The 56654-nt window shown below is 74.2% G+C and carries 51 protein-coding genes and 2 tRNA genes (2 of these 53 cut by a window edge); 18 read left to right on the top strand and 35 right to left on the bottom strand.

Annotation, left to right across the window (positions count from 1 at the left end):
* From HDA31_RS04985 to HDA31_RS04970, 4 genes are all read right to left on the bottom strand, one after another.
* Nucleotides 1-505, bottom strand: the 5' portion of a protein-coding gene (locus HDA31_RS04985) for an ATP-dependent Clp protease proteolytic subunit (RefSeq protein WP_074477690.1). 158 nt of this gene lie to the left of the window's left edge; the window shows 505 of its 663 coding nt (coding positions 1-505); it begins with the start codon at nt 503-505; its stop codon lies off the left edge, out of view.
* A gap of 14 nt (nt 506-519) precedes the next feature.
* On the bottom strand, nt 520-1161 hold the full coding sequence (locus HDA31_RS04980; protein WP_074477688.1) for an ATP-dependent Clp protease proteolytic subunit: 642 nt from the start codon (nt 1159-1161) through the stop codon (nt 520-522).
* Between the two features lie 171 nt (nt 1162-1332).
* Nucleotides 1333-2685, bottom strand: a complete 1353-nt coding sequence (tig, locus tag HDA31_RS04975; RefSeq protein WP_178066130.1) for a trigger factor — start codon at nt 2683-2685, stop codon at nt 1333-1335.
* 144 nt (nt 2686-2829) lie between these two features.
* A tRNA-Pro gene (locus tag HDA31_RS04970) sits at nt 2830-2903 on the bottom strand.
* Nucleotides 2904-3168: 265 nt separating this feature from the next.
* Between HDA31_RS04970 and HDA31_RS04965 the strand changes: the two genes are divergently transcribed.
* A tRNA-Gly gene (locus HDA31_RS04965) sits at nt 3169-3242 on the top strand.
* 772 nt (nt 3243-4014) lie between these two features.
* Here HDA31_RS04965 and HDA31_RS04960 read toward each other — a convergent pair.
* Entirely contained in the window at nt 4015-6531 is a 2517-nt protein-coding gene (locus HDA31_RS04960; RefSeq protein WP_178066131.1) for a CHAT domain-containing protein, read from the bottom strand.
* A gap of 49 nt (nt 6532-6580) precedes the next feature.
* Here HDA31_RS04960 and HDA31_RS04955 point away from each other — a divergent pair, with 49 nt between their 5' ends.
* On the top strand, nt 6581-8221 hold the full coding sequence (locus tag HDA31_RS04955; protein ID WP_178066132.1) for a glycosyltransferase family 4 protein: 1641 nt from the start codon (nt 6581-6583) through the stop codon (nt 8219-8221).
* Between the two features lie 43 nt (nt 8222-8264).
* Here HDA31_RS04955 and HDA31_RS04950 read toward each other — a convergent pair whose 3' ends face one another.
* The 5 genes from HDA31_RS04950 to HDA31_RS04930 all read right to left on the bottom strand — a co-directional run bounded on the left by HDA31_RS04950 (nt 8265) and on the right by HDA31_RS04930 (nt 12480).
* Nucleotides 8265-9077, bottom strand: a complete 813-nt coding sequence (locus tag HDA31_RS04950; RefSeq protein ID WP_219824954.1) for a helix-turn-helix domain-containing protein — start codon at nt 9075-9077, stop codon at nt 8265-8267.
* A gap of 112 nt (nt 9078-9189) precedes the next feature.
* Nucleotides 9190-9543, bottom strand: coding sequence for a hypothetical protein (locus tag HDA31_RS04945; protein WP_178066134.1), 354 nt, complete (start codon nt 9541-9543; stop codon nt 9190-9192).
* A gap of 162 nt (nt 9544-9705) precedes the next feature.
* Nucleotides 9706-9855, bottom strand: coding sequence for a hypothetical protein (locus tag HDA31_RS04940; RefSeq protein ID WP_178066135.1), 150 nt, complete (start codon nt 9853-9855; stop codon nt 9706-9708).
* Between the two features lie 167 nt (nt 9856-10022).
* The gene (locus tag HDA31_RS04935) at nt 10023-11462 is read right to left on the bottom strand and encodes an RICIN domain-containing protein (RefSeq protein WP_178066136.1); all 1440 of its coding nucleotides are present in this window, start codon (nt 11460-11462) and stop codon (nt 10023-10025) included.
* A 268-nt stretch (nt 11463-11730) separates the two neighbouring features.
* Nucleotides 11731-12480: a cellulose binding domain-containing protein gene (locus HDA31_RS04930; protein WP_178066137.1), complete on the bottom strand. Its 750-nt coding sequence runs from the start codon at nt 12478-12480 to the stop codon at nt 11731-11733.
* Nucleotides 12481-12885: 405 nt separating this feature from the next.
* Here HDA31_RS04930 and HDA31_RS04925 point away from each other — a divergent pair, with 405 nt between their 5' ends.
* Together HDA31_RS04925 and HDA31_RS04920 are read left to right on the top strand one after the other, a co-directional pair.
* Nucleotides 12886-13275, top strand: a complete 390-nt coding sequence (locus HDA31_RS04925) for a pirin family protein (RefSeq protein ID WP_246384104.1) — start codon at nt 12886-12888, stop codon at nt 13273-13275.
* Between the two features lie 89 nt (nt 13276-13364).
* Entirely contained in the window at nt 13365-16094 is a 2730-nt protein-coding gene (locus tag HDA31_RS04920; protein WP_178066138.1) for an Hsp70 family protein, read from the top strand.
* A 121-nt stretch (nt 16095-16215) separates the two neighbouring features.
* Here the strand turns inward: HDA31_RS04920 and HDA31_RS04915 are convergent, their stop codons facing one another.
* Both HDA31_RS04915 and HDA31_RS04910 read right to left on the bottom strand, forming a co-directional pair.
* A complete protein-coding gene (locus tag HDA31_RS04915; protein ID WP_178066139.1) occupies nt 16216-18096 on the bottom strand; it encodes a propionyl-CoA synthetase in 1881 nt (626 codons plus the stop codon).
* Between the two features lie 282 nt (nt 18097-18378).
* Entirely contained in the window at nt 18379-18933 is a 555-nt protein-coding gene (locus HDA31_RS04910) for a hypothetical protein (RefSeq protein ID WP_178066140.1), read from the bottom strand.
* 109 nt (nt 18934-19042) lie between these two features.
* Between HDA31_RS04910 and HDA31_RS04905 the strand changes: the two genes are divergently transcribed.
* Together HDA31_RS04905 and HDA31_RS04900 are read left to right on the top strand one after the other, a co-directional pair.
* Nucleotides 19043-20275 (top strand): GNAT family N-acetyltransferase, encoded by a 1233-nt coding sequence (locus tag HDA31_RS04905; protein ID WP_178066141.1) that lies wholly within the window; start codon nt 19043-19045, stop codon nt 20273-20275.
* Nucleotides 20276-20359: 84 nt separating this feature from the next.
* Nucleotides 20360-20686 carry a hypothetical protein gene (locus tag HDA31_RS04900; protein ID WP_178066142.1) on the top strand — a complete coding sequence of 109 codons (327 nt, stop codon included), beginning with the start codon at nt 20360-20362 and terminating at the stop codon, nt 20684-20686.
* Between the two features lie 33 nt (nt 20687-20719).
* On the opposite strand, the gene HDA31_RS04895 is transcribed toward HDA31_RS04900, so the two are convergent.
* The 3 genes from HDA31_RS04895 to HDA31_RS04885 all read right to left on the bottom strand — a co-directional run bounded on the left by HDA31_RS04895 (nt 20720) and on the right by HDA31_RS04885 (nt 23265).
* Nucleotides 20720-21187 (bottom strand): ribose-5-phosphate isomerase, encoded by a 468-nt coding sequence (locus HDA31_RS04895; protein ID WP_074477619.1) that lies wholly within the window; start codon nt 21185-21187, stop codon nt 20720-20722.
* Between the two features lie 91 nt (nt 21188-21278).
* Complete coding sequence (locus HDA31_RS04890; RefSeq protein WP_074477617.1) at nt 21279-22478, bottom strand: DUF1015 family protein; 1200 nt, start codon at nt 22476-22478, stop codon at nt 21279-21281.
* A gap of 163 nt (nt 22479-22641) precedes the next feature.
* Entirely contained in the window at nt 22642-23265 is a 624-nt protein-coding gene (locus tag HDA31_RS04885) for a mycothiol-dependent nitroreductase Rv2466c family protein (RefSeq protein WP_074477615.1), read from the bottom strand.
* A 222-nt stretch (nt 23266-23487) separates the two neighbouring features.
* Between HDA31_RS04885 and pepN the strand changes: the two genes are divergently transcribed.
* Entirely contained in the window at nt 23488-26043 is a 2556-nt protein-coding gene (gene pepN / locus HDA31_RS04880) for an aminopeptidase N (RefSeq protein ID WP_178066143.1), read from the top strand.
* A 90-nt stretch (nt 26044-26133) separates the two neighbouring features.
* Entirely contained in the window at nt 26134-26697 is a 564-nt protein-coding gene (locus HDA31_RS04875) for a Uma2 family endonuclease (RefSeq protein WP_178066144.1), read from the top strand.
* 180 nt (nt 26698-26877) lie between these two features.
* On the opposite strand, the gene HDA31_RS04870 is transcribed toward HDA31_RS04875, so the two are convergent.
* From HDA31_RS04870 to HDA31_RS04815, 12 genes are all read right to left on the bottom strand, one after another.
* On the bottom strand, nt 26878-27285 hold the full coding sequence (locus HDA31_RS04870; RefSeq protein ID WP_043966300.1) for a DUF5130 family protein: 408 nt from the start codon (nt 27283-27285) through the stop codon (nt 26878-26880).
* Entirely contained in the window at nt 27272-27580 is a 309-nt protein-coding gene (gene ctaJ, locus HDA31_RS04865; RefSeq protein WP_431896366.1) for an aa3-type cytochrome oxidase subunit CtaJ, read from the bottom strand. Before ctaJ ends, HDA31_RS04870 begins: the two co-directional genes overlap by 14 nt.
* A gap of 49 nt (nt 27581-27629) precedes the next feature.
* Nucleotides 27630-29093 (bottom strand): amidase, encoded by a 1464-nt coding sequence (locus tag HDA31_RS04860; RefSeq protein ID WP_178066145.1) that lies wholly within the window; start codon nt 29091-29093, stop codon nt 27630-27632.
* A 49-nt stretch (nt 29094-29142) separates the two neighbouring features.
* A complete protein-coding gene (locus HDA31_RS04855) occupies nt 29143-30273 on the bottom strand; it encodes an amidohydrolase family protein (protein WP_246384105.1) in 1131 nt (376 codons plus the stop codon).
* Nucleotides 30273-30797, bottom strand: a complete 525-nt coding sequence (locus HDA31_RS04850) for a 3-hydroxyanthranilate 3,4-dioxygenase (protein ID WP_043966295.1) — start codon at nt 30795-30797, stop codon at nt 30273-30275. Before HDA31_RS04850 ends, HDA31_RS04855 begins: the two co-directional genes overlap by 1 nt.
* A 36-nt stretch (nt 30798-30833) precedes the next feature.
* Nucleotides 30834-31262, bottom strand: a complete 429-nt coding sequence (locus HDA31_RS04845; protein WP_178066146.1) for a RidA family protein — start codon at nt 31260-31262, stop codon at nt 30834-30836.
* Between the two features lie 159 nt (nt 31263-31421).
* Nucleotides 31422-32195 carry a 2-keto-4-pentenoate hydratase gene (locus HDA31_RS04840; RefSeq protein ID WP_178066147.1) on the bottom strand — a complete coding sequence of 258 codons (774 nt, stop codon included), beginning with the start codon at nt 32193-32195 and terminating at the stop codon, nt 31422-31424.
* Complete coding sequence (locus HDA31_RS04835; protein WP_178066148.1) at nt 32192-32986, bottom strand: 2-keto-4-pentenoate hydratase; 795 nt, start codon at nt 32984-32986, stop codon at nt 32192-32194. The genes HDA31_RS04840 and HDA31_RS04835 overlap by 4 nt, the downstream gene beginning before the upstream one ends.
* Nucleotides 32983-34464: a 2-hydroxymuconic semialdehyde dehydrogenase gene (locus HDA31_RS04830; RefSeq protein ID WP_178067759.1), complete on the bottom strand. Its 1482-nt coding sequence runs from the start codon at nt 34462-34464 to the stop codon at nt 32983-32985. The genes HDA31_RS04835 and HDA31_RS04830 overlap by 4 nt, the downstream gene beginning before the upstream one ends.
* Nucleotides 34465-34487: 23 nt before the next feature.
* On the bottom strand, nt 34488-35825 hold the full coding sequence (locus HDA31_RS04825) for an FAD-dependent oxidoreductase (protein ID WP_178066149.1): 1338 nt from the start codon (nt 35823-35825) through the stop codon (nt 34488-34490).
* A complete protein-coding gene (gene kynU, locus HDA31_RS04820; RefSeq protein WP_178066150.1) occupies nt 35822-37102 on the bottom strand; it encodes a kynureninase in 1281 nt (426 codons plus the stop codon). The genes HDA31_RS04825 and kynU overlap by 4 nt, the downstream gene beginning before the upstream one ends.
* A 13-nt stretch (nt 37103-37115) precedes the next feature.
* A complete protein-coding gene (locus tag HDA31_RS04815) occupies nt 37116-38063 on the bottom strand; it encodes a tryptophan 2,3-dioxygenase (protein ID WP_178066151.1) in 948 nt (315 codons plus the stop codon).
* Between the two features lie 145 nt (nt 38064-38208).
* Here HDA31_RS04815 and HDA31_RS04810 point away from each other — a divergent pair, with 145 nt between their 5' ends.
* From HDA31_RS04810 to HDA31_RS04800, 3 genes are all read left to right on the top strand, one after another.
* Nucleotides 38209-38643, top strand: a complete 435-nt coding sequence (locus tag HDA31_RS04810) for an Lrp/AsnC family transcriptional regulator (RefSeq protein ID WP_043966285.1) — start codon at nt 38209-38211, stop codon at nt 38641-38643.
* 242 nt (nt 38644-38885) lie between these two features.
* Nucleotides 38886-39461: a hypothetical protein gene (locus HDA31_RS04805; protein WP_260422018.1), complete on the top strand. Its 576-nt coding sequence runs from the start codon at nt 38886-38888 to the stop codon at nt 39459-39461.
* A 12-nt stretch (nt 39462-39473) separates the two neighbouring features.
* Nucleotides 39474-40364: a class F sortase gene (locus HDA31_RS04800; protein WP_178066152.1), complete on the top strand. Its 891-nt coding sequence runs from the start codon at nt 39474-39476 to the stop codon at nt 40362-40364.
* 77 nt (nt 40365-40441) lie between these two features.
* Here HDA31_RS04800 and HDA31_RS04795 read toward each other — a convergent pair whose 3' ends face one another.
* Nucleotides 40442-40984: an HNH endonuclease gene (locus HDA31_RS04795; RefSeq protein WP_074477598.1), complete on the bottom strand. Its 543-nt coding sequence runs from the start codon at nt 40982-40984 to the stop codon at nt 40442-40444.
* Nucleotides 40985-41247: 263 nt separating this feature from the next.
* On the opposite strand from HDA31_RS04795, the gene HDA31_RS04790 reads away from it, so the two are divergent.
* From HDA31_RS04790 to HDA31_RS04780, 3 genes are all read left to right on the top strand, one after another.
* Nucleotides 41248-42339 (top strand): mechanosensitive ion channel family protein, encoded by a 1092-nt coding sequence (locus tag HDA31_RS04790; protein WP_246384106.1) that lies wholly within the window; start codon nt 41248-41250, stop codon nt 42337-42339.
* Nucleotides 42340-42661: 322 nt separating this feature from the next.
* Nucleotides 42662-44059 (top strand): MFS transporter, encoded by a 1398-nt coding sequence (locus HDA31_RS04785; protein ID WP_178066153.1) that lies wholly within the window; start codon nt 42662-42664, stop codon nt 44057-44059.
* Nucleotides 44060-44195: 136 nt separating this feature from the next.
* Nucleotides 44196-44615 (top strand): globin, encoded by a 420-nt coding sequence (locus tag HDA31_RS04780; RefSeq protein ID WP_178066154.1) that lies wholly within the window; start codon nt 44196-44198, stop codon nt 44613-44615.
* A gap of 55 nt (nt 44616-44670) precedes the next feature.
* Here HDA31_RS04780 and HDA31_RS04775 read toward each other — a convergent pair whose 3' ends face one another.
* The 4 genes from HDA31_RS04775 to ettA all read right to left on the bottom strand — a co-directional run bounded on the left by HDA31_RS04775 (nt 44671) and on the right by ettA (nt 48297).
* A complete protein-coding gene (locus tag HDA31_RS04775) occupies nt 44671-45255 on the bottom strand; it encodes a type III secretion system chaperone family protein (RefSeq protein WP_074477590.1) in 585 nt (194 codons plus the stop codon).
* Between the two features lie 131 nt (nt 45256-45386).
* Complete coding sequence (locus HDA31_RS04770) at nt 45387-46166, bottom strand: DUF8185 domain-containing protein (protein ID WP_178066155.1); 780 nt, start codon at nt 46164-46166, stop codon at nt 45387-45389.
* On the bottom strand, nt 46163-46618 hold the full coding sequence (locus HDA31_RS04765) for an acyl-CoA thioesterase (RefSeq protein ID WP_178066156.1): 456 nt from the start codon (nt 46616-46618) through the stop codon (nt 46163-46165). Before HDA31_RS04765 ends, HDA31_RS04770 begins: the two co-directional genes overlap by 4 nt.
* 2 nt (nt 46619-46620) lie before the next feature.
* A complete protein-coding gene (ettA, locus tag HDA31_RS04760) occupies nt 46621-48297 on the bottom strand; it encodes an energy-dependent translational throttle protein EttA (RefSeq protein ID WP_074477584.1) in 1677 nt (558 codons plus the stop codon).
* Between the two features lie 214 nt (nt 48298-48511).
* Between ettA and HDA31_RS04755 the strand changes: the two genes are divergently transcribed.
* From HDA31_RS04755 to otsB, 4 genes are all read left to right on the top strand, one after another.
* The gene (locus HDA31_RS04755) at nt 48512-48790 is read left to right on the top strand and encodes a hypothetical protein (protein WP_043966268.1); all 279 of its coding nucleotides are present in this window, start codon (nt 48512-48514) and stop codon (nt 48788-48790) included.
* Nucleotides 48787-49173: a hypothetical protein gene (locus HDA31_RS04750; protein WP_178066157.1), complete on the top strand. Its 387-nt coding sequence runs from the start codon at nt 48787-48789 to the stop codon at nt 49171-49173. The genes HDA31_RS04755 and HDA31_RS04750 overlap by 4 nt, the downstream gene beginning before the upstream one ends.
* Before the next feature lie 140 nt (nt 49174-49313).
* The gene (locus HDA31_RS04745) at nt 49314-50714 is read left to right on the top strand and encodes an alpha,alpha-trehalose-phosphate synthase (UDP-forming) (RefSeq protein WP_074477581.1); all 1401 of its coding nucleotides are present in this window, start codon (nt 49314-49316) and stop codon (nt 50712-50714) included.
* Nucleotides 50711-53317: a trehalose-phosphatase gene (otsB, locus tag HDA31_RS04740; protein WP_178066158.1), complete on the top strand. Its 2607-nt coding sequence runs from the start codon at nt 50711-50713 to the stop codon at nt 53315-53317. The genes HDA31_RS04745 and otsB overlap by 4 nt, the downstream gene beginning before the upstream one ends.
* A gap of 139 nt (nt 53318-53456) precedes the next feature.
* Here the strand turns inward: otsB and cobA are convergent, their stop codons facing one another.
* The 3 genes in view from cobA to cobC are tightly spaced (each overlapping or abutting the next) and all read right to left on the bottom strand, a layout consistent with a single transcriptional unit that may run on beyond the window.
* Entirely contained in the window at nt 53457-54722 is a 1266-nt protein-coding gene (cobA, locus tag HDA31_RS04735; RefSeq protein WP_178066159.1) for a uroporphyrinogen-III C-methyltransferase, read from the bottom strand.
* Nucleotides 54719-55819 (bottom strand): nicotinate-nucleotide--dimethylbenzimidazole phosphoribosyltransferase, encoded by a 1101-nt coding sequence (gene cobT / locus HDA31_RS04730; protein WP_178067764.1) that lies wholly within the window; start codon nt 55817-55819, stop codon nt 54719-54721. The genes cobA and cobT overlap by 4 nt, the downstream gene beginning before the upstream one ends.
* Nucleotides 55819-56654: the 3' portion of an Rv2231c family histidinol phosphate aminotransferase CobC gene (gene cobC, locus HDA31_RS04725; protein ID WP_178066160.1), read on the bottom strand. It continues 331 nt past the right edge of the window; only the last 836 of its 1167 coding nucleotides appear in the window; its start codon lies beyond the right edge, outside the window — the gene reads right to left on this strand; it ends in the stop codon at nt 55819-55821. Before cobC ends, cobT begins: the two co-directional genes overlap by 1 nt.

Below are 56654 nucleotides of genomic sequence, written 5' to 3'. Positions count from 1 at the left end.
TCTCCTCCAGCTGCGTCCGCATCCGCATGATCTCCCGGGCCTGGATCTCGATGTCCGAGCCCTGCCCGTAGCCGCCCTCGGTGGCCGGCTGGTGGATGATGATCCGCGAGTTCGGCAGCGCCATCCGCTTGCCCGGCGTGCCGGCGGCGAGCAGCACCGCAGCCGCGCTGGCGGCCTGCCCCAGGCAGACGGTGGAGATGTCCGGCCGGACGTACTGCATCGTGTCGTAGATCGCCGTCATCGCGGTGAACGAACCACCCGGCGAGTTGATGTACATGATGATGTCGCGGTCGGGGTCGGTGCCCTCGAGCGTCAGCAACTGCGCCATCACGTCGTTGGCGGACGCGTCGTCCACCTGGACGCCGAGGAAGATGATCCGGTCTTCGAAGAGCTTGTTGTACGGGTTGGACTCCTTCACCCCGTACGACGTGCGCTCGACGAAGGACGGCAGGACGTAGCGGTTGTGCACGGCCGCGAACTGGGGCGGCAGGCTCAGGTCGGTCATCGTCAGCTCCTCGGTCAGCTCAGGGTCCCGGCGCCTTCCGGAACCTGCGCGGCTCCGGTGATCACCTTGTCGATGAAGCCGTAGTCCATGGCCTCCTGGGCGGTGAACCAGCGGTCGCGGTCCGAGTCCGCCTCGATCTGGGCCTGGGTCTGGCCGGTGTGGAAGGCCACCCGCTCCTGGAACATCCGCTTCGTGTAGAGCATCTGCTCCGCCTGGATGGCGATGTCCGACGCGGTGCCGCCCATGCCGCCGGACGGCTGGTGCATCATGATCCGCGCGTGGGGCAGGGCGTAGCGCTTGCCCTTGGTGCCCGCGCAGAGCAGCAGCTGCCCCATGGAGGCGGCCATGCCCATCGCCACCGTGGAGACGTCGTTGTCGATGTACTGCATCGTGTCGTAGATCGCCATGCCCGAGTAGACCGAGCCCCCGGGCGAGTTGATCCAGAGGAAGATGTCCCGGTCCGGGTCCTCCGCCGCGAGCAGCAGCAGCTGCGCGCAGATGCGGTTGGCCACCTGGTCGTTCACCTCGCTGCCGAGGAAGATGATGCGTTCCCTGAGCAACCGGTTGTAGACCGAGTCGTCGAGGTTGCCAATGTTCTCGCCACCGCGGGCATCGATCGCCCGGAGCGGCTTCGCTGGGATGTGCATGTCGGTCATGGCAGCCCTTCGCTCTCCGTACCGTCCTACCCGACACTAACCGCTCGCCCGGGCGGCAGAGTCCCGGTCGGGGCGCTTTTCGCTCTCAGCGCAGCCCCTCCGGGACGTACCCGGAAAAGGGCTCGGGCCGCCGCCCACCGCAACCGGTGGACGGCGGCCGCACCCGAGATGTCAGTGCTCGTGGTCGTGGTCGTGGGCCTCTTCGCTCTCGGCGCGGATGGCGTCGAGGCTCACCTCGTTGCCCGCCGTGTCCTTGATCTTGATGCGCTCCATCACCGAGGCCAGCGCCTTGCCGCGCCGCACGTCGCCGAAGACGGCCGCCGCGCTGCCCGAGCGGACCAGCTGGTCGTAGTACTGCTGCGGGGGCATCCCGGCGCGCTGCGCGCGGTGGACGATCTCGTGGCCGAACTCGTCGTCGGAGACCTGGATCTCCTCGGCGTCGGCCAGGGTGTCCAGCAGCAGCTGGATCTTGACGCCGTCGGTCGCCGCCTCGTTGAGCTCGGCGTCGATCTGCTCCTCGGTCTTCTCCTCGGCCGCGAGGTATTCCTCCAGGGACGCGCCGATCCGCTCCAGCTGGTCGATCATGGCCTGCTTGCGGCCCTCGACCTCCTCGCGGACGACACCCTCCGGCGCCGGCACCCCGGCGGCCTCGACGAGCTGCTCCAGGGCCTTGTCCCGGGCGGCGTAGATCTGCTCGACCCGCTTGCCCCGGGTGACCCGCTCGCGCACGTCGGCGCGCAGCTCCTCGATGGTGTCGAACTCGCTCGCCATCTGGGCGAAGTCGTCGTCCAGCTCCGGCAGCTCCTTCTCCTTGACCGTGCGCACGGTCACCGCCACCTCGGCGTCCCGGCCGGCGAAGTCGCCGCCGACGAGCTGGGTGGTGAAGGTGGTGCTCTCGCCGGCGGCGAGGCCGACGAGGGCCTCGTCCAGCCCCGGCAGGAGCTGCTTGCTGCCGACCTCGTGGGAGATGTTGGTCGCCGAGCCGCCCGGCACGTCCTCGCCGTCGACCGTGGCGTTCAGGTCGATCTGCACGTAGTCGCCCTCGACGGCGGCCCGCTCGACGGTCTTCAGGGTGGCGAACCGCTCGCGCAGGTTCTTCACCTGCTCCTCGATCTCGCTGTCGTCGATCTGGAGCTCGTCAACGGTGACCTCGATCGAGTCGAGCTCCGGCAGGGCGATCTCGGGCCGGACGTCCACCTCGGCGGTGAAGTTGAGGGAGTCGCCGTCGTTGAACTCGGTGATCTCGACCTCGGGGCGACCGAGGGTCTTCAGGTCGTGCTCGCGGACCGCGGCGAGGATGTTCTGCGGGATGGCCTCCTGCACCGCCTCGTTGAGGACGGTGCCCCGGCCCACCCGCTGGTCGATCACGGCGGCCGGCACCTTGCCCCGCCGGAAGCCGGGCACCTGCACCTGCGAACCGATCTCCCGGTACGCCTTCTTGAGGCTCGGCTCGAGCTCGACGAACGGCACCTCGATGGCGAGCCGCACGCGCGTCGGGCTCAGAGTCTCGACGGTGCTCTTCACAGGCGTACTCCTTGACGGATCTCAGTTGAGTCTGGGCGTGATTCAGCCCATCGAGTGTAGGCGAGCCTGAACGGCCCCTCGGCAGCGCCCGGGACACCAGGCGGGAACCGGCGGCTCCCGGGGCGCCCCGGCCGCGGACGACAGTCGGGGTGGCGGGATTTGAACCCACGGCCCCTCGCTCCCAAAGCGAGTGCGCTACCAAGCTGCGCCACACCCCGTGGCGACGAGAAGTGTATGCCGTCGAGGCGCGGCAGGGGCGCCGGGGCCGGACACGCCGCGTCCGCGCGCTGCGCGGGCCGGCGCCGGGCAGGACGCGGGCCGACGCCGGGCCGACGCCGCCATGTCGGCGACATGGCGGTATCCCGGCGCGTGGATACCGCCACCTCCCCGGCATGACGTGGATCATGGGTACGCGCGGACAGGATGCGCGCCGAACCCGGGCACCGGGTAGGCTGTCGGCGCACCCCGTGCACCGGGGCGCACGCGGGCGTAGCTCAATGGCAGAGCTTCAGTCTTCCAAACTGACGGTGCGGGTTCGATTCCCGTCGCCCGCTCCACACCCCCCGGCCGGCAGGGCTGTTTCACGCTCCGGCCCGACCCGGGCAACCATTGCTGCCGCCGCTTCGACAGCCGACCCACCCACCTCCCCGAGCGGCCGACCGTCCGCCGGCCCGAGGCACCCGTGACAGCCCTCCCGCTCGGACCAGCTCCGGCGTGCGAGGTCCACGGGCTCCATCCGGGCCTGGTCGAGATCCGCACGCGCCGCCATCCGGAGCTGCCAGATCGCCTCAGCGTACCCGTGGTAGGTCTGGTGGTACTCCCGGGAGGAGAGGGCCGCGCCGGACCGGACGGCGTTGCGTACGGCGATCAGCCTCTGGTAGGCGAGCTCTCCGGCCTTGACGAGTTCCACCGTGCCGGCCACGAGCAGCCGTTCCCGGGCGGCGAAGACGTTTGCCTCGTGGACGACGCGGTTGGCCCGCCGGAGGCGGCGGGATGGGTCGTCGTCGTCCTGGGCGACCTCCCGTAGTCCGCTGTGGGCCGAGTCGAGCGCGACAGCGAAGTCGAGACAGTAGCCGAGGCGCTCTGCCTCCCGGCTGCGCCGACGCTCCTGGCGACTGTGCTGCGCCTCCACGGTCACCGCGCCGGCGAGGGCGATGACAGCTCCGCAGACCGCGCCGATGACGGAAGTCCATTCCACGTCTTCAGTTTCCACCGACGGTGACGAACCCGCTACGCCCTCCTGTCTCCAGTCCCGTCGACAGCAAGGAGACGACGGGAGGAAACAGGGGGACGGGAAACCGCCACGCCCGGCCGAGGGATGCGCACGGGTCACGACCCGGCGCCGACGACACAGAGACCGGCCCAGTCGAACGGGCCCAGATCGGGGTTCTCTGCACGGATCTCCCGCTGCGCGGCGCGCAGCGCCGCCACCACCGGCACCCCTTGCCCGACCTGGTGGACGAAGCGTGCGCCGACGTGGGCCGAAGCGACGCCACCGATCCAGCCGGTGCCGGCCACCACGGTGTTGGCACCGCCGATCAGCGCGCCGACGGCCAGGCTCAGCGGGTCGTGTCCGTACCGGCTCGACGCCGTGCCGCTCCAGCAGCCGTTCAGCACCACCAGTCGGGGCAGCCGGCGCAGGGCGAGGGCGTCCATCGTGACGCTGTCGGGGCCGAACAGCGCCGTGGCACCGGGCTGGTCGCCGTGGCCCGACAGGTAGAGCAGGGCAGGGCGGAGCCCGTCGTCGATTGCCGGCAGCGCGGCGAGCTTCCGGTGTCCGCCCGGCCAGGCGGCCAGGGCGGATCGCTCCACCCGGTGGCTCGGCAGGCCGGGGTCGAGCAGGCTCGCTGCCGGGTCGGTCGCCGGCACGCGAGGTCCGCCGGTCGTCGCGGACCGGGCCAGGAGGAGTTCCATGGTGCGCAGGCTCGGTGCGAGGATGACCTCGGCCACGTCGCAGAGGTACGTTCGGTCGCGCGTCAGGGCCGCGTGCGGCAGGTGCCACAGCCGCGGATCCGGAACGATCATCACCGACCGGGGACGTTCCGGGGAGCCCGCCCAGACGGCCGCATCGGGCAGGAGGAACGCGCCGAGTTCGTCCCAGACGGCGCGGGCCACGCCTCGTCCCGGTGGGACCCCGGTGGTCATGCTGTCGAGCTGCGCGGCCAGACGGGCGGAGGCGGTACGAAGCGTCGCCCGCCACGCCCCGTGGCGGGGCCGGGTCAGCACCGACGACCACCAGCCGTCCGACCTCGGCCCGAGGGTGATGACCACCACGACGTCGGCCATCGCGTCGAGGGCGGCCGGGGTGGGCAGGTGGCCGGGCAGTGGCGGCAGCGGTATCGGACCGGCCGGTCGCCCCGAGCGAATAGACGCGGCGGCGAGCCGGGCCACCGCGAAGACCTCGTCGACCGCCGCACGGTCGGTGGGCGGCGCGGCGATCGGAGAACGCGCGACGGCCTCCGCCGACCCGGCCGTCAGCAGGTGGTTCAACAGGTCGGCGCGTCCGGTCTCGGCGATCCGCGCGGTGGCCTCCGGCTCGCCGAGTTCGGTGTGTGTCAGCAGCGCAGCCGCGTACACCTCCTCCCGCGCGGCGTGCGTCGACCACCGCTCGTCCGGGTCGGGCAGTGAGTCGCGTTGCAGGTCGGCGGCGAGGAGAGCGGCCCGACCGGCGGCGTGCCGCAGCGCCGGCGGCAGTAGCTGCGTGGGTGGAGCCCGGTGCAGGTCGTACAGCGCGAGCATGGTCCGGTTGAGGTCCCGCCGTTGCGGTCGGGCGGCCAGGCCCAGGACGGCCACCAGGTGTCCGGCGATGGTCGCCGGGTCGCCGTTGGAGGTGATGAGGTTGCGGGCCATGTGCCGGTGCCAACGCAGCGCCTCCAGCGTCTCGGACCCCTCGTAGTAGGGCTGCGCCTCGCGCAGGGTGGCCGCGACGGCGGCCGGGTCGCCGAGGCTCTGCAGGACCTCGGCCCGTTCCAGCAGGATCTGACCGAGCCGGTAGGTGTCACCGTGGGCGCGGAACCGGGTTGCCAGGTCGTCGGTGAGCCGCAGCGCCTCGCCGAGCCGGCGCAGTTCACGCAGCGCCGCCACCTCGCGCAGCCGGGCGGTGAGGAGGTTTTCCTCGCTCACGCCGGCGAACGCCGCAGCGGCTCGCCGGTATGCGTCCAGCGCTGCTTCGGGTCGCCCGAGCGCGATCTCCAACCCCCCTTCCCGGTGCGCGATCAGTCCTCGGGTGAACGGGTCGAGGTCGCGGGTATCGGCGAACTCGCGAACCTCGTGCAGGACGTTCCGCGCGACCTCCAGCTCGCCCCGATGCCGGTGCAGCGTCGCCTTCTGCATCAGGACCCGGACGTGCTGCCGGGGGATGCGGGGCTCGTCGGCGTGCCGGCGGCACACCGCGATGCCCTCGTCGCAGTAGGACAGCCCCACGTCGTACCGGCTCGCCACCTCCCGCAGCGCCGCCATCTCCCGCCAGGCGTACGCGTGGAGCCACGCCGTGCCGGCGGGCAACGACTCCCGCAACAGGACGTGGTTCCACAGCTCCGCTGCGGTGAATGCCCCGCTGAGTCGGTGCCACTGGGCGGCGAACGCGATCGCCTCCTGGCAGCGCGAGCGGTCGTCCGCGCGTAGGGCGGTCCGGCTCTCCGCGAGCAGCAGGCGGATCGCCAGCCCTGGACGCCGTTGCCGCCAGGCCGCCGTCGCCTGTTCCTGGTACAGCTCGGCGAGCTGCCGCCACTGCCCTGCGGCGTGCAGTCGTCCGGCGGCGGGCTGGTGGTCGTGGTCGGCTGGCAGCGCGACCGCAGGATCGACAAGGCGGTCGAGAAGCGCCGATCGTCGTGCGGAGTCGAGCATCGCGCCACCGTCCATTCGAGGTCGACTGTGGAATGAGACCATGGGGGCCGTGACACACTCAGTTTCCGGGCGGGCGGTCGTCAAGTTCGTCGAGGAGATCGACGCGGCCGCCCGCGGGGATCTCACCACCCGGCTGGCGGAGGCGGGGCTCGCGCCACGGGTCGGCTTCGACCTGGGCGAACTCGGTCTCGTTCCGGAGCGGCTGCTGCCGGCCGCGGTGATCACCCTCTTCGACGACCTGGCCGCGGTGGGCGCCCACCAACTCGCCCGGGTCACGCAGACGGCGCGGGACTGGCTGGTGGCTGCCGCCGCGCCGGGTTTCGTCGAGGTGGAGATCGACGTCACCGGTCAGACGGTACGGGTCTGGGCCAGCGATCCGGACCGGGCGACCGAGACCGTGGGGAAGTTCCTGTCCGGCGGCCTCGCCGCCGGGCCGCTGACCTGGCACGGCGACCGGTGGGACGTCGCGCCGACGCCGACGACCGGCCGGCCCGCCGGCCCACCGCCCCGGGTGCTGGCCCTGGATACCGACTGGTTCTCCGCGAAGGGCGGTCTGAGCACGTTCAACCGGTCGCTCTGCGCGGCGCTCGCCCGAGCAGGCGCGGACGTCGTCTGCGTCGTCCTCGAACCGTCCCCGGAGGAGATCGCACACGCCCGCGAGGTCGGGGTCACGCTGGTGGCGGCGCCCGCGGCGACCACCGGCGGGCTGCGGGACGCGCTGGCCCGGCGTCCGCGGCTGGCCGGCGGCTGGGCACCGGACCTGGTGATCGGACACGGCCGGATCACCGGCGGGCACGCCCGGGTCCAGGTCGAGGACCACTTCCCGGCGGCGGCCAGGGCACACATCGTGCACACCTGGTCGGATCACATCGAATGGCAACGCGGTGACCGGCCGGACAGCGGCGCCATCGCCGAGCGACGCTGGAAGGAGGACATCGAGCTGGCCCGCACCGCGACCCGTGCGTTCGGCGTGGGTCCCCTGCTGCACGATCTCCTCAGCCGCGACCTTTCCGGCTACCCCGACGCCCCCGCCCCGGGGCGGATCGATCCGGGCTTCGATCTCGACGACGAGACCCCCCGCGTGCCGCCGCTGTGGCAGCAACGTCAGGTGATGCTGTCGGGCCGGCTGGACGACTGGTCGGTCAAAGGGCTGGATCTGGCGGCACGGGCGGTGGGAGCGGCCGTGGAGTTGCTCAGCCTCGGCGGCACCGAGCCGGAACTGGTGCTGCGGGGCGTGCCGCCGGACGACCATGGCCGGGTGCGGGAGCTGGTCCTGGAGTGGGCAGGCCGACGCACCCTGCAGGTCACCCCCCGGGCCTACTCCACCAGTGCGGACGATCTCCGGGCCGACCTGCGCCGGGCGTGCCTCGCGCTCATGCCCTCCCGTGCCGAGGCATTCGGTCTCGTCGGCCGCGAGGCCATCGTCGCCGGCACCCCCCTGCTGGTCAGCGCGAAGAGTGGACTGGGCAGGCTGCTCCACGAGGTGCTGACACCGCAGGACGCGGCGTTGACGGTGCTGCCGGTCGAGGACGACGAGTCGACCGACACCCGCCGCTGGGCCTTCGAGACGGCTCGCATCCTGCGGGACCCGGCAGGCGCCTTCGCCCTCGCCGAACGGATCCGGCGGGCCATGGCGGCGCGGGTCACCAGCGCGGCGGCCGCGGCCTCCGTCCTGGATACGCTCGCCTGACTGCCACCGTCGGCCGAGCGGCCGTCGAGAGCATCGAGCCCGGTCACGCGGAGGGTCGGTAGCGCTCGCCACAGTCGCGGCACCGTTCACGATCGGACCAGTCCGCCCGGCCGAGCTCTTCCGGGGTCAACGGCGACTGTCCCAGGTCGGCCCGCAAGGCCATCCGGAAGGCCCAGAGCCCCTCGGCGAAGGGGTGGTAGACCCGGTGGTAGTCGGCACCGTCGAGGCGCGCGCCGGCCCGGATCGCGTCGCGGATCGCGATGAGCCGCAGGAACGCGACCTCGGCCGCGGCCACCAGGGGTGCCGCACCCAGCACCAGCAGGCGTTCGCGGATCGCGTACACCCGGGCGTTGTGGAGCGTCTCGTTGGCCGCGTCGTGGCGTGCCGACGGTGGCAGGTCGGCGCGGGCCACCGCGCGCAGGGCGTTGTGGGCCTCGTCGAGCGCGAGCATGAACGCCACGGCGGTCGCCGAGGGGATCGGCAGCTCGCCCCGGGTCAGCGGTGCGTCGGGCCGGTGGTCGGTGGTGGGCTCGTCGGGGCGGGGCTGTCGCTGCCATCCCGTCGACGTGTCCCACGTCCGGTCAGCGGATGCGGCCCCCCGGGACGGCCGCGCATCGCGCGCCTGCGCCAGTCTGGCCAGCACACCGCCTGTCCCCAGCGCCTCGTCACAGCGCTGGGCCAGCTGGACATTGCCCGGCGCTCGACCCGTCTCCACCTTGCTCAGATAGCCCCGGCTGTAGTTGACCTTCCGGGCCAGCCCGGACAGGGACAGCCCGGCGTGCTCCCGGAACCGGCGGAGGCACTCCCCCAGCCGCTCCGGACGGTTGGTCAGTGACTCGCATCCGTCGTCACGCACCGCGGTCATCGCGCAGCGTCGTCTTCGCAAGACACGTCGTAACTGTATCAATGTGAGCCTCTGTTCGACGGTGGTCCAGCGACTGGCGGGAGCCGCCGGACCACCGCCAGGGTCAGCAAGCGGGGGTCGATACCTGGTTCGCGATCAGCGACGAGTGGATGTAGCCGCTCGTCGGGCTGTTGACCCGGAACCAGCGGTTGGACGCGTAGTTGGAGTTCGGCGGGTAGACCCACTGGGAATCGACCCAGCAGACCATCGTGACGCCCGTACCGTTGCCGTAGTAGCCGTTGGACGAGCAACCGGTGTTGGCGCAGCTGCGGATGTTGGCGCCGCCGGAGTTGGAGTTGATGTACGGTCCCGCCGCCGCCGCGGGCATGCTCGTCACCGCCACGAGAGCGCCGGCGGCACCGACGATCGCGGCGACCCGTGCGAGACGGCGGCGAACCGCCAGGTTGCTCTTCGACATCCTGGATTCTCCTCGTGTTGTGAGGGCTGGCAGGGAGGCCAGCTCGCTGCCATCAGAATCGATCGACCAGTTCCCGTTCCGGAACGGGTTTCCTGTCGCATCAGGCCAGGAGGAGACGGTGCAACACCCCGGGATCCAGCCCCGGCGGCATGACCAGCAGGACTACCGGCCGAGGGCCATGGTCGACCGCCCCAGTTCGCCCTGCCGGAACAGGGAGAGAAGTTGCTGGTCGACGGCTCCGCCCCCGGCCGCCCGCGCAGCCAGCCGCCGGCCGATGACCGCCTCCCGGGCGACGACGTGCACGGCCAGCACTCGGCTGCCACCCGCGAGGAGCGCGCGCGCAGCAGGTCGGGGGACAGCACCGAGGACTCGACGACGAGGCTCACCCCGGAGGCGGCAAGCAGCCGGGCCGCGTCGACCAGCACGGCTTCGGCCCGGAGGCTGAGGGGACCAGGGCGTTCCCGGCCACCGGGTCGTCGTCAGGACGCGGTACGCGACCACTGCTGGTTGGTGCCGCCGTTGCAGGCGTACTGCTGGATGTCGGCGCTGTCGCCGGTGCCGGCGTTGACCACGTCGAGGCACTTGCCGCTGTGCCGGGCCCGGAGCTGGAAGTAGTCGCCGGTCGCGGCCCACTGCCACTGCTGGTTGGCGCCGCTGCCGCAGGTGTACTGGATGATGTTGGCGCCGTCGGCCGTGGACGCGTTGGCGACGTCGAGGCACTTGCCGCTGTTGACGTTGACGACGCGGACGTAGCCGCCGCCGGCGTCCTGGAACTCCCACTTCTGGTTTCCGCCGCCGTTCCAGGTGTACTGCCTGATCTCGGCGTTGTTGGCCGTGGAGTAGCCCACCACGTCCATCACCTTGCCGCTGTGCCGGGCGGTGACGCGGTAGTAGGCGGGCGAGTTGCCGGTGACCGTCCCGGTGGCCGTGTCGATGGTGACGGACGGGTACCAGGTCAGGCTCATGCTGGTGCTGGACGGGAAGGCGATCGGCAGCCAGACGTACTGCGAGTCGCCGACGGGGCCGCCCCACGCTCCCGCCCAGCGGTCGCCCAGGTAGAGGTAGCTGGTGGTGGAGGTGCCCTGGATGGGCAGCACGTAGGCCGGCTGGGAGCTGAACGTGTTGCTGTTGCCCACGTCGGTCCAGCCGCTCCACGGCCCGGAGATGTTCGGCGCGGTGGCGTACTTCGCCTGGTTGGGGCTCCAGCCCGTCGCTCCGGAGGTCAGCAGGAAGTACGTGCCGCCCCGCTTGAACATGGCGGGCGCCTCGCGGGTCGCGCCGGCCCAGAAGTTGCCCACGAGGGTGGACACGTTGAGGTAGTCCGAGGTGAGCCGGTAGATGTGCAGGTCGCGGTTCTCGTTGGCGGCCGAGATCATGTACGCCGTACCGTTGTCGTTGTAGAGCGTGATGTCGCGGGACATGTGCTGGCCGAACGGCCGGAAGCTGCCGTGGTAGGTGTAGTTGCCGTCCACGGTCGCCGACGAGGCCACGGCGGCCCGGGCCTCGTTGTAGTCGGAGCCGTTCTCCTTGTGCATCCACATCACGTACCGGCCGGTGCTGGCGTTGTAGATCACCTTCGGCCGCTCGATGTTGGCGCGCTGCAACTCGCCGGCAGACGACTGGGTCAGCACGTTGTTGCGGAACTCCCAGGTGCGCAGGTCGGTGGAGCGGTAGACGGAGACCGCCCGGAAGGTGTTGTCGGGGTTGCGGTTCTCGCCGAACCAGTAGTAGTAGTCGCCGACCTTGAGGACACCGCCGCCGTGGGCGTGCACAATTGCGCCGCTGGTGTCGGTGAACTGCGTGCCGTTGGTGACGGTCACCGGTGCCGCCTGGGCACCCGCGCCCGGCCCGAGCGTCGTCGCCAGAGTCACGATGAGCGCCACCCCGAGAGACAGGAGGCGCCGTCCGTTGCTTCTCATCCGATCGTCCCTTCTGGGCCGGGACGACCATTAACCCATCGATAGTCACCCATGCGCAACAGCTTGGTAACCGGACTGTGGGACGCGGGTCGCCGGACGGATCCGCCCGCCGGCCGGGGCGGCGCGGGCGAGGTCGTGCCCGAGCCCGGAAAGAGTGGGCTCCCGCTCGGGAGCTCGGGACGATGCCACTGTTTCCCGGATCGAGCACGACCCCCGCCCCCGGCGACCTCGCACCCCGGCGAGGCCGGCGCAGCCGACGGGCCGGCGGCTACCGGCTACAGGTCAGTGCGGGGACGCCGGCCGCCCCACTGGACCACACCATCATCCCGAACGTCGTCCAGGCGCCGGGCGCCAGCGTCCCGTTGTACGACGCGTTGCCGACGACGACGTCGCTGCCGGTGGTCTCCACCACGCCGTTCCAGGCCGCCGAGATGCGCTCGTCGCCGGGCCACCGCCAGCTCACGCGCCAGCCCTGGACCGGCGCGCTGCCGGTGGCGCGCACGGTGACCGTGGCGACGAAGCCGCCGGTCCACCGGTTGTCGACGGTGGCGGTCGCGGTGCACACCGACTGGTCGGTGGTGCGGGCCGGCCCGCCGATGACGTACGGGTCCTTCTTGCCGTCGGGCTCGCTGAACCGGAACCAGTAGTCGGTGTTCGGGGTCAGCCCGCCGACGGTCACCGTCCCGTTGCGCTCGGGCCCGGTGAGGGCCTGGGCGGCGGGGTTGCGCCACTGCTCCGCGTCCTCGCGGCTGGTGAAGAGGTGCACCTGCATCGGCGGGTCGTAGCCGCAGGGCGGGGTGAGCAGCATCCCGTAGGTGATGGTCAGGCTCGTTGCGGTGGTCGCCGTCACCTGGCCCCAGATCGGCAGCGCCGGCGGGCACGCCACGGTCGGGGTGGGGATCGGCGGCGCCGGGGTCTGCATCGCGGCGGGGGGCGCGGCGGCGGCACCGGCCGCGCCGGCCCAGGTGGCCAGGGTCAGGGTCGCGGCGGCGAGCACCACGCCGGGCATCCGGAACATCCGTACCTCCTTGGATCGCGGGGACGCGCCGACCGGCAGGCGGGCAGCGGTCGGCAGCGGTCGCCGGGAGGGCGGCCCGGCACCGGATGGCCCTGCCACCCCGCGCACCTTCCCAGGCTGGTTCGGGGCTTCGCGCCGGCTCCCGGGCGCGCGACCCAGCGACAGCCTTCCATTCGATGAATATCGATGCAATGAGCCGTTCCGGTCGGCCACGGACAGCCGTCAGGGCAGCCGCCGGCGCAGCCGTCAGGGCAGCCGGGGCTCGGCGTCGAGGCCCTCGACGACGCGGGTGGCGATCCGCTCCAGGGCGCGTACCTCGTCGGGGTCCAGCCGGTCGAAGACGAGCCGCTGCACTCGGAGAAGAACGACTCGTGGCGGCTCGGCGGCGAGCGGCACACCGAGCCGGTGCACTTCGTGCAGATGTGGGTGGTGCCCGACGAGCCCGGCGTCACCCCCGGCTACGAGCAGTTGGAGATCGACGACGAGCTGCTCACCGGCGGCCTCGTCCCGGTCGCGTTGGGGATGGACCGGCACGCCGACGCCGCGGCCATCCGGATCCGCAACCGGTACGCCGCCCTGTACGCGGCCCGGCTCCAGCCCGGCCAGAGCGTGCAGCTGCCCGAGGCGCCGTACCTGCACCTGTTCGTGCCCCGGGGCGCGGTGACCCTCGAAGGGTCCGGCGCGCTCGGCACCGCCGACGCGGTCCGCTTCACCGCCACCGGCGGGCAGCGGGTCACGGCCACCGAGCCGGCCGAGATCCTGGTCTGGGAGATGCACGCCACCGTCGCCGGCTGAGCCCGTCCGGCGGTGGCGAGGGACCGCTGTCCGGCCCTGCGTACGATGCGGGGCCGGACAGCGGCTCGTCCCGGCGGAGGTGACGGCAGATGGCAGGCCAGCACGAGGGGTTCGCCCTCGGCGTCGACCTCGGCACGTCCAACACCGTGGCCGTGCTGCGCTGGCCGGACGGGCGGACCCGGCCGCTGCTGGTCGACGGGCAGCCGGTCGTCCCCTCCGGGGTGTACGCCGACGCCGACGGCCGGCTGCACGTCGGCCGGGACGCCCGGCGGCTGGCACAGGCCGACCCGGGGCGCTACGAGCCGAACCCGAAGCGCCGCATCGACGCCCAGACCGTGCCGCTGGGCGACCGCGGGTACGCCCCCGCCGACCTGCTCGCCGCGGTCCTGCACGCGGTGGGGCAGGCGGCCGTCGCCGCGGTCGGCTTCCTGCCCCCGGCGGTGCTCACCTGCCCGGCGTCCTGGGACGACGCCCGCCGCCAGGTCCTCGCCGACGCGCTGCTGCGGGCGGGCTGGCCGCAGGCCGCCGAGCACACCCTGTCCGGCCCCACCCCGCCCGGCACCCGGCTGCTGCGCGAGCCCGTCGCCGCCGCCCGCTACTACGCCCAGGTGCTGCGCCGGCCGGTGCCCGTCGGCGGCTCGATCGCCGTGTTCGACCTCGGCGGCGGCACACTCGACGTGGCGGTGCTGCGCAACGAGGGCGCCGACCCGTGGGGCGACTCGGGCTTCACCGTGACCGCCACCGGGGGCGTGCCCGACCTGGGCGGGCTGGACCTGGACGCGGCCCTGGTGGCCCGGCTGGGCGAGCGGGTGTCCGCGACCGACCCGCAGGTGTGGCAGCGGCTCACCGCGCCGGCCGACGCGCCGCAGTGGCGCGACCGGCACCAGCTGTGGGAGGGCGTCCGCGAGGCGCGGGAGATGCTGTCCCGGGCCACGGTCGCGCCGGTGGTCGTGCCGGGCCTGCCGGCGGTGGTCGAGCTGACCCGCGAGGACGTCGAAGGCGTGGCCGCTCCGCTGCTGGCCCGCGCGGTCGCCGAGACCCGGCGGGTGCTCGCCGCCGCCGGCCTCACCCCCGACCGGCTCGCCGGCCTGTTCCTGGTGGGCGGCCCGACCCGGATGCCGCTGGTGGCCCGTATGCTGCACGCCGAGCTGGGCGTCGCGCCGACCGTGCTGGAGCAGCCGGAACTGCCGGTGGCCGAGGGGGCGCTGACGGACCTGCCGACCCCCCGCCCGGCCCCCGCGCCACCGGGCGCCCCCGCACCGCCACCGGCCGCCTCCGCTCCACCGCCGACCGTGCCCGCCCCCGCTTCGCCGCCAGGCACCCCCACTCCGCCGCCGACCGTGCCCGCCAGCGCGCCGGTCACCGCGTGGGGCCCGCCCGGCACGCCACCGCCCGGGCCCGGGTCGCCGACCGCGCCCGGGTCGCCCGCCGCCCCCGGGTCGCCGCCGGCCGCCCGCCGGCGGCGCGCGCTGTGGATCACGGTGGCGGCGGTGCTCGCCCTCGCCGGGGTGGGCGTCGGGGCCGCGCTCTGGTTCACCCGGGACCGCTACCCGGGGCTGGAGTTCCAGAACCTGGCCGAGGTAAAGCGCGTCCCGGCCGGCGAGGACCGGCCGACCGAGACCCTCACCGCGCTGCTCGGCGACGCCGGCTACGCGGCGTACCCGCTGCCGGACGACCGGCTGGAGATCGTGGCGGTCGACGCGGGGACCGGCCGCACCCGGTGGCGCAAGCAGACCACGCAGACGGCGCAGCAGTGGGAGGCGCTCGTCGCCGTGCCCGGGGCGGTGGCGGCCCTCTCCGACCCGATCGGCGTCGACGCGCCCCGCGAGCTGGTGGTGCGCGACGCCGCCTCCGGCGAGCAGCGGTGGAGCCGCAGCATCGGCGACGACGACCGGGTGATCTTCGGGCGGGACGTGGCGGTGCTGGTCGACACCGCCGGGAACCGGCTCGTCGGGCTGCGGATGCGCGACGGGAACCAGGTCTGGGCCCAGGACAACCCGCGCGACTCGTCGGGCAACGCCCGCAGCGCCGTGCTGCCCGTCGAGGCCGCCGAGGCGGCCGGCGGGCCGGCGTACCCCGACGGGACGCCCCGCGACCCGTGGCGGGGCCGGGCCGACCGGCTCGTGCAGATCGGCGCGGACCGCTCGGCCCGGCTGCTCGACCTGGCCGAGGGCACGGTGCTGCGCAGCTGGCCCGGCGTCGCCGACCTCGACGACCAGATGGTCGCGCGGGACGACCGGTTGTACGTGGTCGACGACGCCGGGGTCGGCGGGTACCGGCTGCTCGGGTACGACCTGACCCGGGTGGCCGAGCCGACGGTGCTGCACAGCGCCGCCGACGACGGGCGTCGGGTGGCGGCGCTGGTGGCCTGCGGCAAGCACCGGGCGTGCCTGTTGGAGGCCCCGGCCGGCGACGCGGACCGCGCCGAGGTGGTCGCCGTCGCGGAGGGCGAGAGGGCGAAGCGCTGGGCGACGCCGGGGGCCCGGGAGCTGGTGCCGGTGGGCGCGCACCTGATCGTGCGGCGGCAGTTCCCCGAGGCGACGTCCACGCTGTTCGACCCGGCGGGCCGCGCGGTGCTGCGCGACCGGGGCGGGGTGGCCGTGCGGCTGGACGCGGGCAACGTGCTGATCTTCGCCGACCCGCTCAGCGGCGGCGAGGCCGACCGCAGCCTCGCCGGGCTGGCCGTCGACGGCACCGGCCCCGTCGAACTGGGCCTGGCCGAGGACGTGCGCAGCGAGTCCTGCTCGTGGAACACCAGCGTGCTGCTGTGCGGCGCGGCGAAGGACTTCGTGCTGTACCGCTTCGCCCCGACGCCCTGACGACGGCAACGGTGGATCGCCGCCCGGCCCCGCTCGCCGGTGCGGAGCGGGCGGAGCCGGGCGGCCGTCGATCGGCCGTCAGGCGGCCGTCAGGCGGGTCGGCCCTCAGGCGGGTCGACCGTCAGTCGGCGCTGGCCAGGTCCCGGAAGACGGTGAGCGTGGCCGGGTCGTCGATGGTGGCCGGGACCGGCTCGTCGCGCCCCTCCACCAGCCCACGCATGGTGCGGCGCAGGATCTTGCCGGAGCGGGTCTTCGGCAGCGCCGGGACGACGGTCACCCGGCGGAATGCGGCGACCGGGCCGATCCGCTGCCGCACCAGGGCCACCAGCTCGGCGGCGAGGGCCTCCGGGTCGACGTCGACGCCGGCCTTCAGCACCACGTACCCGCTGGGCACCTGGCCCTTCAGGGCGTCGGCGACGCCGATCACGGCGCACTCGGCGACCGCCGGGTGCCCGGCCAGCACCTCCTCCATCGCCCCGGTGGAGAGCCGGTGCCCGGCCACGTTGATCACGTCGTCGGTGCGGCCCATCACGTGCAGGTAGCCGTCGGCGTCGAACCGGCCGCCGTCGCCGGTCAGGTAGTAGCCGTCGAAGGTGCTCAGGTAGGACCGGACGTACCGCTCGTCGTCGCCCCAGAGGGTCGGCAGGCAGCCCGGCGGCAGCGGCAGCCTGAGCACGATCGAGCCGTCGACGCCCGCCGGCACCTGTTCACCCCGCGAATCGACCACCCGCACGTCGTAGCCGGGGACCGGCACCGAGGGCGAGCCTGCCTTGATCGGCAGCGGTTCGAGCCCGCGCGGGTTCGCCGCCACCGGCCAGCCCGTCTCCGTCTGCCACCAGTTGTCCACCACCGGCACGCCCAGCCGCGCCCCGGCCCAGGCGAAGGTGTCCGGGTCGAGCCGCTCGCCGGCCAGGAACAGCGTCCGCAGGCTGGTCAGGTCGTACCGGCCGATGCGGGTGCCGTCCGGGTCCTGGCGGCGGATCGCCCGGATCGCCGTCGGCGCGGTGAACAGGGCGGCCACCCGGTGCTGCGAGACGACCCGCCAGAACGCCCCCGCGTCCGGCGTGCCGACGGGCTTGCCCTCGTAGAGCACCGTGGTCGCCCCGGTGAGCAGCGGGCCGTACACGATGTAGGAGTGGCCGACCACCCAGCCGACGTCGGAGGCGGCCCAGAAGACGTCGCCCGGCCCGATGTCGAAGACGTTGGCCATCGACCAGCGCAGCGCCACCGCGTGCCCGCCGTTGTCGCGGACGACGCCCTTGGGCCGGCCCGTCGTGCCGGAGGTGTAGAGCACGTAGAGCGGGTCGGTGGCGGCGACGGGGACGCAGTCGGCGGGCTCCGCGCCGTCGAGGGCGTCGTCCCAGGTGACGTCGCGGCCGGGGGTCAGCGGGGCGGGGTGCTGCGGGCGCTGCACGATCACGCACCGCTGCGGGGCGTGCTCGGCCTCGGCGAGGGCCGCGTCGAGGATCGGGTGGTAGGGCACGATCCGGTCCACCTCGATGCCGCACGAGGTGGCCACGACCACCTTCGGCCGGGCGTCGTCGATGCGGACGGCCAGCTCGTGCGCGGCGAAGCCGCCGAACACCACGGAGTGCACCGCGCCGATCCGGGCGCAGGCCAGCATCGCGACCACCGCCTCCGGAACCATCGCCAGGTAGAGCAGCACCCGGTCGCCCCGGCCGACCCCGAGCCGGCGCAGGGCCCCGGCACACCGCGCGGTCGCGTCAAGCAGCTCGGCGTACGTGTAGGTGTGGGTGACGCCGGTGACCGGGCTGTCGTGGATCAACGCCGGCTGGTTGCCCCGCCCCGCCGCCACGTGCCGGTCGAGGGCGTTGTGGCAGGTGTTCAGCTCCCCGTCGGGGAACCAGCGGTACAACGGGGCCCGGGTGTCGTCGAGGATCCGCTGCGGGGGCCGGTGCCAGTCGATCTCCGCCGCCGCGTCCCGCCAGAATCCGGTCGGGTCGGCGATGCTCCGCTCGTACGCTGCTCGATACGCGCCCATCCGGCCATGATCGCCGGGGGCGGCGGGTGGGGACGACGGCCGGTCGGCTCCGCTGCGCCGGACGTACCCCCCGGGTCGCCGAACGGCGCGGCGGCTGGGTGCCGGGCGCGGGCCGGACGGTCGGCCGGTCCGCTCCGCGCAGCCCGGCCCCGCCGGGGCGGATGAAGGCCCGCCGGGCGGGTAAGCGGTGTCGGCCTGGTGAGGAACGGCCCGCGTCGCGCGGGCCGCGACGGCGACGCCCGGGCGGTCCGGCCTCCCGCCGACCGCCCGGGCGCGGCGGGCTCAGTTGCCGGTGACCCAGTTCCAGGCGGAGACCACCCACTCGGTCTGCTGGAGGTAGGCGACCCCCAGGCCGACCAGGAAGACGGCCGTCACCAGGTGCGCGCCGCGCGCGCTGCGCCGGACCCGCCCGAGCTGCCGTTCCAGGACCACCCGGCCGAGCAGCCGGGACAGCCCGAACAGGCCCGCGGCGACCAGCAGGCTCAGCAGGAAGGTGAGCACCGGCGCGCCCAGGTTGCCCCGCCCGGAGATGGCCCAGATGCCCCAGCAGACGAAGGCGAACAGGGCGCCCGCGGCGCTCCACTCGCCGCCGACCCGGAGCTGGTTGAGGTGCCAGCTCAGCGGCCGGCGGGGCGCCGACACGCCTGACCACTGCCCGTCGTGACCGCCGTGGCCCCCGTGCTCGACGGTCGGGAACTGCTCCGTGCGCGGCGGGCGGCGCTGGCCGACGGACGCCACGCCCCGGCGGAAGGCGTCGGGCTGCGGCGGCACCCCGACACCCGGCTGCGGCGGCACCTCGACCGTGCGCTCCGCCCACGGCTGTGTCTGGTCTGCCATCTCGTGTCCTCCCCCTGACCGATGCCGGCGTCGCCGGTCCGTCATCTCCGAGGGTAACCAGCCGGCAAACCCGCTCGCCCGGGCGTGCGCCATGGGATAGACACGGCGGATGACGGATACTGCCCTGCCGATCACCGTCGGCCGCCCCGACGACTTCGACGAGCTGGCCCGCCTGGTCGAGGTCGCGTTCCACACCACCCTCGACGCCGAGACGCGGGACGCGGAGCGGAGCATCTTCGAGCCGCCGCGCAGCCTGGTGGTCCGCGACGGCGCGGACCTCGTCGCGTCCGCCGGGGCGTACACCCGGGAGCTGACCGTGCCCGGGGCGGTCGTGCCGGCCGCCCACGTGACCATGGTCGCGGTGCTGCCCACCCACCGCCGCCGGGGCCTGCTCACCCGGCTCATGCGCCGGCAGCTCCGAGAGGTCCGCGACGCCGGCCGGGAGCCGGTGGCCGTGCTCTGGGCCAGCGAGGGCCGGATCTACCCCCGCTTCGGCTACGGCCTCGCCGCCCAACAGCTCGTCGTCGAGTGCGCCACCACCGAGCTGCGGCTGCCCGCCCCGACCGCCGCCGAGGGCCGGCTGCGCCTGGACCGCCCGGCCGCGCGGCGGGCCGAGCTGGCCCGGCTGTACGACCGGCAGCGCGCCGCCCACCCCGGCTGGTCCGACCGGGACGACCGGTGGTGGCGGTACGTGCTGGGCGACCTGCCCGGCCACCGGGACGGCGCGACGGAGCGGCGGGTGCTGCTGCACGAGGCCCCGGACGGCGAGATCGACGGGTACGCGCTGTGGCGCACCCGGCGCGGCTACGACGCCGGCGGCCCGAGCGGGGTGACCGTCGTCGACGAGCTGGTGGCCGCGAACCCGGCGGCCCGGGCGGCGCTGTGGCGGCTGCTGCTCTCGCTCGACCTGACCCGCCGGCTGTCCTACCAGGGGGCGGTGGACGATCCGCTGCTGCGCCTGGTCGACGAGCCGCGCCGGCTGGAGCCCCGGGTGTCCGACGCGCTGTGGGTGCGGGTGGTGGACGTGCCGGCCGCCCTCGCCGCCCGCCGGTACGCCGCCGCCGTCGACGTGGTGGTCGAGGTGACCGACGAGCTGCTGCCGGAGAACTCGGGGCGCTGGCGGCTGACCGGGGGCCCGGACGGGGCCCGCTGCGTGCCCGCCGACGCCCCGGCCGACCTGGCCTGCGACGTGCGGGCGCTCGGCGAGCTGTACCTGGGCGGGGTGGCCGTCACGGCGCTCGCCGACGCCGGTCGGGTCGCCGAGCTGCGCCCCGGCGCCCTCGCCGCGGCCGGCCCGGCCTTCTCCTGGCGCCGGGCACCGTCGGGGATGGGCGTCTTCTGACGCCCGGGGGCGCGGCGCGGACGGCATCCCCGGCGACCGGCCCGGGCAGGGCGCGGGGGCGGTCCGGGGCGGTACGGTCGACGGATGGGTGACGCGGAGCGACGGCGACGCCGGTCGAGGCACCACACCGACGGCGAGGCCCCGGCCGCCGCCACGGCGGGGACGCAGGACGTGGCGGCCGACCCGCCGCGCCGGCGGCCCGCCCCCGGCGGCGACGACCGGGACGGCGGCGACCGGGGCCTGCGCGGCCTGGTCGGCCCCGGCTCCTCGCAGGTGGGGCCCCGGGCGGCGATGCGGGCCCGGGACGCCGCCCGACCGACCGAGGCGGACCTGGCCGAGGCGGAGCAACGGGTGGTCGTCGTCCGGCGCAACTGGGTGCCCCGCGAGGACCTGCCCCGCTCCGGCCGCTGAGCTGCGCGGGGCGGGGCGGGTCCTCGCGCCGGGTCAGGGCAGCTCGGGCAGCTCGCGGCTCTGCTCGTACGCGGCGACCTGCTCGATCCGCCGGGCGTGCCGGGGGTTGCCGGAGAACGACGTGGTGAGGAACGCCTCGACGATGGCGGTCGCCTCGTCCAGGGTGTGCTGGCGGGCGCCGACGGCCACGAGGTTCGCGTCGTTGTGCTCCCGGCCGAGCTGGGCCGTGTCGATGTTCCAGGCCAGCGCCGCCCGGGCGCCGGCGACCTTGTTGGCGGCGATCTGCTCGCCGTTGCCCGAACCGCCGATGACGACCCCGAGACTGCCCGGGTCGGCGACCACCCGGGTGCCCGTGTGCAGGCAGAACGCCGGGTAGTCGTCGTCCGGGTCGAAGACGTGCGGCCCGACGTCGACCACCTCGTACCCCTGCTTGGCGAGGTGGCTGGCCAGGTGCACCTTCAGCTCGAAACCGGCATGGTCGGATCCCAGATAGACGCGCATACCGCGCAGTCTGTCAGGCCGGCTCACGCGCCGACGAGGGGGCGGCGGCGCGGAGCCGGTTTCGGCACAGAAGCCCAGTTCGGGGGGATGTTCAGCGGGGCAGCTCGGCCACCACGAGGCCGCCGCGGGCCTTCGGGGTGAACCAGGTGCTCTTGCGCGGCATCTTCTCCCGGGCCAGGTTGACCGCGACGAAGTCGTCGACGGTCACCGGGGCGATCAGCACGGCCAGCTCGGCCCGGCCCGCCTCGACCTCGCCGGTCAGCCAGCTCGCCGGGTAGTCGCCGCCGACGTACGTGATCCGCTTGTCGCCGGGGTCGAGGCCGAGCGCGTCGCGCAGCAGCACCCGCTCGACCAGGGCGTGGTCGAGGTTCTCCAGCCGGCCGCCGTCGACGTGCGGCAGGCGCACGGCGTACCCCTGGTCGGGGAGCCGGAGCGCGACGGTGCCGCCGGCCGTCGGAACCTCGACCGGGCCGTCGAGCGGCTCGACCTCGGCCCCGGCGGCGCGGAGCCGGTCGAGCAGCTCGGCCGGGGTGACGGTCAGCTCGCTGACGAGCCGGTTGTAGGGCTGGATGGCGACCGACGCGGGGGTGGTCACCACGGCCAGGAAGCGCGGCAGGCCGCCGGTCTGCGCGGCGAGGCTGCGGTGGTTGCCGTCGGCGACCACCAGCTCGCCGCCGCCGGCGAGCGCGGTCAGCGCGTCCTGCTCCGGGCCGGGACCGAGCAGCCACACGGCGTGCGTGCGGCCGGCCTGGTCCGTGTCGGTCGCGGCGGGCGCGCCGGCCGTCTCGGTCGCCGCCGCGAGCGCGGCGTGCAGCTCGTCGCCCCGGCCGGTCTGGAGCAGGAGCACGGGCGAGAGCAGGTGCCCGAGCGCCTCCGCGAGCGCGACCCGCTCCCGGACCTTGGCGATGAAGACGTCCTCGTTGCGGATGACCAGGCCGGGCTCGTCGGCGCTGGTGGAGATCTGGTCGGTGTCGACCATGGCGAACAGCCCGTACGCGGTCTCCTCGCCCGGCGCGCTGATCCGGTAGAGGACGACGACCTGCTCGGCCGGGGTGTAGCTGCCGTCGGCCTTCGCCTCGGCGAGCCGGGTCACCGCGTCGGGCAGCGCGTCGAGGAACGACCTGCCCAGGCTCTCCGGCGCCCGGTGGGGCATCTCGATGCCGAGGGCACTGTGCGGGTTCGCCTCGATGATCGCGGTGATCTCCGCGTCGTCGGCGAACTCGTCGTAGTTCTGCGCGCCGGTGCCGCCAGTGGTGATCCAGGCCCGGGCGATCGGATGCACGACCGTCATGTCCGCTGACGCTACCGCCGCGGGGTTACGCCACCCCCCGCGCCCCACCCGAGTCCACCAACTGAGCGGGGCCCGCCCGGGGCGCGCGCCGGCCGGCGCGCGCCCCGGGCGGGGGTGAGAGGGGAACCCTTCTCTACCGCAGGCGTTAAGAAGGGGCCCTTCCTTACTCGAAGCTCGGGCCGACCTCGCGGGAGCGCTTCAGCTCGTAGAAGCCGGGCGTGCCGGCGACCAGCAGGACGCCGTCCCAGAGCCGGCCGGCGGCCTCCCCCTTCGGGCGCGGGGTGACCACCGGGCCGAAGAACGCCACCGGGGAGCCGTCGGGACCCGGCGCGTGGATCACCGGGGTGCCGACGTCCTGGCCGACCGGCCGCATGCCCGCCTCGTGGCTGGCCCGCAGCGCCTCGTCGTGGTCGGTGGAGTCGGCGGCGGCGGCCAGCTCCGGGCCCAGCCCGGCGTCGGCGAGCGCGGCCACGTACAGGTCGCGGCCCAGTTCCTCCTTGCCGAGGTGGATGCGGGTGCCCAGCGCCGTGTAGAGGGCGCGGACGGCGTCGGGGCCGTGCTGCTGCTGCACCGCGACGCACACCCGCACCGGGCCCCAGCCGGCCTTCATGAGCTCCTGGTACTGCTCGGGCACGTCCCGGCCCTCGTTGAGCACCGACAGGCTCATCACGTGGAAACGGATGTCCACGTCGCGGACCTGTTCCACCTCCAGCAGCCAGCGGGAGGTCACCCACGCCCAGGGGCAGATGGGGTCGAACCACATGTCGACGGCGACACGCTCGGTCACGTGAGGTTCCCTTCGCGACGGGAGGGCCGAAAGCCGGCGCCTCGTCCCTCGATCCTCACCCCACGGCGCATCGACCGGTAGCGGAATGAGAGCGTGAGCTCGACCACCGCGAGGTGCCCTCGCATGGAAGACTCGGATCGGAACCGGTCGCCACGAGCGAGCGGTGGGCTGGCGCCGCGGCGGCGCACGGCGAGAGTGGGATGGAGACGAACAGTGCCGGGAGTGCGCAACCTGACCCAGGTGGAGGCCACCGAGCGGGCCCGCCTGCTTGAGGTGACCGGGTACGACATCAGTCTGGACCTGTCGACCGCCGTGCAGGCGGCCGACGGACGCACCTTCCGGTCGGTGACCGAGGTCCGGTTCCGTTGCGCCGAGCCGGGTGCGGCCACCTTCATCGAGGCCGCCGCCGAGTCGGTCCGGTCGGCCACCCTCAACGGCGCCCCGCTCGACCTGTCGGGCTGGTCGGCGGAGAAGGGGCTGGCGCTGCCCGGCCTGGCCGCCGAGAACACCCTCGTGGTGGACGCCGACTTCGCGTACTCCAACAGCGGGCAGGGGCTGCACCGCACGGTCGACCCGGTCGACGGGGAGACCTACCTCTACAGCCAGTTCGAGACGGCCGACGCGCAGAAGGTGTTCGCCTGCTTCGACCAGCCCGACCTCAAGAGCGTCTACACCTGGCACGCCACCGTCCCGGAGCACTGGCGGGTGGTGTCCAACATGCCGGTGGCGCGCGAGGAGCCGGCCGGCGAGGGGCTCAAGGCGGTCCACTTCGCGGAGTCGGCCCGGATGAGCACCTACATCACCGCGCTCTGCGCCGGCCCGTACCACGAGGTGCGCGACAGCCACGACGGCATCGACCTGGGGGTCTACTGCCGGGCGTCGATGGCGCAGCACCTCGACGCCGACGACCTGTTCCTGATCACCAAGCAGGGCTTCGACTTCTTCCACGAGCAGTTCGGGGTGCGCTACCCGCTGCCCAAGTACGACCAGCTCTGGGTGCCCGACTTCAACGCCGGGGCGATGGAGAACTTCGGCTGCGTCACGCACGCCGAGTCGCACTACATCTTCCGCTCGCAGGTCACCGACTTCGAGTACGAGCAGCGGGCCAACACGATCCTGCACGAGCTGGCGCACATGTGGTTCGGTGACCTGGTCACCATGCGCTGGTGGAACGACCTGTGGCTCAACGAGTCGTTCGCCGAGTGGGCCAGCCACTGGTGCAACGCCCACGCCACCCGGTTCACCGACGCGTGGACGACGTTCCTGTCGATTCGCAAGAACTGGGGCTACCGGCAGGACCAGCTCTCCTCCACCCACCCGGTCTACTGCGAGATGCCGGACCTGGAGGCCGTCGAGGTCAACTTCGACGGCATCACGTACGCCAAGGGCGCGAGCGTGCTCAAGCAGCTCGTCGCGTACGTCGGCGAGGAGCCGTTCCTGGCCGGGCTGCGCGCCTACTTCGGCAAGCACGCCTGGGGCAACGCCACCTTCGACGACCTGCTGTCGGAGCTGGAGGCGGCCTCCGGGCGGGAGCTGCGCAAGTTCGCCGCCCAGTGGCTGGAGACCGCGCAGGTCAACACGCTGCGCCCCGAGGTGACGATCGGCGCGGACGGCAGCTACGAGCGGGTCGTGGTGCGGCAGGAGGCCCCGTCGGGGCACCCGACGCTGCGCACGCACCGCATCGGCGTGGGCCTGTACGACCTGACCGACGGCCGGCTGGTGCGCCGCGACCGGATCGAGGTCGACGTGACCGGCGAGTCGACCGAGCTGACCGACCTGGCCGGGGTGCGGGCCGCCGACGTGCTGCTGCTCAACGACGACGACCTGACGTACACGAAGCTGCGCCTGGACGAGCGGTCGATGGCCACGGTGGTGCAGCACATCGCCGGGTTCGAGTCGTCGCTGTCGCGGGCCCTGTGCTGGATGGCGGCGTGGGACATGGTCCGCGACGCGGAGCTGTCGGCCCGCGACTACCTGGCGCTGGTGCTGGCCGGGCTGCCCGCCGAGACCGACATCAACCTGGTCACCGCCACCCTGCGGCAGTCCGTGGTGACCACCCTCAACCTGTACGCCGACCCGGCGTGGGCCCCGACCGGCTGGGCGGAGCTGGCCCGGGCCGCGAAGGCGACGCTGGCCACCGCCGAGCCGGGCAGCGGGCTCCAGCTCGCCTGGGCGCGCACCTACGTGCAGGCGTCCCGCTCGGCGGAGGACCTGGCCACCGTCCGGGGCTGGCTGGGCGGGGTGGACGTGCCCCCCGGGCTGGCCATCGACACCGAGCTGCGCTGGGTGATCCTCCAGTCGCTGATCAGCAAGGGCGTCGGCGGGCCGGCCGAGATCGAGGCGGAGCTGGCCGGCGACCGCACCGCCAGCGGCGAGCGGGAGGCCGCGTACGCGCACGCGCTGGTGCCGACGCCGGAGAACAAGGCGGCGGTCTGGGCGCAGCTCACCGGCCCCGACGCGCTGCCGAACTGGCGCAACCGGGCGCTGTTGCAGGGCTTCGCCCCGGCCGTGCAGGCGGAGCTGGTCGCGCCGTACCGGGAGCGGTACTTCGAGGTGGTGGACCAGGTCTGGGCGCAGCGCGACAGCGAGCCGGCGCAGGAGTTCGTGCAGCTCGCGTACCCGACGCAGCAGGTCTCCGAGGACACGGTGGCCGCCACGGACGCGTGGCTGGCCGCCGCCGGCGACAAGCCGGCGTCGCTGCGGCGGCTGGTGGCCGAGGGCCGCGACGCCGTCGTGCGCGCCCTGAAGGCCCGGGAGCGCGACGCCCGCAGCGCCTGACCCCACGTGGTACGCGGCCCGGGGCCGGCGGTGGACTCGCGTCCACCGCCGGCCCCGGGGCGTTTAGTGTGGCGTGAGGAGGTGGACGCGATGGCACAGCCGACGTACGGATGGCAGCCGCCGGGGCGCGGCTGGCGCGAGGAGGACCTGCGCGACCTGCCCGAGAACGGGAACCGCTACGAGATCATCGACGGGAGCCTGCACGTGACCCCACCGGCCGGACCGGACCACCACGAGCTGGCCGACGACATCCGGATGGCGCTGCGCCAGGCCGCCGCGCCAGGCTGGCGGGTCATCCGCGAGATCGGTGTGCGGGTGCCGGGCGGCAACCTGATCCCCGACGTCACGGTGCTACGGCCGACCGCCCCGCGGGAACGGATGTGGGCCGAACCCGTGGATGTGGCGCTCGTCGTCGAGGTCGAATCACCCAGCAGTCGCCGGCACGACCGGTTCACGAAGCCGGCCCTCTACGCCGAGGCCGGCATCCCCGCCTACTGGCGGGTCGAGCGAGGCGACTTCGGGCCGGTCGTGTACCGCTACGAGCTGGCCAAGGACGACCACTACCGCCTGCTCGGCACCGTGGGCCCCGACGACCCCGTGCAGGTCGCCGAGCCCTGGCCGATGACGCTCGACCCGGGGCGCTGGCCCCGCTGACGGCACCGCCCGACCCCGCCGCACCGGCATCGCCCCGCCGAACGCACGGACGCCCGGCCCGCTGTCGCGGACCGGGCGTCGCCGTCGTGTGCGGTGCTGCTCGCCGTGCGGTGGTGCTCGCCGTACGGCTGGTGAGAAGGGTGCCCTTCTCGACCGTATGCGTTAAGAAGGTGCCCTTCCTTACGCCCGGCCGGCGTGGCTGGCGAGCTGGTCGAGGCCGCTGATGATGCCGCCGGCCAGGTCGCCGCCGCCGAAGGCCGCGACCATGGAGAGCGCGGCGAGCTTCGCGTAGGTGTCGGGGATGCGCTTGCGGGCCTGCCGCCCGGTGACGATCTCCAGTTGGCGCTGGTTGGGCGACACCGCGATCAGCACGGACCGGTCGGGGTCGGCGAGCTGGCGGTGCAGCCGCTGGGCGTGCGCGCGGATCGGCTCGTCGAGCCCCCCGACGTAGACCGAGAAGACCAGCCCGGTCCCCTGGTCGGCCAGGCGGAGCGCCTCGTCGATGCGCAGCAGCTGGCGGGTCGAGAACGGCCCGTCCAGCACCTCGGGCGGGGTGCCCGCCTCGGCCTGCTTCTCACCAACGGTCACTTGCGCCTCCGGTTCCACCGGCCGGCGCCTCGACGCCGGCCCGGTCAAGCTTGTGGCTGGTCAGCGCCGGCGCCTGCGCGCCCGCCGCCAGCGCGGTGCCGGCCGAGTCGGCCAGCTGCTCCGGACGGCCCAGGAACCAGACCGGAGTGAAGTCGAAGGGTCGACCCGGCCGGTAGCGCTTGGCGCCGCCACCGGAGGACCGGCCGCCGGCGAACGCCAGCGCGGTGATCACCAGCACCACGGCCGCCGGGATGCCGACGAAGATCAGCAACGTCTCGGTAACAGACAATCCCAACGCCCCCAGGCGGAAAGAGAGACCAGGAACTTCCGGGTCGGTTGGACGATCATGACATCGGCTCGCCGACTCCGCTCGTATTCACGTTAGCGGAGCCCACGGCCCGCCAGACTGCGGGGTGGCGATCCCACCCGCCGCTGGCGTGCTCAAGCTGCGCGGCGACGCCGATCAGGGTCGCGTCGGCGCCGTAGCGGCCGGTGAGCAGAACCCCGACGGGCAGTCCCTCGGCCGTGCGCCCCAGCGGCAGCGACACGGACGGTTGCCCCGTGACGTTGAACACGGCGCAGTACGGCGAGAACCGCCGTTGTCTGTCGAAGTCGCGCTCGGGGTCGCCGTCGGCGGTGAACCAGCCCACCTCGGCCTGCGGCGCGGCCAGCGTCGGGCAGAGCAGCAGGTCGCAGCCGGCGGTGCGGTGGGCGGCCCGGCGCGCCTGCGCCTGGAGCTCGCCGAGGGTGCTCGTCAGCGTGCCGGCGGAGATCTCCGCGCCGCGGGAGCGCAGGAGCCGGGTCAGCGGCAGCAGGCGGCTCTCCCGCTCGGGCGGGACGGGGGCGAGCGCCAGGACATACCACACGATCTCGAACAGCGGCCACACCTCCGGGCCGAACGGCGCGGGGACGTCCACCACCTCGTGCCCGGCCTCGGCGAGCAGCGCGGCGGCGGTGTCGACGGCGGCCACGCAGTCGGGGTGGACGGGCTCGTCGGCGAGCATCGGGGCGGTGAACCGGCCGACCCGCAGCCGGCCGGGCGCGGCACCGCGGGCCGCGCCGAGGTAGCCGCCGTCGGGCGCGGGCGGCGGCAGGTAGGGCTCGCCGGGCACCGGCACCGCCATGACGTCGAGCAGCGCGGCGACGTCGGCGACGGTGCGCCCCAGCGGCCCGTTGATCGGCAGCCCGAACGCGCCGAAGCCCACCGGCCCGCCGGGGACCGTGCCCCGGCTCGGCTTGTGGCCGACGAGGCCGCACAGCGAGGCGGGGATGCGCAGCGAGCCGCCGCCGTCGGAGCCCTGGGCGACGGGGACCAGCCCGGCCGCGACGGCCGCCGCCGCGCCGCCGGAGGACCCGCCGGCCGTGTAGGCCAGGTCCCACGGGTTGCGGGCCGGCGGCGCGACCAGGCCCTCGGAGTAGAGCGAGCAGCCCAGCTCGCTGGTGGTGGTCTTGCCGAGGCTGACCAGCCCGGCGGCGCGGATCAGCCGGACGACGTCGGCGTCGACCGGGGGCACCAGGTCGGCGAAGGCCGCCGAGCCGAACGTGGTGCGCACCCCCGCGGTGAGCGTCAGGTCCTTGATCGCGGTGGGCACGCCGTGCAGCGGGCCGCGCCCCTGCGCCGGGGCGGCGTCGGCTGCCCGCGCCGCCTGGCGGGCTGCCTCGCCGGTGACGGTGACGAACGCGCCGACGGTGTCGCCGAGCGCGTCGACCCGGGCCAGGTGGTGCTCGACCAGGTCCGCGCTGGAGCACTCGCCGCGCGCGATCGCGGCGCCCTGCTCCAGGGCGGTCAGGTCGTGCAGCTCGGCCACCCCGCCATCCTGCCCGACCCCGCCCCGCCCCGCCGCCCGACACGGCCGGTCAGAACCGCGGCGTCTTGTCGTCCTCCAGCAGGCCCGTCCAGTCGCGGTCGATCGACAGCAGCTCCTGGATGGCGAACCGCCGTTCGAGGCCGAGGAAGCGCAGGGCGTTGGTGGAGAGGAGCTTGGCGCGCTGCCCGGCGGTGAGGAAGTCGGCCTCGCGGACCACCCGGCCCGCCGGGCGTTCCCCCAGCGGGTACGGGTAGTCGCTGCCGACCAGCACCCGGTCCTCCCCCATCGTGTCGACCAGCAGGCGCAGCGCCGCCGGGGCGAACACCACCGAGTCGACGCAGAACCGGTCGACGTACGCGCTGGGCGGGGCGGCCGACGCGCCCCGGACCAGGTCGCCCCGGCGGTGCCAGGCGTTGTCGGCGCGGCCCAGCCAGAACGGGAAGCTGCCGCCGCCGTGGGCGAAGCAGATCCGCAGCGTCTTCGGCACCCGGTCGAACACCCCGCCGAGGATCATCGCCAGCACCGACAGGTGCGTCTCGGCGGGCATCCCGGTCAGCCAGCGGGCCATCCACCGGTCGAGCCGGGGGCCGTCCGGCATGTCCCACGGATGCACGAAGACCGGCGCGCCGACGTGCGCGCAGTGCTGGAGGAAGGTGACCACGCCCGCGTCGTCGAGGTCACGGTCGCCGACGTGGTTGCCGATCTCCACCCCGACGTGCCCGGCCGCGAGGCAGCGGTCCAGCTCGGCGCAGGCCGCGTCCGGGTCCTGCAACGGCACCTGGCAGAACGGCACGAGCCGGTCGCCGCCGCCGGCCGTGACCTCCAGGGTCAGGTCGTTGAAGATCCGGGCGACCTTCGCCGCCTGGCCGGCGGGCCGGTCGTAGCCGAAGAAGACCGGCGTCGGCGACACCACCTGCACGTCGACCCCGTCGGCGGCCATGTCGGCCAGCCTGGTCGGCGCGTCCCAGCACTCCGCTCCGACCGGCCGGAACTCCGTCTCCCCGACCATGATCATGGCGGCCCGCTCGGAGTCGACCCGCAGCCACGGCCAGCCGGACCCGCCGCACGCCGCGCCGAGGTCCGGCCACCCCTTCGGTACGACGTGCGTGTGCACGTCCACGACGGGCCGCCCCGCGACGGCGGGGCCGGGTGCGGGTGCGGGTGCGGCGGGTCCGGTCATCAGCCCTTGCCCGGGTGCAGCGCGCCGCACTCGCCGCAGGTGCGGGCGGCCTCGTCGGCGTAGAACGCGCCGAACACCGGGGGCAGGTCGGCGGCGATGTCGCGGACCTGCAACTCCACCTCGTGCACCTTCGCCCCGCACTGCGGGCAGTACCACTGGAACTTCTCCAGCGTGCCCTCCTCGCGGACCCGCTCGACGACCACGCCGATCGAGCCGGGCTCGGGGCGCTGCGGCGAGTGCGGGGTGTCGCGCGGCAGCATCCACATCTGCCCCTCGCGCACGTGCACCGTGCGCGGCCCCTCGGGCGTCATCAGGTTGACGTGCATGTTGCCCTTGACCTGGTAGAAGAACTCCTCGTACGGGTCGACGTGGAAGTCGGTGCGCTGGTTGGGCCCGCCCACGACCATCACGATGAAGTCGTCGCCGCCGGGGAACATCTCCTTGTTGCCCACGGGCGGCTTCAGCAGGTGCTGGTTCTCGGCGATCCAGCCGGGGAAGCTGAACGGCTCGGCGATCTCACTCACGACTGACCTCCCGAAGTCACGACTGACCTTCCGAACTCACGGCCGACCGTCCGCCGGAAGAAGCGCCACGGCCTGCATCTCGATCAGCAGGTGCGGGTGCGGAAGCTGGTGCACGGCCACCGTGGTCCGGGTCGGCCCGTCCGCGTCGAAGAACTCCGCCCACACCTCGTTGTAGCCACCGAAGTCGTTCATGTTGACCAGGTAGGAGGTGACCTGTACGAGGTCGGCCAGGTCCGCGCCGACCGAGCGCAGCAGGTCCCGCAGGTTGCCGATCACGGCCCGGGTCTGCTCCCGGATGTCCAGGTCGGTGGTGCCGAACTCGTCCACGGCGACACCGGCGAACGTGTTGTCGGGCCGCCGCGACGACGTGCCGGAGACGAAGACGAAGCCGCCCGCGACCTTGACGTGCGGAAACGCCCCGCGCGGCACGGCCTTCCCGGCAACCACCCGAGCCTGCCCGCTCACGAGCACCACCCACTCACCAGAACCACCCCCGCACCGCGACGCCCACGACGACCCGTACCACGAAGGGGGTGCCGGGCAGCCCGACCCGCGGAGGGATCAAGCCTGACCGCCCGGAGCGGGTCGGGCTGCCCGGCACCCCCCGCACCCCCACCACGACGCTCACGACGCGGCCCGCAGCGACGCGACGCCGAGCTTCTCGACGACGGCCCGCACGTGCGCGCCCGGCCGCAGCGGCACGGCCGCCGTGGCGGCCCCGGCGAGGAACACCCAGCCGGAGCGCAGCCGCACGCCGTGCCGGCCGGCGAGGCGCAGCCCCTCGTCCAGGGCCCGGCGCGGGTCGCCGAGGATCGCCGCGGTCGAGCCGACCTGCGCGATGCGCCCGTCGACCTCCAGCAGCACGCCGAGGTTGTCCAGCCCGTCGGGCACCGGCGACCACGGCCCGATCACGAACGCCCCCGCCGAGGTGTTGTCGGCGATCACGTCCGGCAGGGAGAAGGCGAAGTTCGCGTACCGGGAGTCGATCAGCTCGATCGCCGGGGCCACGGCGCGCACCGCGTCGGCGAACGACCCGACGGGCTCGCCCGGCTCGGGCACCCGGTCCAGCAGGAACGCCACCTCCGGCTCGACCCGGGGGTGGATGAAGTCGGCCACGTCGACCGTGCCGCCGTCGGGCACCCGCATCACGTCGGTGAGCCGCCCCCAGATCACCTCGTCGACGCCGACCTGGGCCATCTTCGCGCGGCTGGTCAGCCCCATCTTCACCCCGACGAGGCGTTCGCCCCGGTCGAGCCGGCGCTGCACGAGGGCGGTCTGCACCGCGTACGCGCCGTCGACGTCGAGGCCGGTCTCGGCGGCGAGCTGGCCGATGGCGGTGGCCGTGTCGGCCGCCTCGCCCAGCCTCGCGGCGATGCCGGCGGTGTCCACCCCGATCATGACTTCTCCTCGCTGAAGCAGGTCCGCACCGAGCCGAGCCCGGAGATCCGCGCCTCGTACGCCGCGCCGGGCGTCACCGGCACCATCGGCCCGAGCGCCCCGGAGAGCACCACGTCGCCGGCGCGCAGCGGGTCGCCGGCGCGGGCGAGGGTGCCGGCGAGCCAGCCGAGGGCGTGCAGCGGGTTGCCGAGGCACGCCGCGCCCGCACCGACCGAGACGGGCTCCCCCGCGTGCTCCAGGACCATCCCGCACAGCCGCAGGTCCACGTCGGCGAGCCGGCGCGGCGCGGTGCCGAGCACGAACAGCCCGCTGGAGGCGTTGTCGGCGACGGTGTCGACGATGGAGATGTCCCAGCCGGCGACCCGCGAGTCGACGATCTCGATGGCCGGCAGCACGTGGTCGACGGCCCGCAGCAGGTCGACGGTGGTGGGCCGCCCGACGGTGAGGTCCGCGCCGAGCACGAAGGCGATCTCCGCCTCCACCCGGGGCTGGAGCAGCCGCCCGATCGGCACCTCGTCGCCGTCGGCGACGGCCATCGCGTCGGTCAGCACCCCGAAGTCGGGCTCGTACACGCCGAGGCTGTCCTGCACGGCCCGGGAGGTCAGGCCGATCTTCGCGCCGACCCGGCGTTCGCCCCGGCCGTGCCAGGCCCGCGCCTGGCGCTGCTGCACGAGGTACGCCGACGCGACGTCCCCCTCGGGCAGCAGCCGGCCGCGCAGCGGCGGGCAGGGCTTGCCGCTGGACCGGGCCTCGGTCAGCTCCCGGGCGGCGGCTTCGATGTCGACGGTCATGTGAGGTCCACGCAGACGTTGGTGAGTTCGGAGTAGAAGTCGAGGGAGTGCACGCCGCCCTCGCGGCCGATGCCGGACGCCTTGACCCCGCCGAACGGGGTGCGCAGGTCCCGCAGGAACCAGGTGTTGACCCAGACGATGCCGGCGTCGAGGCGGGCCCCGGCCCGGTGCGCCCGGCCCACGTCCCGGGTCCACACGGTCGCCGCGAGGCCGTACTCGGTGCCGTTGGCCAGCGCGTACGCCTCCTCCTCGGTGTCGAACGGGGCGACGTGCACCACCGGGCCGAAGATCTCCTCGCGGTTGGTGCGGGCGTCGGGGCCGAGGCCGGTGAGCACGGTGGGCCGCACGTACGCGCCGCCGTCGCGGGCGTCGCCGAAGGCGGGCGTGCCGCCGCCGGCCCGGAACTCGGCCCCCTCGGCGCGGGCGAGGTCGTGGTAGCCGAGCACCTTCTCCCGGTGCTGGTGGGAGATCAGCGGCATGTTGACGGTGGCCTCGTCGGCGGGCCACCCGTACGCGAGCGCGTCGGCCGCCTTCGCCAGCCGCCCGACGAACTCGTCGAAGACGGGCCGCTGCACGTAGATCCGCTCGGTGCACAGGCACACCTGGCCGCCGTTGGTGAAGCTGGACCGCACCGACCCGGCGACGGCGGCGTCGAGGTCGGCGTCGGCGAAGACCAGGCCGGCGTTCTTGCCGCCCAGCTCGAACGAGACGGCCTTCACCCCGTCGGCGGCGGCCCGCATGATCGCCCCGCCGGTGGCGGACTCGCCGGTGAACGTGATCGCGTCGACGTCCGGGTGGCGGGTCAGGAACTCGCCGGCCGAGTCGGGGCCGAAGCCGTGCACCAGGTTGAACACCCCGTCGGGCACCCCGGCGGCGGCCAGCACCTCGGCGAGCAGGGTCGCCGAGGCGGGGGTCTCCTCGCTGGGCTTGACCACCACGGCGTTGCCGCAGGCCAGCGCCGGGGCGACCTTCCAGGTGAGCAGCAGCAGCGGCAGGTTCCACGGCACGATCACGGCGACGACGCCGACGGGCTTGCGCACGGCGTAGTTCAACGCCCGCCCGCCGGTGGGGGTGACGGTGGTGAACGACTCCGTCGGTGCGGTCGCCACGATCTCCGCGAACGCCCGGAAGTTGGCCGCGGCCCGGGGCACGTCCAGCGTGCGGGCCTGGCCGATGGACTTGCCGGTGTCGGCGACCTCGGCGGTGACCAGGTCGGCGAAGCGGCGTTCCAGCTCGTCGGCGACCCGGCGCAGGACCTCGGCGCGGTCCCGCTCCCCCGTCCGGCCCCACGGCCCGCGCAGGGCCGCCCGGGCGGCGGCGACCGCGTCGTCGACGGTGGACCGGTCGGCCTCGACCACCTCGAAGACCGGCTCGCCGGTGACGGGGCTGCGCTTGGTGAACCGGCGGCCCGCGGCGACGAACTCCCCGCCGACGAAGTGCCGCAGCAGCGGCGGCCCGCCGGCCGCCCGCCCGGCCATCAGGCCCGGATCCCAGGTCACGCTCACCGCCGCCGCCCCCTGCTCCACGCCGCGCCGACCGCGCCGGCCAGCAGCGCCGCCGTGCCGGCGGCCACCGCCCCGAGCGCCGCCTGCTGGCGGCGCACCCGCCGCCGCACCCGCGCGTACGGGGTGGTGGAGAAGGACACCAGCTCGTACTGGGAGGCGTACCTCCCGGGCAGGGCCCGTTCCAGCGCGTGGTCGAGGCGGCGGCGGGCCTGGAAGACCGGGGAGGCGACCTTGTCGCGCATCTCCACGAAGTTGGCCAGGGCCATCCGGGCGATCGCCTCGGCGTCGTCCTGCCGCCGCGCCTGGAACAGCGGCAGCGCGGCCGCCCAGTCGTCGGCGCACTCGTCGAGGCAGCGGTCCAGCGCCACCACGTCCTCGAACGCGCAGTTCGCGCCTTGGCCGTAGAACGGGACGATGGCGTGCGCGGCGTCGCCGAGGAGCCCGACCCGGCCGCCCGCCTGCCACGGCGTGCAGCGGACGGTGCCGAGCACCCCGACCGGGTTGTGCTGGTAGTCGTCGACCAGGTTGGGGGCCAGCGGCAGCAGGTCCGGGTAGTGGGTGGCGAAGTGCCGCTCGATCGCCGCCGGGCTGGTCAGCGAGGCGAAGCTCGCCGTGCCGTGGGTGGGCCAGAACAGCGTGCAGGTGAACGAGCGGTCGGGGTTGGGCAGGGCGATCATCATCGACGTGCCGCGCGGCCAGATGTGCAGGGCCGCCGGGTCGAGGGCGAACTCCCCGCCCAGCGGGGGGAGGGTCAGCTCCTTGTAGCCGTAGTCGAGGAAGTCGAGGCTCTCTTCCAGGACCCCGTACGCGAGGAGTTGCCCGCGCACGGCGGAGCCGGCCCCGTCGGCACCGAGGACGACCGGCGCGGCGGCCGTGATCTTGCCCTGCGGGGTCTCGAAGGTCATCTCGCCGGTGGCCGGGTCGAGGCCGACGAGCCGGTGGTCGAAGGCGGCCCGCACCCCGGGCAGCGCGGTGGCGGCGGTGAGCAGGGCGTTGTTGAGCGCGCCCCGGCTGATCGAGTTGATCGCCCGGTCCCCGGCGGCGCTGTAGGACTGGAACGCCGGCTCCCCCGTCACGGGGTGGATCATGCGCCCGCGCATCGGCAGCGCGTCGGCCAGCACCTGCTCGGCCAGCCCGATCCGGCGCAGCGCGTCGAGCCCGCGCTCGGACAGCGCCAGGTTGATCGAGCGGCCCCGCTCGACGCGGCCGGCGCGCGGGTCCGGCCGCCGCTCGTAGAGCGCCACCCGGTAGCCGCGCCGGGCCAGGAAGCAGGCCAGCAGGCAGCCGGCCAGCCCGGCCCCGACGACGGCGATCTCGTCCCGTTCGGGGTTCATGGGGTCACCTCCGCGACCGTCGCGGCCAGCGCGTCGGCGACCCGCCAGCAGTCGTGGTACGTCGAGTAGAGCGGCACCGGGGCGAACCGGACGACGTCCGGCTCCCGGGCGTCGGCGATCACCCCGTGCTCGTGGCGCAGCCGCTTGGTCAGCTCCCCGGCGCTGCCCGCGCCGACGCGCACCGAGAGCTGGCAGCCCCGGCGGGCCGGGTCGCGCGGCGTCACCACGGTCAGCGGGCGGGTCGCGGTGACGTCGTCGAGCAGCCGCTCCAGGTAGCCGGTGAGCCGCACGCTGCGCTCCCGCAGCGCCGGCATGCCTACCGAGTCGAACAGCTCCAGCGAGGTGCGCACCGGGCCCATGGCGAGGATCGGCGGGTTGGACACCTGCCACGCCTCCACGGTCGCCGGGGGCCGGGAGGTGGGGGCCATCTCGAACCGGGTGGCCGCCTCGGTGCTCCACCAGCCCTCGAAGCGGGGCAGGTCGGCCCGGCCGAGGTGCCGCTCGTGGACGAAGACGCCGGCCAGCGCGCCCGGGCCGGAGTTGAGGTACTTGTAGGAGCACCAGGCGGCGAAGTCGACGCCCCAGTCGTGCAGCGCGAGCGGCACGTTGCCGGCCGCGTGCGCCAGGTCCCAGCCGACGACCGCGCCGGCGGCCCGCCCGGCGGCGGTGATCGCCGGGATGTCCAGCAGCTCGCCGGTGAGGTAGTTGACCCCGCCGAGCAGCACCAGCGCGATCGTGTCGCCCTCGGCGGCGAGCAGGTCGGTCACGTCGGCGGTGCGCAGGGCGTCCTCGCCGGGGCGCGGGCGCAGCCGCAGCACGGCGGCGTCGGGGTCGAGGCCGTGGAAGCGGGCCTGGCTGCGCACCGCGTAGCTGTCCGACGGGAAGGCGGAGTCCTCGATGACGATCCGGGTGCGCCGCCCCGCCGGCCGGTAGAAGCTGACCATCAGCAGGTGCAGGTTGACGGTGAGGGAGTTCATCACCACGGCCTCCGTGGGCCGCGCGCCGACCAGTCGCGCGACGGGCCCGGTCAACAGCTCGTGGTACGGCAGCCAGGGCCGGTCGGCCTCCAGGTGCCCCTCGACGCCGAGCCGGCCCCACGCGTCCAGGTCGGCCAGCAGCTCGGCGCGGGTGGCCCGGGGTTGCAGGCCGAGCGAGTTGCCGGCCAGGTACGCGGCCTCCGGGTAGCGCCCGCCGTCGGCCGGCGGCACGTGGAACAGGTGCCGGTGCCCGGGGTCGGCCTTGTCGAGGCGGTGCGCCCCGCTCTCCGCGACGGTCATCGTGTCCCCCCGCTCACATCGCCGTCCGGGCCGACCACAGCTCGGGGAAGACCACCCGGGACATGCTGCGCTGCAACCAGGCCAGGCCGGCGGAGCCGCCGCTGCCGACCTTCGCGCCCATGGTGCGCTGCACCGCCTTGACGTGGTTCCACCGCCAGTCGCCGAACTGCTCGGCCACCTCGGCCAACGCCTCGCCGAGCAGCCGCAGCTCGTCGCCCGGCCCGCCCGCGCCGCTCCCCTCGCCGGCCGTCTCCCCGCCGCCGGCCTCCTCGTCGTCGTAGATCGCCACCCAGGCGGCCTCCACCGCCGGGTGCGGCCGGTGCTCCTCGCCGACGTCGCGCCCCAGCACCTCGGCCGGAACGGCGAAGCCGCGGCGGGCCAGCAGGGCGACCACGTCGTCCCACAGGCTCGGGGCGGCCAGTGTGGCGCGCAGCTCGGCGTGCACCTCGGCCTGCCGGCGGAACGGCCGGATCAGGGCCGCGTCGCGCAGGCCCAGCGTGAACTCCAGGTGCCGGTACATCGCCGACTGGAAGCCGGATCCCTCGCCGAGCAGGTTGCGGAACCGGTTGAAGTCGGCCGGGGTCATCCAGCGCAGCCCTTTCCAGGCCGCGTTGAGCCCCTCCAGGTGCAGCGCCGCGCGGCGCAGCGGGGCCAGGGCGGCGCGGACCCGGTCGGCGCGCAGGCAGCGCTGGGCCTCGCGCAGCTCGTGGCGGGTCAGCCCGAAGTAGAGCTCCATGATCTGACTGACCATCAGGAAGGACATCTCGCCCGGGTCGTCGCTCAGCGGCTGCTGCAACCGGTGCAGGGTGCTGGCGTGCACGTACGCGTCGTAGGGCACCCGGTCGGCGAAGTCCAGGGTCGGTTCGCCGCCGTTACGGGCCGCCCGGGCCGCCCGCTGCCGCGGGGTCGCCGGACGGACCGCCGTGGCCGGTGCGGGCACCCGCAGGTCCGTCTGCTCCACCTGTCGTCTCCTCCATGAGCCGGGTAGCGTCATGGTGCCCCGGTCGACGGGCCGAACGGAATGCCGATTCGACGGCGCTGCCCGCCTTCGACCTGCGAAGCCAAAGCCGAAACCCCCATCCACCTTTCGGAGAGGAAGGCCAGGCGTGGACGACATGGACTGGGCGCTGCTGCGGGAACTCCAGGCCGACGCCCGGCTCTCCTACAGCGAGCTGTCCCGCCGGGTGCACCTGTCGCCGCCGGCCGTGGCGGAACGGGTCCGCCGGCTGGAGGAGTCGGGGGTGATCACCGGCTACCACGCCCACGTCGACCTGGCCCGCGCCGGCCGCACGGTGGTCGCCCTGATCCGGATGTCCTGCTACGGGTCGCGGTGCATCCTCAACGACCCGGACGTGCCGGGTTGGCCGGAGATCATGGAGATCCACCGGATCACCGGCGACGCGTGCAGCGTGCTGCGGGTGGCGGCCGGCTCGATCGGCGACTTCGAGCGGGTGATCGACCGGCTCGCTCCGTACGGCCAGCCGTCGAGCACGATGGTCCTCTCCACCCCCCTGGCCTGGCACCCCGTCACCCGCCTGTAAGGAAGGGCACCTTGTTAACGCTTTCTGTATAGGAAGGGCCCCCTCCTAACACCCTGCCGAACACCAGCCGAGCCGGCGCGCGGACCGGTGCCGGCGGGTTTGCCCCCACGTCAGGGGGAATGCAGGGCGGACTTGTCCCGGGGAGGATTCCGGTGCCTCGGCACCGGGAGGGGGGAACGATGCGGGGGCTCACCACGTCACACCGTGCCCGGCCGGCCAGGTGCGCCGCGCCGGCAGCCAGGATGCGTCCGGCAACGCCGCCCGCGCCGGCCCCGGCCCGGCCGGCCGGACGCGGCGCGCGGGCCGTGGGTGCGGGGCCGACCGTACGGGCCGCGCTGACCGTGCTCGGCGTGCTCGGGGCGTTCGTCCTGCTCGCCGGCGCGCCGGCCTGGGCCGGGGAGAACACCTTCGTCGAGGTCACCCCGAACAGCGCGCCGGCCGGCACCCGCGTCGACATCCGGGCGAGCTGCGACAACGACAACAACCGGCAGGCCGACGTGCAGTCAGACGCGTTCGGGCGGGTCGTGCTCCGGCCGAACAACGGCTTCCTGACCGGGGCGGTCACCGTGCCCGGCAACAAGCAGGCCGGCGACTACCCGGTCGAGCTGCGCTGCGCCAACGGCGGCACCGCGACCACCACCCTCACCGTGCTGAACATGACGCAGCCGAGCAAGGGCCCGAACACCGGCGCCGGCGGCACGGCCGGCGAGGGCCGGGGCACGGGCTCGCTGCTGCTGGTCGGCGGCCTGGTGGCGGCGGCCGTCGCGGCCGGGTTCGGCGCGTTCGGCACCCGCCGGCAGACCGGGACGCGGTCCTGACCGGGAGCCGTCATGGCCCGACGTACCCGCGCCGCCGCCACGACCCGACGCGAGCGCGACCGGCGGGACCGCGCCCGACGGACGCGGCGCAGGCCGGTCCGGGCGGCGGCCCGGCTGGTGGCCCGGGGCTGCGGCCGGTTCGCCCGGGTGGCCCGGCAGGCCTTCTCGGCCAGCGTGACCACCGTGGGACCGCCCGGCCGCGCCGCCGTGCCGCCCGGCCGCGCCGGGCCCGTCGGCGCGGCGGCCCGATCCGGTACGGCCGCCCGGCGGTGGCAGCGGGCGGTCCGCCGGGGCCCGGGGTTCCCGGTGCTGTTCGTCGCCGCCCTGATGGTGCTGATCGTGGCGATGCTGGGCGTCGAACGGGTGACGGGGCAGAGCCTCCTGCCGGACCGCTTCATCGCCGGCCTGCGGCCCCCGCCGAAGAAGTTCCCGGTGCTGGCGGCCAGCCGGCCGGTCGGCATCACGAGCGCGCCGATCGGCCTCGACGCCCCGGTGCACGACGTGGGCATCGCCGCGGACGGCAGCATCGGGGTGCCCGACGCCGACCGCGCCCAGGAGGCCGGCTGGTACGACCAGGGCCCGACCCCCGGCCAGTACGGCCCGGCGGTGATCGTCGGCCACGTCGACACCCGCACCGGGCCGGCGGTCTTCCACGAGCTGAAGGAGCTGCGCTCAGGCGACCGGGTCGAGGTGAGCCGGGCCGACCGCTCCGTGGCGATCTTCGAGGTCGACGAGGTACGGCGCTACGCCAAGGCCCGGCTGCCGGTGGACGAGGTCTACGGCGACTTCAGCCGCCCGGGGCTGCGCCTGATCACCTGCGGCGGCGCGTGGGTCGGCGGCGAGGCGGGGTACGCCGACAACGTGGTGGTGTACGCGTCGCTGGTGAAGGCCCGCACCGGGTGACGGGCACCGCGCGGGCGTGCGGGCGCGGGCGTGCGGGCGCAGGCGTGCGGGCGCAGGCGTGCGGGCGTGCGGGTGGCTCAGGCCGCCGCCTCGGTCTCGGCCTCGCGCAGGTCGAGCCAGTCCGCCCAGCGCGGGTCGGGGGCCCGGTGCCCGAGCACCCGCCACGCGGTCCCCTTCGGCACGGCCGGCGGGGCGTGCAGCCGCCAGCCCAGCTCGGCCGGGGTCTTGTCGCCCTTGGTGTGGTTGCACCGGGCGCAGGCGGCCACCACGTTCTCCCAGGCGTGCCGGCCGCCCCGGCTGCGCGGGAAGACGTGGTCGATGGTCTCGGCCGGGCCCCGGCAGTAGGCGCACCGCCAGCCGTCCCGGGCGAAGATCGCCCGCCGGGAGAGCCCGACGTGGGCGCGGTAGGGCACCCGCACGAACCGGGTGAGCCGGACCACGGAGGGCACCGGGAGCGCGTCGCGGGCGCTGTGCAGGATCCCCTCGCCGTCGGCGACGCAGACGGCCTTGGCGGAGAGCACGAGAATGGCGGCGCGACGCACGGACACGACACACAGCGGCTCGTAGGTGGCGTTGAGAACCAGCGCGCCAGAGCCCACCGCGGGTCGTATGTCAGGCATCGAGCTCACCCTCCCGGTCCAGCTGCTCCCGCCGCTGGCCCGCCGGGCCGACCCGCGCAGGGCGGAACGACGCCGGCGTCGGCGGGATCACCGACGTCCGTTGCGCCAATCGTCCCTGATAAGGCCCCGGATTGCACGTACTAATCCGGGGTCCCTCCTCGAAGCACTCGGCGGTTGTGTCAGGATGACCGGTTCCGCACGGTCCGCCCGGGGGCACGCGCCCCGCTGCCGGCCGGTCGCGGGCGGTGGGGTACGAAAGCAGGGTGAGCGCCCGCAGCCTGTTTCTCGCCACCCTCTCCGACGTCGTGGCCGTCACCGCGCCCGCCACCGCGGCCCCCGGGGCGTCCCCGGGCCCGTCGCCGAGCGCGGACTGCCAGGGCAGCACCTCCTGCGAGTGGCTGTACGAGACGAGCGGCTCGGCCTGGTTCGCGGAGGGCAGCTACTGGATCCTGCTCAAGCCGCTGCGGGTGCTGCTGATCCTCGCGCTGGCCTTCCTCGCCCGGTGGGCGCTGCACCGGATGATCAAGCGGCTGGTCCGGACCACCGCCGACGGGGTGCCCACGCTGCTGCGTCCGCTGCGCGAGCGGGTGCCGACCGCCGCCCACGAGCCCGGCGAGTTCATCCCCGAGCGGCGGCGGCAGCGGGCCGAGGCGATCGGCTCGGTGCTGCGCAGCATGGTCACGGCGTTCGTCTTCGGCATCGCGCTGCTGATGATCCTGCGGGAGTTCAGCTTCGACCTGGCGCCGCTGCTGGCCAGCGCGGGCATCGCCGGCGTGGCGCTCGGCTTCGGCGCGCAGAGCCTGGTCAAGGACCTGATCGCCGGCCTGTTCATGCTGGTCGAGGACCAGTACGGCGTGGGCGACACGGTGGACCTGGGCGAGGCGACGGGCGTGGTGGAGTCGGTCGGCCTGCGGGTCACCACCGTCCGCGACGGCCGGGGCGTGCTCTGGTACATCCGCAACGGCGAGATCGTCCGGGTGGGCAACAAGAGCCAGGGGTGGGCGCTGGTCGTGGTGGACCTGCCGATCGGGTTCGCCGGCACCGAGGAGGCGACGGCGGTGCTGCGCACGGCCGCCGCGTCGGTGGCCCTGGACCCGGACCTGGCCCCGGAGATCGTGGAGGAGCCCGACGTGCTGGGCGTCGAGCAGATGACGGTGGACGGCGCGGTGATCCGCACGGTGGTGAAGACCACCGCGGACGGGCAGTTCGCGGTGGGCCGGGAGTTGCGCCGGCGGCTCGCCGAGGCGCTGGAGAACTCGGGCATCACCGCCAAGATCGCCGCCGCCCGCCTCTATCCGGGCGTCCCGCTGCGGGCCCCGGACGACACGGCGACCGGCCAGGGCGGGGCCACCTGAGCGGGCCCACCGACCCCCTGATCCGGCTCCGCCGCCACCGCCGCGGGCGGGCCACCATCCGCCCGAGCCACCGAGAAACGTCGATGACCTGCGGATATGTTGGCCGAGAATACAGGGGTCGCGGACCTCGCGGCCCCTCGGGTATCGTCCGTTCGTTCAGTCGGAGATGCGACGATCAATCCGTTCGCCCTAGCTAGTTGTCAGACGATCGGGCAGAATCCGGTACGCACGCCACCTGCCGGAGCGTGATCACGTCTCGCTGATCCGTAGATCTGACGACGGTTCCCGGTCAGGCCATCACGAGTGGCCCACCGTGGGAACGATGGAGGCCACGGTGTCCGACGAGCGACCCTCCCAGGAAGGGCCGGCCACCTTCCGCGAGGTGTTCGCCCAGCGGGAGTACAGGGCGGTCTTCACCGCCAGCGCGCTCTCCTGGATCGGCGACTTCATCGCCAAGGCCGCCGTCACGGTGCTGGTCTACCGCGAGACGCAGTCCGTGGCCTATTCGGCCGCCGCGTTCGCGGTCAGCTTCCTGCCCTGGTTGATCGGCGGCCCGCTGCTGGCCACGCTGGCCGAGCGCTACCGCTACCGCTCGGTGATGGTGGCGTGCGACCTGATCCGGATGGCCCTGATGGTGCTGGTCGCCCTCCCGGGCAACGAGCCGTGGCTGATCCTCTGCCTGCTCTTCGCGACCACCCTGGCCAACCCGCCCAGCCAGGCCGCCCGGTCCGCGCTGATGCCGCTCATCCTGACCGGCGACCGGCTGGTCGTCGGGCTCTCGCTCAACAGCAGCACCGGCCAGGCCGCCCAGGTGCTCGGCTATCTCATCGGCGCGGCCCTCGCCGCGTTCGACCCGACCCTCGCCCTGCTGGTCAACGCGGCCACCTTCGCCCTGTCGGCGGCCCTGGTCCGCTTCGGCGTGCAGGACCGGCCGCCGGCGATGACCAGCGCCCACCGCAGCCACCTGCTGCGGGAGACCGGCGACGGCTTCCGGATCGTGTTCGGCACGCCGGTGCTGCGGGCGATCGCCCTGCTGGTCTTCAGCGCCATGCTCTTCTCCATCGTGCCGGAGGGGCTGGCCGCCGCCTGGGCCCGCGAGGGCGTCGACGACGGCATGGACAGCGGCGTCGCCCAGGCCGTGATCATGGCCGCCAACCCGGTCGGCTTCATCCTGGGCGGGCTGCTGGTCAGCCGGGCGGTCGCCCCGGCCCGCCGGCTCGTGCTGATCCGGCCGCTGGCGGTGCTCGCCCCGCTCGTCCTGGTGCCGTCGCTGCTCGACCCGCCGCCGCTGGTGGTGGCGCTGCTCGCCGGCCTGTGCGGCTTCGCGGTCGCCGGGCTGCTCCCGGTCGCCAACGGTCTCTTCGTCCGCGCGCTGCCCAACGGCTACCGGGCCCGGGCGTTCGGCGTGATGGCCACCGGCGTCCAGGTGATCCAGGGCCTCGCCGTGCTGGTCACCGGCCTGCTCGCCGAGCGTTTCCCGATCCCGGTGGTGGTCGGGGGGTGGAGCGCGGCCGGCGTGCTGCTGATGCTGCTCACCGCCGCGGCGTGGCCGACGCGGACGGCGATCGACGCGGCGGTGGAGGCCGCCGGCAACGCCGCAACGCCGGCACCGGCCCCGGCCGGTACCGGCGAGCCCCGGCCCCGGCCCGTCGCCCCGGGCGACGGGCGCGAGGGCGGCGCGCCGGGCGAGCGCGGCCGGGCCAGCCAGGCGGTGAGCTGACCACCCGGGGGCTGCCGTCGCGGGTCACCCGGCCTTCCCGCCGCGCCGGGCCGCCGTGATCCCGCTGTGACGAGGTCGGCAGTGGCCGGGCCGGTAGGCCGCCGCCGGGTCCGGCCGCACCTGGCAGGATGGAACGGTGAATCCCACCGGTGAGTCCGAGCGTGCCGCGACCCTCTTCGAAGCGGTCGGCGGCGAACCCACCTTCCGCAAGCTGGTGGACGAGTTCTACGTCGGCGTCGCCGCCGATCCGCTGCTGCGGCCGATGTATCCGGAGGAGGATCTGGGCCCCGCCGCCGACCGGCTGACGCTGTTCCTCATGCAGTACTGGGGTGGCCCCAACACCTACTCCGCCCAGCGGGGGCACCCCCGGCTGCGGATGCGGCACGCCCCGTTCCGGATCGGCGCCGCCGAGCGCGACGCCTGGCTGCACCACATGCGACGGGCCGTCGACCGGCTGGAGCTGCCGCCGGAGATCGCCACGGCGCTCTGGGACTATCTGGAGCGGGCCGCCTACTTCATGGTCAACGTCATGGAGGACCCGGCCGGGCCGGCCTGAGCCTGCCACGGTCTCGTCCGGGCCGCCGGCGGCGGCCCGGACGGGACCGTGCGGATCAGAGCAGGGCACCCTCGTCGTGCAGCCAGTCCACGAAGGTGGTGGCCACCGCGGCCCCGCAGTCGAGCATCTCCACCAGCAGCGCGTCGTGCGCGCCGGCGCCGAGCGGCACCTGGAGCTCCGCGTAGATGGGCAGTTGCCCCCGCTCGGTGGGGTCACCGATGTATGCCTTGCAGAACCGTCGGGTGTGGTTCCACTCGTTGACCACCCGGTAGGCCCGGTCGGCCCAGTCCGGTGGCACCGTGGCGTGCGGGCGGGCCCGCATCACCAGGATCTCGTCCTCGGGCCCCTCCAGGGTGACCAGCACCGCGTGCCGCTCCCACATGGCCAGCAGGTTGCCGTCGCCGTCGGCCAGGTAGCGCACGTCCAGCAGGTCGAGCGCGTCGCAGACCCGGCGGAGGGTGACCGGCGCGATGGTGGCCGACATGTCGGCGATCATCGGCCGATCGACGGACGGGCAGTCGTCGCCCGGTTGACGTGGGGCCGGTGGTCCGACCCGGACGGTGCTGTCCACTGTGATCCCGCTTCGAGTTTCCGGTTCGCCGCCAATGGCGGGACCGGGGCGCCATGACCACCACGGCATCGCTCGCGCACCTCACTCCCCAGCGGATCCAGCCGCCTACGGTGCGTTGGATCCGAGGATGGACGGTACCCGGACAGCCGGGTTGTGGCATCCCCCCAACGACAGCCCCAGGCCAGAAGAACGACCACCGGTCATACTTTCGGATGAGTCCCGAGCGGCATGACGGCAAGATCCACAACCTTCTGCGACCACACGGCTCCGTATGGTCCCACCAGACCGACCCACCGGCCGGCCGTCCTCACCTGAACGTCGCCGCCCCCGGCCCCCGCACCGGGGCCCGCGGCGGCCGTATCGCCGTCGCCGGGGCGACCCAGGAAGCCCATCCGCACCAGCCCCTGCACCAGCCGCTGGGCGATCTCGACGGGGGGCCCGGGCGGGTCGTCCGGGGTGACCACCACCGCAACGTGGTCGAGCAGGGCGTCCCGCAGCACCCGCTGACCCACCGCCCGGCCGGCCACCCCGTGCGCGGCGGCCTCCCGCAGCGTGCCGGCGGCCGCCTCGGCGATCCGCCACAGCTCCCCGGCCGGCAACAGCTCCACCGACCGGCTGGCCGGCGGCGGCAGCGGCCAGCGCCACTGCGCGTCCCGCCGCACGGGCAGGCCGCCCGCGCCGGACGACAGCGCGTCCAGCAGCTCCCCGGCGGCCACCGTGACGTCACCGCACCCCGGCCCGGCCACCGTCCGGACGGCCAGCACGCCCCACGGCAGCCGGGCCCAGAGCGCCGTCCGGCCGCCCGCCGCGTCCGGCCCGCCGGCCGGCGCGGCCGGGCGCAGCCGGACCGGCGCGGCCGGGTCGAGCCGGACCAGCCGGGCCAGGAACGCGCCCGCGTCCGCCACCCCGGTCAGCCCGTGCCCGCCGACCGGACCGGGGTCCGGGCCGGGCCGCTGCGGGCGCGCCGGTGCGTCGCTCACGCCGGCCGCCCGGCCGCGCTGCCGGGGGCGTACGACAGCAGGAAGGCCCGCTCCTCGTCGGTGACCCGCCGGGGCCGCTGGGCGACCAGGTCGAACGGGACCAGCACCGAGCGGGCGGTGCTGGCGAGGGTGTCGCCGTCGTACAGCTCGTAGGCGACGGTGAACCGGGCGGCCCGGATCTCCTCCACCCACAGCTCGATCCGGACGGTCGGGGCGGCCTCGGCCGTGGCCCGGCCCAGCGCGTAGTCGACCGGGCGCAGGTAGTCGACCTCGTGCCGGCGGATGACGACCCCGTCGGCGAACGAGCCGACCCCCCACGCCTTGCCGCCGGCGAACATCAGCGCCACCCGCGCCTCCTCGTAGAGGGTGAGGAAGCGCGAGTTGTTGACGTGGCCGTACGCGTCCAGGTCGGACCAGCGCAGGGTGCAGTGGTAGACGAAGCGGTCCGCCATGCTCAGTCGCGGGTGAGCTTGCGGTAGGTGACCCGGTGCGGGCGGGCCGCCTCGGCGCCGAGCCGGTCGACCTTGTTCTTCTCGTACGCCTCGAAGTTGCCCTCGAACCAGAACCACTTCGCCGGGTTCGCCTCGTCGCCCTCCCAGGCCAGGATGTGCGTGGCGACCCGGTCGAGGAACATCCGGTCGTGGGAGATGACCACGGCGCAGCCGGGGAACTCCAGCAGCGCGTTCTCCAGGCTGGAGAGGGTCTCGACGTCGAGGTCGTTGGTCGGCTCGTCGAGCAGGATGACGTTGCCGCCGATCTTCAGCGTCAGCGCCAGGTTGAGCCGGTTGCGCTCGCCGCCGGAGAGCACCTTGGTCGGCTTCTGCTGGTCGGGCCCCTTGAACCCGAACGCCGCGATGTACGCCCGCGACGGCATCTCGACCTTGCCGACCATCAGGTAGTCGAGCCCGTCGGAGACGACCTCCCAGACCGTCTTGTCGCCGTCCAGTCCCTGCCGGTTCTGGTCGACGTAGGACAGCGAGACGGTGGGGCCCACCCGGACCTCGCCGCCGGTGGGCTGCTCCAGCCCGACGATGGTCTTGAACAGGGTGGTCTTGCCGACGCCGTTGGGGCCGATGATGCCGACGATGCCGTTGCGCGGCAGCGAGAACGACAGGTCGTCGATCAGCAGCCGGTCGCCGAAGCCCTTGCTGAGGTGGTTGGCCTCGATCACCGTGCTGCCCAGGCGCGGGCCCGGCGGGATCTGGATCTCCTCGAAGTCCAGCTTGCGGGTCTTCTCCGCCTCGGTGGCCATCTCGTCGTAGCGGTCGAGGCGGGCCTTGGACTTGGTCTGCCGGGCCTTGGCGTTGGAGCGGACCCACTCCAGCTCCTCGGAGAGGCGCTTCTTCATCTTGGCGTCGCGGCGCCCCTCGACGGAGAGCCGGGCGGCCTTCTTCTCCAGGTAGGTGGAGTAGTTGCCCTCGTAGCCGATGGCCCGGCCGCGGTCCAGCTCCAGGATCCAGCCGGCCACCTTGTCCAGGAAGTAGCGGTCGTGGGTGATCGCCATGACGGTGCCGGCGTACTTGGCCAGGTGCTGCTCCAGCCAGGAGACGCTCTCCGCGTCCAGGTGGTTGGTGGGCTCGTCGAGCAGCAGCAGGTCGGGCGCCTCCAGCAGCAGCTTGCACAGGGCGACCCGGCGGCGCTCGCCACCGGAGAGCTGGGTGACGTCGGCGTCCGGCGGCGGGCAGCGCAGCGCGTCCATGGCCAGTTCGAGCTTGGAGTCGATGTCCCACGCATCGGCGTGGTCGAGCTCCTCCTGGAGCTTGCCCATCTCCTCCATCAGCTCGTCGGAGTAGTCGGTCGCCATCTGCTCGGCGATCTTGTTGAACCGCTCCAGCTTGGCCTTGGTCTCGGCGACCGCCTCCTCGACGTTGCCGAGCACGGTCTTGGCGTCGTTGAGCGGGGGCTCCTGGGCGAGCATGCCGACGGTGTAGCCGGGCATCAACCGGGCCTCGCCGTTGCTCGGCTTGTCCAGCCCTGCCATGATCTTGAGGAGGCTGGACTTGCCCGCGCCGTTGGGGCCGACCACACCGATCTTGGCCCCCGGCAGGAAGCTCAGCGTCACGTTGTCGAGCACGACCTTGTCGCCGTGCGCCTTGCGCGCCTTTTCCAGGACGTAGATGTACTGGGCCACGGTGCGGGCTACCTCCGTTGATTGCTGGTCTCGACGCGTCGGGATGCGGGCGCGGGCTCCGGGGCCCCTCGCCGCCGCCGGCCGGGGGCCGGCCACGACGCACGCCATCGTCAATCCTGACAGGTACGCCGAGCTGCGCCCACATCACCCCGCCCGGCGACCACCCCCGCGTGCCCCCTTGCCCCGCCCGGTATAACCGGATAGCTTTCGCGGTATGACCAAGAAGATCGCCATCAGCGTTCCCGACGACGTGGCGGAGCGGCTGGCCGAGGAGCCGAACGTCTCGGCGTTCATCACCGAGAGCGTCCGGCAGCGGATGGCCGGGGAACGCACCCGTCGGGCACTGCGGCAGGTCGGCTTCCGGTTGACCGAGGCGGGTCTCACCGAAGCCGGGCAGCGGCTCGACGAGGCGCAGGCGAAGATCACGCCCGAGCTGCGGGCCAAGGCGGCGGCACTGCTGGGCGAGGCTTCGCGCGGACGGCTGGCCTCGTGAGCGAGGCCGGCCTGGTGCTCGACACCTCCTGCCTGCTCGCCTATTCCGAAGGGACCGAGGCGGTCGGCGAGCAGATCGCCAAGGTCGCGGACAGGCTCCAGGTCGTGGTCGTCCCCGCCCTCTGCCTGGCCGCCGCGTACCGGCAGGTGACCAGCGACGGTTGGCCGCTCCTGGACATCCTCGGCGACCTCGAACAGGTGGTCGTCACTCCCGTCGAGCACGACATGTGCGCGATCCTCGGTGGCTGGTCGCGAACCCTGGGGAGCATGGACCTGGCGCAGGCGGCGATGGAGGCCGCCCGGGCGACGACGCCGATCATGACGGACCGGCGCGAGGTGCTGGGCGAGGTGCTGCCGAAGGAATGGCCGATCATCGATCTGTGAGCCGGGCGGGCGACGTGATCGTCTTCACGGTTCGGCCAGCGTGGGACGGGTAGGTAACTCCGGCACGGGGCTCCAGACGCCGCAGCTACGCTCAGTACGCTCAGCGCGGTGGACCCGTCAGCACCCGGAGGTGGCCGAACGTGACCGTCCGTAGTTCCTTTGTCGTCGTGGCGAACCGACTACCGGTCGACGAGGTGAACACCCCCGAGGGGCGGCAGTGGCGACGCAGCCCCGGTGGCCTCGTCACCGCCCTGCACCCCGTCCTCGCCGAACACCAGGGCACGTGGGTCGGCTGGGCCGGCGGCACCGGCCCCGCCCCCGAGCCGTTCGACCTGGAGGGCATCCGGCTGCACCCGGTGCCACTGAGCGCCGACGAGCTGGAGCGCTACTACGAGGGCCAGTCGAACGCGACAATCTGGCCGCTCTATCACGACGCGGTGGAGACACCGGCGTACAAGCGGCGTTGGCGCGAGGCGTACCGGCTGGTCAACGCGCGGTTCGCGGAGGCCGCGGCGGAGGTCGCGGCCGACGGCGCGACGGTCTGGGTGCAGGACTACCAGCTCCAGCTCGTGCCCGCGATGCTCCGCGAGCTGCGCCCCGACCTGCGGATCGGGTTCTTCCTGCACATCCCGTTCCCGCCGATCGAGCTGTTCATGCAGATGCCGTTCCGCACCGAGATCCTGCGCGGGCTGCTCGGCGCGGACCTGATCGGCTTCCAGCAGCGGCTGGCGGCGCAGAACTTCGTCCGGCTGGCCCGGCACCTGCTCGGGCTGCGCTACGAGGGGCAGATGATCCAGGTCGACGGCCGCCAGGTTAAGGCGGGCGCATTCCCCATCTCCATCGACACCCGGGAGATGGAGCGGCTGGCCGAGGACCCGGCGATCCAGTCCCGGGCCAAGCAGATCCGCGAGGAGCTGGGCAACCCCCGGACGATCATCCTGGGCGTCGACCGGCTCGACTACACGAAGGGCATCGAGCTCCGACTCAAGGCCTTCCGCGAACTTCTCGCTGACGGAAAGTTGACAGTTCCGGACGCGGTTATGGTGCAGGTGGCCACGCCGAGCCGGGAACGGGTGGAGCACTACCAGGCCCTACGGGTCAAGGTCGAGCGCGAGGTTGGCCGGATTAATGGGGAATTCGGCAGGGTCGGCGTGCCGGCGGTGCATTACCTGCATCAGTCGTACAGTCGCAGTGAGTTGGCGGCGATGTACGTGGCCGCCGACGTGATGATGGTGACCCCGCTGCGAGACGGAATGAATCTGGTGGCCAAGGAGTACGTGGCATCGCGCGCCGACCAGGGCGGCGCGCTCGTGCTCAGTGAGTTCGCCGGCGCCGCGACAGAGCTGCGCCAGGCGTTCCTGTGTAACCCGCACGACCCGGACGCGGTCAAGGACGCGTTGCTCAAGGCCGTGCACGTGGAGAAGCCCGAGGCCCGCCGTCGCATGCGGGTCATGCAGCGCCACCTGCGTACCCACGACGTGGGGCACTGGGCGAAGTCGTTCCTCACCGAGCTCGGTGTGCCTGATACGGAGGTTGCGTGAACACGTCCGTCCACGACGGGGCGGCCCCGGCCGCGGGAGTGCTGGATCCGGAGCTGCGGGCGGCCATCGGGCGGATAGCCCGGGTCCCGCAGCTCCTCGTCGCCTGTGACTACGACGGCACCCTCGCGCCGATCGTGGAGGACCCGAGCAAGGCCGTGCCGCTGCCCGAGTCGGTCGCCGCCGTCCGCGCGCTCGCGGCGCTGCCGCAGACCACCGTCGCCGTGGTCTCCGGCCGGGCGCTGCGCGACCTGGCCGCGCTCTCCCGGCTGCCCAGCGAGGTCCACCTCGTCGGCAGCCACGGCTCCGAGTTCGACATCGGCTTCGTCGAGCGGCTCTCCCCCGAGCTGATCGCCGTGCGCACCCGGCTGCGCGACGAGCTGCGCGAGATCGCCAACGCCCACCCGGGCGTCCGGCTGGAGCGCAAGCCCGCCAGCGTCGCCGTGCACACCCGCGGGGTGGACCCGCAGGTCGCCGCCGCCGCCGTCGACGCGGTCCGCGCCGGCCCCGCCACCTGGGACGGCGTCACCGTCACCCAGGGCAAGGAGGTCATCGAGCTGTCCGTGGTGGCGACCCACAAGGGCACCGCCGTCGACCAGCTCCGCACCCAGCTCTCGGCCAGCGCCGTGCTGTTCATCGGCGACGACGTCACCGACGAGAACGCGTTCGGCAACCTGCACGGCCCCGACATGGGCATCAAGATCGGCCTCGGCGAGACGAAGGCCGACTACCGCGTCGGCGAGCCGATCGAGGCCGCCCGCGCGCTGGGCCTGCTGCTGGAGACCCGGCGGCACTGGCTGTTCGGGGAGCGGGCCGTCCCGATCGAGCGGCACTCGATGCTCGCCAACGGGCGTACGGTCGCGTTGCTCACCCCCGAGGCCAAGGTCACCTGGCTCTGCCACCCCAAGCCGGACTCGGCGGCGATCTTCGCCGACCTGGTCGGCGGCAGCCCGGCCGGGCACTTCAGCGTCGCCCCCGAGCGCGGCGGCATCCCGCTCGGCCAGCGCTACCGCTCCGGCACGATGACCGTGGAGACCCGCTGGTCGGGCCTCACCGTCACCGACTGGCTGGACAAGCCGGCCCGGGAGACCACCCCCGACGGCCCGGCGGTCGTCACCGGCGACTCCGCCCTGGTGCGGGTGCTCACCGGCTCCGGGACGGTGCGGGTGGAGTTCGCCCCCCGGCCCGAGTTCGGCCAGGTCGCCACGCAGCTCCAGCCGGTCGGCGACGGGCTGCTGGTGCTCGGCTCCAACGAGCCGATCGCGCTCTACTCCCCCGGGGTGCAGTGGCAGGTCGACAACGACGGCGGGTACGAGACGGCGAAGGCCGTCGTCGACCTGTCCGCCGCCGGCGGTCAGGTGGTGCTGGAGCTGCGCTTCGGCACGCACAGCCTGGAGCACCACCGGCTGACGGTCCACGAGCGGCAGGCCGCCGCCGAGCAGCCGTGGAAGGACTGGGTGGCCTCGCTGCGGCTGCCCACCACCGCCCGGGACCTGGTCGCCCGCAGCGCGCTCACCCTGCGCGGCCTCTGCCACGAGGCCACCGGCTCGATCCTCGCGGCGGCGACCACGTCGCTGCCCGAGGAGCTGGGCGGCGTGCGCAACTGGGACTACCGCTACTGCTGGCTGCGCGACGCGGCGATGACCGCGCGGGCGCTGGTCGACCTCGGCTCCACCGAGGAGGCCGAGGCGCTGCTGCGCTGGGTGGACGGCTGCATCGAGCGCACCGGCGGGCACCCCGAGCGGCTGCACCCGCTCTACACCGTCGACGGGTACGAGCTGGGCGCCGAGGCGGTCATCGACACCCTGCCCGGCTACGCCGGCTCCCGGCCGGTGCGGGTCGGCAACCTCGCCAACCACCAGCTCCAGCTCGACGTGTTCGGCCCGATCGCCGACCTCATCGCCGCCGTCGCCGACGCCCGGGGCACCGTCCGCGAGGACGAGTGGCGGGTGCTGGAGAACATGGTCGAGGCGGTCCGCCGCCGCTGGCACGAGCCCGACCACGGCATCTGGGAGGCCCGCCTCCCCCCGCGGCACCACATCTTCTCGAAGGTGATGTGCTGGATGACCGTCGACCGGGCGCTGCACGTGGTGCGGCAGCACGGCGGCGAGGACCGTCCCGAGTGGGTGGAGCTGCGCGACCGGATCGGCGCCAACGTGCTGGAGTACGGCTGGCACGCCGACGTCGAGGCGTACAGCGTCGCGTACGGCGACGAGGACATGGACGCGTCCTCGCTGTGGATCGGCCTGTCGGGGCTGCTCCCCGGCGACGACCCGCGCTTCCTGTCCACCGTGCTGCGGATCGAGGCGGACCTGCGCAGCGGCCCGGTCGTCTACCGCTACCACTGGGACGACGGCCTGCCCGGGCGCGAGGGCGGCTTCCACATCTGCACGGCATGGCTGATCGAGGCGTACCTGCGCACCGGCCGCCGCACCGACGCGGAGGAGCTGTTCGCCCAGATGGTCGACACGGCGGGCCCGACGGGGCTGCTCCCCGAGCAGTACGACCCGCTGGCCGAGCGCGGGCTGGGCAACCACCCGCAGGCGTACAGCCACCTCGGCCTGATCCGCTGCGCCCTGCTGCTGGACAACATGCTCAAGCAGTGACCGAGGTGTAAGGAAGGGCCCCCTGTTAACGCTTTCCGCATAGCAGGGGGCCCTTCTTAACGCCCGGGCCCAACCGTGGGCCCGGCACGGGTGGGCCCGGCACGGGTGGGCCCGGGCGGGAGCCGGCGCACGGCCGGCCTCAGGCGTCGGGCGGCGTCGGTCCGGCGTCCAGTGCGGTCACCACGTCGCCGACCACCACGACCGCCGGGGGCCGCAGGCCCGCCTCGGCCACGTCGGCGGCCACCGTCCCGAGCGTCGAGCGCAGGCTGCGCTGGCCGCCGGTCGTGCCCTCCTGCACCACCGCGACCGGCGTGCCCGCCGGCCGCCCGTGCCCGATCAGCGTCCCGGCGATCGCGGCGAGGTTCTTCAGCCCCATCATGATCACCAGTGTGCCGCGCAGCCCCGCGAGGGCCTCCCAGCGCACCAGGGAGGCCGGCGAGTCGGGCGCGACGTGCCCGGAGACCACGGTGAACTCGTGCGCCACCGCCCGGTGGGTCACCGGGACGCCCGCCGCCGCCGGGGCGGCGATCGAGCTGGTCACCCCGGGGACCACGGTCACCGGCACCCCGGCCGCCGCGCAGGCCAGCAGCTCCTCGCCGCCCCGACCGAAGACGTACGGGTCGCCGCCCTTGAGCCGCACCACGAACGCCCCGGCCAGGGCCCGGTCGACGAGGATCCGGTTGATCTCCTCCTGGGCCCGCGACGGCCCGTACGGGATCTTCGAGGCGTCCACCAGCTCGACGTCCGGGCGCAGCTCGTCGAGGAGCAGCCCCGGCACGAGGCGGTCGGCGACCACGACGTCGGCCTCGGTGAGCAGCCGCCATCCCTTCACGGTGATCAGCTCCGGGTCGCCCGGCCCCGCGCCGACGAGCGCCACCCGCCCGCGCCCGGCCCCAGCGTTGTTAACAGGGGGCCCTTCCGCTACCGAATCCGTTAACAGGGGGCCCTTCCTTGCACCCAGGAGGTTGCGGATGGCGTCGCGGACCGTCATGGCGCGGCGGGGATCGCCGCCGCCGAGGACGGCGACCGTGACCGGGCCGTGCCGGGTGACGGCGGGTGTCCACGCCGTCGCGGCGGCTCGGTCGTCGGCCCGGACGCAGAAGATCCGCCGCTCGGCGGCGGCGGCGCTGACCGCCGCGGCGGCCACCGGGTCGTCGACGGCCGCCTGCACCAGCCAGGCCCCGTCCAGGTCGTCGGGGGCGAACCGGCGCGGCTCCCAGTGCAGCCGGCCGGCGTCGACGTGGGCGCGCAGCGCGGGGGTCAGCTCCGGCGAGACCAGCAGGACGTCCGCGCCGGCGTCGAGCAGCGCCGGCACCCGCCGGGTGGCCACCGCTCCCCCGCCCACCACGACCACCCGCCGGCCCGCCAGGCGCAGCCCCAGGGGGTACGGGTTGGGGGCGCTCACTTCTCGGCCACCCCCGCCGAGTCGAACGTGGCCACCTCGTGCAGCACCCGGACCGCCCCGGTGACCACGGGCAGGGCCAGCAGCGCGCCGGTGCCCTCGCCGAGGCGCAGCCCGAGGTCGATGAGCGGGTCGAGCCCGAGGTGGCGCAGCCCCACCGTGGCCCCCGGCTCGGCCGAGCGGTGCCCGGCGACCAGCGCGCCGACCGCGTCCGGGGCGAACGCGACGGCGGCGAGCGCGGCGCTGACCGCGATCACCCCGTCGAGCAGCACCGGCACCCGGCGCGCGGCGGCGCCGAGGATCAGCCCGGCCAGGGCGGCGTGCTCCAGGCCGCCGACGGCGGCGAGGACGCCCAGCGGGTCCGTCGGGTCTGGGGCGTGCCGGGCCAGCGCCGCCCGCACCACGCCGATCTTGCGGGCGTACGTGGGGTCGTCCACGCCGGTGCCCCGGCCGGTCGCCTCGGCGGGGTCGACGCCGGTGAACGCGGCGACCAGGGCGGCGGCCGGGGTGGTGTTGCCGATGCCCATGTCCCCGGTGAGCAGGATGCCCGCCCCGGCGTCGATCAGCTCGCGGGCGATGCGGATGCCGGTCTCCACGGCGGCGAGCGCCTCGTCGCGGGTGAGGGCGGCGGTGACGGCGAGGTCGCGGGTGCCGGGGCGCACGTTCGCCGCCACGAGGCGGGGCCGCGTCGGGCCGCCGGCTCGGCCGGGCGGGCCGTCCGCCTGGGCGGGGACGGCCGGCGGCAGCGGGGTGGCGACGCCGACGTCGACGACGGTGACCGAGGCGCCGGCCTGCCGGGCGAACGCGTTGACCACCGCCCCGCCGGCGAGGAAGTTGCCGATCATCTGGGCGGTGACCTCCTGCGGCCAGGGGGTCACCCCCTGGGCGTGCACGCCGTGGTCGCCGGCGAAGATCGCCACGGCGGCCGGCTCGGGCAGCGGCGGCGGGCAGGCGCGGGCCAGGCCGGCGAGCCGCACCGAGAGCTCCTCCAGGACGCCGAGCGAGCCGGCCGGCTTGGTGAGCCGGCCGTGCAGCTCACCGGCGGCGACCATCGCCGGCTCGTCGAGCGGCCGGATCGCCGCGATGGTGGTGTGCAGCATCATGCCTCCAGGATCTCCGCCAGCGCCCCGGCGAAGGCGTCGGTGGTGGCCCGGTCGCGCACGGCCACCCGCAGCCAGTCTGCGCCGAGGCCGGGGAACGTGTCGCCCCGACGTACCGCCCAGCCGCGCCCGCGCAGGCGCAGCCGGACGTCGGCCGCGCCGGGCAGGTGGATCAGCACGAACGCGCTCGCCGGGCGGCCCGCGACGCGTACCCCGGGCAGGGCCGACAGGCGGGTCACCAGGTGGTCGCGGTCGGCGGCCAGCTCGGCGGCGATCGCGCGTTCGGCCGCGACGGCGGCCGGGGACGCGCAGGCGGTGGCGGCGGCGAGCGCCGGGGTGGAGACCGCCCACAGCGGCTGGGCGGCGGCGAGGCGGGCCAGCAGCGGGGCCTCGCCGAGCAGGTAGCCGATCCGCAGCCCGGCCAGCCCCCAGGTCTTGGTGAGGCTGCGCACGACGACCAGGCCGGGCAGGTCCCGCCGGGCGGCGAGGGACTCGGGCTCGCCGGCGACGCCGGGCGCGGCGGTGGTGTCGGCGAACGCCTCGTCGACGACGAGGACGCGGCCGGGGCGGGCCAGCGCGGCGAGGTCGGCCGCCGGGTGCAGCACGGAGGTGGGGTTGGTGGGGTTGCCGACCATGACGAGGTCGGCGTCGGCGGGCACCCGGGCCGGGTCGAGGCGGAAGCCGTCGGCGGGGTCGAGCAGCACCCGCTCGACGTCGTGCCCGGCGGCCCGCAGCGCGGCCTCCGGCTCGGTGAACTGGGGGTGCACGACCACCGGCCGGCGCGCGCCGGTCAGGGCGCGGGCGAGCAGCACGAAGCCCTCGGCGGCCCCGGCGG

This window comes from Micromonospora carbonacea, from assembly GCF_014205165.1.
GTDB classification, from domain to species: domain Bacteria; phylum Actinomycetota; class Actinomycetes; order Mycobacteriales; family Micromonosporaceae; genus Micromonospora; species Micromonospora carbonacea.
This window is presented reverse-complemented; position numbering and strand designations above follow the sequence as displayed.

Coding starts and splice junctions, on each gene's coding strand:
- HDA31_RS04840 (WP_178066147.1), bottom strand. CDS start 32,195: ATGATCGGGGTGGACACCGCCGGCATCGCCGCGAGGCTGGGCGAGGCG.
- HDA31_RS04915 (WP_178066139.1), bottom strand. CDS start 18,096: ATGGGCGCGTATCGAGCAGCGTACGAGCGGAGCATCGCCGACCCGACC.
- HDA31_RS04895 (WP_074477619.1), bottom strand. CDS start 21,187: ATGCGCGTCTATCTGGGATCCGACCATGCCGGTTTCGAGCTGAAGGTG.
- HDA31_RS04980 (WP_074477688.1), bottom strand. CDS start 1,161: ATGACCGACATGCACATCCCAGCGAAGCCGCTCCGGGCGATCGATGCC.
- HDA31_RS04755 (WP_043966268.1), top strand. CDS start 48,512: ATGACCAAGAAGATCGCCATCAGCGTTCCCGACGACGTGGCGGAGCGG.
- kynU (WP_178066150.1), bottom strand. CDS start 37,102: ATGACCGTCGCGGAGAGCGGGGCGCACCGCCTCGACAAGGCCGACCCC.
- HDA31_RS04785 (WP_178066153.1), top strand. CDS start 42,662: ATGGAGGCCACGGTGTCCGACGAGCGACCCTCCCAGGAAGGGCCGGCC.
- HDA31_RS04825 (WP_178066149.1), bottom strand. CDS start 35,825: ATGAACCCCGAACGGGACGAGATCGCCGTCGTCGGGGCCGGGCTGGCC.
- HDA31_RS04775 (WP_074477590.1), bottom strand. CDS start 45,255: ATGCCGTGGTGGTCATGGCGCCCCGGTCCCGCCATTGGCGGCGAACCG.
- HDA31_RS04960 (WP_178066131.1), bottom strand. CDS start 6,531: ATGCTCGACTCCGCACGACGATCGGCGCTTCTCGACCGCCTTGTCGAT.
- HDA31_RS04855 (WP_246384105.1), bottom strand. CDS start 30,273: ATGACCGGACCCGCCGCACCCGCACCCGCACCCGGCCCCGCCGTCGCG.
- HDA31_RS04795 (WP_074477598.1), bottom strand. CDS start 40,984: ATGCCTGACATACGACCCGCGGTGGGCTCTGGCGCGCTGGTTCTCAAC.
- HDA31_RS04900 (WP_178066142.1), top strand. CDS start 20,360: ATGGGTGACGCGGAGCGACGGCGACGCCGGTCGAGGCACCACACCGAC.
- HDA31_RS04830 (WP_178067759.1), bottom strand. CDS start 34,464: ATGGCCGGGCGGGCGGCCGGCGGGCCGCCGCTGCTGCGGCACTTCGTC.
- HDA31_RS04905 (WP_178066141.1), top strand. CDS start 19,043: ATGACGGATACTGCCCTGCCGATCACCGTCGGCCGCCCCGACGACTTC.
- HDA31_RS04875 (WP_178066144.1), top strand. CDS start 26,134: ATGGCACAGCCGACGTACGGATGGCAGCCGCCGGGGCGCGGCTGGCGC.
- HDA31_RS04920 (WP_178066138.1), top strand. CDS start 13,365: ATGGCAGGCCAGCACGAGGGGTTCGCCCTCGGCGTCGACCTCGGCACG.
- HDA31_RS04835 (WP_178066148.1), bottom strand. CDS start 32,986: ATGACCGTCGACATCGAAGCCGCCGCCCGGGAGCTGACCGAGGCCCGG.
- HDA31_RS04945 (WP_178066134.1), bottom strand. CDS start 9,543: ATGTCGAAGAGCAACCTGGCGGTTCGCCGCCGTCTCGCACGGGTCGCC.
- HDA31_RS04935 (WP_178066136.1), bottom strand. CDS start 11,462: ATGAGAAGCAACGGACGGCGCCTCCTGTCTCTCGGGGTGGCGCTCATC.
- cobT (WP_178067764.1), bottom strand. CDS start 55,819: ATGCTGCACACCACCATCGCGGCGATCCGGCCGCTCGACGAGCCGGCG.
- HDA31_RS04805 (WP_260422018.1), top strand. CDS start 38,886: ATGCGTCCGGCAACGCCGCCCGCGCCGGCCCCGGCCCGGCCGGCCGGA.
- HDA31_RS04930 (WP_178066137.1), bottom strand. CDS start 12,480: ATGTTCCGGATGCCCGGCGTGGTGCTCGCCGCCGCGACCCTGACCCTG.
- HDA31_RS04890 (WP_074477617.1), bottom strand. CDS start 22,478: ATGACGGTCGTGCATCCGATCGCCCGGGCCTGGATCACCACTGGCGGC.
- HDA31_RS04910 (WP_178066140.1), bottom strand. CDS start 18,933: ATGGCAGACCAGACACAGCCGTGGGCGGAGCGCACGGTCGAGGTGCCG.
- HDA31_RS04765 (WP_178066156.1), bottom strand. CDS start 46,618: ATGGCGGACCGCTTCGTCTACCACTGCACCCTGCGCTGGTCCGACCTG.
- HDA31_RS04800 (WP_178066152.1), top strand. CDS start 39,474: ATGGCCCGACGTACCCGCGCCGCCGCCACGACCCGACGCGAGCGCGAC.